This is a genomic window from Arthrobacter ulcerisalmonis (assembly GCF_900609065.1).
Classification (GTDB): domain Bacteria; phylum Actinomycetota; class Actinomycetes; order Actinomycetales; family Micrococcaceae; genus Arthrobacter; species Arthrobacter ulcerisalmonis.
Genome location: NZ_UXAU01000029.1, coordinates 1 through 57671, shown reverse-complemented (window position 1 = coordinate 57671; position 57671 = coordinate 1). Strand labels below are relative to the sequence as shown.

General features: G+C 62.9%; 44 protein-coding genes (1 of these 44 running past the window's edge). 13 read left to right on the top strand and 31 right to left on the bottom strand.

Annotation, left to right across the window (positions count from 1 at the left end; all coding sequences use genetic code 11):
* Positions 1-798, top strand: the 3' end of a protein-coding gene (locus PSET11_RS10605) for a DUF6541 family protein (protein ID WP_124092081.1). It extends 1191 nt beyond the left edge of the window; only the last 798 of its 1989 coding nucleotides appear in the window; its start codon lies beyond the left edge, outside the window; the stop codon is at positions 796-798.
* A gap of 30 nt (positions 799-828) precedes the next feature.
* On the opposite strand, the gene PSET11_RS10600 is transcribed toward PSET11_RS10605, so the two are convergent.
* The 5 genes from PSET11_RS10600 to PSET11_RS10580 form a co-directional block, all read right to left on the bottom strand.
* Entirely contained in the window at positions 829-1578 is a 750-nt protein-coding gene (locus tag PSET11_RS10600) for an ABC transporter ATP-binding protein (RefSeq protein WP_238989116.1), read from the bottom strand.
* Between the two features lies 1 nt (position 1579).
* Positions 1580-2449 (bottom strand): ABC transporter permease, encoded by an 870-nt coding sequence (locus PSET11_RS10595; RefSeq protein WP_124092079.1) that lies wholly within the window; start codon positions 2447-2449, stop codon positions 1580-1582.
* A complete protein-coding gene (locus PSET11_RS10590; RefSeq protein WP_124092077.1) occupies positions 2450-4444 on the bottom strand; it encodes a glycosyltransferase in 1995 nt (664 codons plus the stop codon). It abuts the gene before it with no gap.
* Complete coding sequence (gene glf / locus PSET11_RS10585) at positions 4441-5628, bottom strand: UDP-galactopyranose mutase (protein WP_124092075.1); 1188 nt, start codon at positions 5626-5628, stop codon at positions 4441-4443. Before glf ends, PSET11_RS10590 begins: the two co-directional genes overlap by 4 nt.
* Before the next feature lie 124 nt (positions 5629-5752).
* The gene (locus PSET11_RS10580) at positions 5753-6337 is read right to left on the bottom strand and encodes an acyltransferase (protein ID WP_203415957.1); all 585 of its coding nucleotides are present in this window, start codon (positions 6335-6337) and stop codon (positions 5753-5755) included.
* A gap of 180 nt (positions 6338-6517) precedes the next feature.
* Here PSET11_RS10580 and PSET11_RS10575 point away from each other — a divergent pair, with 180 nt between their 5' ends.
* A complete protein-coding gene (locus PSET11_RS10575) occupies positions 6518-10960 on the top strand; it encodes an FtsK/SpoIIIE domain-containing protein (protein WP_124092071.1) in 4443 nt (1480 codons plus the stop codon).
* On the opposite strand, the gene PSET11_RS10570 is transcribed toward PSET11_RS10575, so the two are convergent.
* The gene (locus tag PSET11_RS10570) at positions 10957-11388 is read right to left on the bottom strand and encodes a hypothetical protein (RefSeq protein ID WP_238989115.1); all 432 of its coding nucleotides are present in this window, start codon (positions 11386-11388) and stop codon (positions 10957-10959) included. The genes PSET11_RS10575 and PSET11_RS10570 overlap by 4 nt on opposite strands.
* A gap of 287 nt (positions 11389-11675) precedes the next feature.
* Between PSET11_RS10570 and PSET11_RS10565 the strand changes: the two genes are divergently transcribed.
* The gene (locus PSET11_RS10565; protein ID WP_124092069.1) at positions 11676-11924 is read left to right on the top strand and encodes a WhiB family transcriptional regulator; all 249 of its coding nucleotides are present in this window, start codon (positions 11676-11678) and stop codon (positions 11922-11924) included.
* Between the two features lie 193 nt (positions 11925-12117).
* Here PSET11_RS10565 and PSET11_RS10560 read toward each other — a convergent pair whose 3' ends face one another.
* From PSET11_RS10560 to PSET11_RS10545, 4 genes are read right to left on the bottom strand one after another with little or no spacing between them, the layout of a single operon-like run.
* Positions 12118-13584, bottom strand: coding sequence for a sensor histidine kinase (locus PSET11_RS10560; protein ID WP_124092067.1), 1467 nt, complete (start codon positions 13582-13584; stop codon positions 12118-12120).
* A 26-nt stretch (positions 13585-13610) separates the two neighbouring features.
* Entirely contained in the window at positions 13611-18464 is a 4854-nt protein-coding gene (locus PSET11_RS10555) for an NAD-glutamate dehydrogenase (RefSeq protein WP_124092065.1), read from the bottom strand.
* Between the two features lie 52 nt (positions 18465-18516).
* On the bottom strand, positions 18517-19824 hold the full coding sequence (locus PSET11_RS10550; protein WP_124092063.1) for a CpaE/TadZ family protein: 1308 nt from the start codon (positions 19822-19824) through the stop codon (positions 18517-18519).
* Positions 19821-20459, bottom strand: a complete 639-nt coding sequence (locus tag PSET11_RS10545) for a hypothetical protein (RefSeq protein ID WP_124092061.1) — start codon at positions 20457-20459, stop codon at positions 19821-19823. The genes PSET11_RS10550 and PSET11_RS10545 overlap by 4 nt, the downstream gene beginning before the upstream one ends.
* A gap of 148 nt (positions 20460-20607) precedes the next feature.
* Here PSET11_RS10545 and PSET11_RS10540 point away from each other — a divergent pair, with 148 nt between their 5' ends.
* Positions 20608-20823, top strand: coding sequence for a helix-turn-helix domain-containing protein (locus tag PSET11_RS10540; protein ID WP_124092059.1), 216 nt, complete (start codon positions 20608-20610; stop codon positions 20821-20823).
* 98 nt (positions 20824-20921) lie between these two features.
* On the opposite strand, the gene PSET11_RS10535 is transcribed toward PSET11_RS10540, so the two are convergent.
* A complete protein-coding gene (locus PSET11_RS10535; protein ID WP_124092057.1) occupies positions 20922-21491 on the bottom strand; it encodes a hypothetical protein in 570 nt (189 codons plus the stop codon).
* Positions 21492-22412: 921 nt separating this feature from the next.
* Here PSET11_RS10535 and PSET11_RS10525 point away from each other — a divergent pair.
* The gene (locus tag PSET11_RS10525) at positions 22413-22871 is read left to right on the top strand and encodes an Rv3235 family protein (RefSeq protein WP_238989114.1); all 459 of its coding nucleotides are present in this window, start codon (positions 22413-22415) and stop codon (positions 22869-22871) included.
* Positions 22872-22878: 7 nt separating this feature from the next.
* Here PSET11_RS10525 and secA read toward each other — a convergent pair whose 3' ends face one another.
* From secA to mtrA, 7 genes are all read right to left on the bottom strand, one after another.
* Positions 22879-25617: a preprotein translocase subunit SecA gene (gene secA, locus PSET11_RS10520; RefSeq protein WP_124092054.1), complete on the bottom strand. Its 2739-nt coding sequence runs from the start codon at positions 25615-25617 to the stop codon at positions 22879-22881.
* 108 nt (positions 25618-25725) lie between these two features.
* Complete coding sequence (locus tag PSET11_RS10515) at positions 25726-26976, bottom strand: winged helix-turn-helix domain-containing protein (RefSeq protein ID WP_124092053.1); 1251 nt, start codon at positions 26974-26976, stop codon at positions 25726-25728.
* A gap of 33 nt (positions 26977-27009) precedes the next feature.
* Entirely contained in the window at positions 27010-27735 is a 726-nt protein-coding gene (gene hpf / locus PSET11_RS10510) for a ribosome hibernation-promoting factor, HPF/YfiA family (protein ID WP_124092052.1), read from the bottom strand.
* 210 nt (positions 27736-27945) lie between these two features.
* Complete coding sequence (locus tag PSET11_RS10505) at positions 27946-28512, bottom strand: ComF family protein (protein ID WP_345788823.1); 567 nt, start codon at positions 28510-28512, stop codon at positions 27946-27948.
* Between the two features lie 522 nt (positions 28513-29034).
* A complete protein-coding gene (locus tag PSET11_RS10500) occupies positions 29035-30750 on the bottom strand; it encodes an LpqB family beta-propeller domain-containing protein (RefSeq protein ID WP_124092051.1) in 1716 nt (571 codons plus the stop codon).
* Positions 30750-32540: an MtrAB system histidine kinase MtrB gene (mtrB, locus tag PSET11_RS10495; protein ID WP_238989113.1), complete on the bottom strand. Its 1791-nt coding sequence runs from the start codon at positions 32538-32540 to the stop codon at positions 30750-30752. Before mtrB ends, PSET11_RS10500 begins: the two co-directional genes overlap by 1 nt.
* A gap of 136 nt (positions 32541-32676) precedes the next feature.
* Entirely contained in the window at positions 32677-33351 is a 675-nt protein-coding gene (gene mtrA / locus PSET11_RS10490) for an MtrAB system response regulator MtrA (protein WP_124092050.1), read from the bottom strand.
* 191 nt (positions 33352-33542) lie between these two features.
* On the opposite strand from mtrA, the gene PSET11_RS10485 reads away from it, so the two are divergent.
* Positions 33543-34265: a DUF4166 domain-containing protein gene (locus tag PSET11_RS10485; protein ID WP_124092049.1), complete on the top strand. Its 723-nt coding sequence runs from the start codon at positions 33543-33545 to the stop codon at positions 34263-34265.
* Between the two features lie 4 nt (positions 34266-34269).
* On the opposite strand, the gene PSET11_RS10480 is transcribed toward PSET11_RS10485, so the two are convergent.
* The 9 genes from PSET11_RS10480 to PSET11_RS10440 all read right to left on the bottom strand — a co-directional run bounded on the left by PSET11_RS10480 (position 34270) and on the right by PSET11_RS10440 (position 44906).
* Positions 34270-35295: a uroporphyrinogen decarboxylase/cobalamine-independent methonine synthase family protein gene (locus tag PSET11_RS10480; RefSeq protein ID WP_124092128.1), complete on the bottom strand. Its 1026-nt coding sequence runs from the start codon at positions 35293-35295 to the stop codon at positions 34270-34272.
* Positions 35296-35348: 53 nt separating this feature from the next.
* Positions 35349-35756, bottom strand: coding sequence for a chorismate mutase (locus PSET11_RS10475; protein WP_124092048.1), 408 nt, complete (start codon positions 35754-35756; stop codon positions 35349-35351).
* A gap of 71 nt (positions 35757-35827) precedes the next feature.
* A complete protein-coding gene (locus PSET11_RS10470) occupies positions 35828-37543 on the bottom strand; it encodes an ABC transporter ATP-binding protein (protein ID WP_124092047.1) in 1716 nt (571 codons plus the stop codon).
* Positions 37540-38601, bottom strand: a complete 1062-nt coding sequence (locus PSET11_RS10465; protein ID WP_238989112.1) for an ABC transporter permease — start codon at positions 38599-38601, stop codon at positions 37540-37542. Before PSET11_RS10465 ends, PSET11_RS10470 begins: the two co-directional genes overlap by 4 nt.
* A 2-nt stretch (positions 38602-38603) precedes the next feature.
* Positions 38604-39692 (bottom strand): ABC transporter permease, encoded by a 1089-nt coding sequence (locus tag PSET11_RS10460; RefSeq protein ID WP_124092046.1) that lies wholly within the window; start codon positions 39690-39692, stop codon positions 38604-38606.
* 123 nt (positions 39693-39815) lie between these two features.
* Complete coding sequence (locus PSET11_RS10455; RefSeq protein WP_124092045.1) at positions 39816-41447, bottom strand: ABC transporter substrate-binding protein; 1632 nt, start codon at positions 41445-41447, stop codon at positions 39816-39818.
* A 283-nt stretch (positions 41448-41730) separates the two neighbouring features.
* Positions 41731-42852, bottom strand: coding sequence for a tRNA 2-thiouridine(34) synthase MnmA (gene mnmA, locus PSET11_RS10450; RefSeq protein WP_124092044.1), 1122 nt, complete (start codon positions 42850-42852; stop codon positions 41731-41733).
* Positions 42853-42936: 84 nt separating this feature from the next.
* Entirely contained in the window at positions 42937-44199 is a 1263-nt protein-coding gene (locus PSET11_RS10445; protein ID WP_124092043.1) for a cysteine desulfurase family protein, read from the bottom strand.
* A gap of 59 nt (positions 44200-44258) precedes the next feature.
* Positions 44259-44906: a hypothetical protein gene (locus PSET11_RS10440; protein WP_345788822.1), complete on the bottom strand. Its 648-nt coding sequence runs from the start codon at positions 44904-44906 to the stop codon at positions 44259-44261.
* Between the two features lie 268 nt (positions 44907-45174).
* Between PSET11_RS10440 and PSET11_RS10435 the strand changes: the two genes are divergently transcribed.
* From PSET11_RS10435 to PSET11_RS10420, 4 genes are all read left to right on the top strand, one after another.
* Positions 45175-46119 carry a J domain-containing protein gene (locus tag PSET11_RS10435; RefSeq protein WP_124092041.1) on the top strand — a complete coding sequence of 315 codons (945 nt, stop codon included), beginning with the start codon at positions 45175-45177 and terminating at the stop codon, positions 46117-46119.
* A 20-nt stretch (positions 46120-46139) separates the two neighbouring features.
* Positions 46140-46607: a tRNA (cytidine(34)-2'-O)-methyltransferase gene (locus PSET11_RS10430; protein WP_124092040.1), complete on the top strand. Its 468-nt coding sequence runs from the start codon at positions 46140-46142 to the stop codon at positions 46605-46607.
* A 198-nt stretch (positions 46608-46805) separates the two neighbouring features.
* A complete protein-coding gene (gene sigK, locus PSET11_RS10425) occupies positions 46806-47414 on the top strand; it encodes an ECF RNA polymerase sigma factor SigK (protein WP_124092039.1) in 609 nt (202 codons plus the stop codon).
* A 1-nt stretch (position 47415) separates the two neighbouring features.
* Positions 47416-48270 (top strand): anti-sigma factor, encoded by an 855-nt coding sequence (locus tag PSET11_RS10420; RefSeq protein ID WP_124092038.1) that lies wholly within the window; start codon positions 47416-47418, stop codon positions 48268-48270.
* Between the two features lie 90 nt (positions 48271-48360).
* Here PSET11_RS10420 and PSET11_RS10415 read toward each other — a convergent pair whose 3' ends face one another.
* The 4 genes from PSET11_RS10415 to PSET11_RS10400 form a co-directional block, all read right to left on the bottom strand.
* Complete coding sequence (locus PSET11_RS10415) at positions 48361-49134, bottom strand: PIG-L deacetylase family protein (protein WP_124092126.1); 774 nt, start codon at positions 49132-49134, stop codon at positions 48361-48363.
* 6 nt (positions 49135-49140) lie between these two features.
* Positions 49141-50094, bottom strand: a complete 954-nt coding sequence (locus PSET11_RS10410) for an electron transfer flavoprotein subunit alpha/FixB family protein (RefSeq protein WP_124092037.1) — start codon at positions 50092-50094, stop codon at positions 49141-49143.
* Positions 50095-50109: 15 nt separating this feature from the next.
* A complete protein-coding gene (locus PSET11_RS10405) occupies positions 50110-50910 on the bottom strand; it encodes an electron transfer flavoprotein subunit beta/FixA family protein (protein ID WP_124092124.1) in 801 nt (266 codons plus the stop codon).
* A gap of 280 nt (positions 50911-51190) precedes the next feature.
* A complete protein-coding gene (locus PSET11_RS10400) occupies positions 51191-52912 on the bottom strand; it encodes a S1C family serine protease (protein ID WP_124092036.1) in 1722 nt (573 codons plus the stop codon).
* Positions 52913-53194: 282 nt separating this feature from the next.
* Here PSET11_RS10400 and PSET11_RS10395 point away from each other — a divergent pair, with 282 nt between their 5' ends.
* The 3 genes from PSET11_RS10395 to PSET11_RS10385 all read left to right on the top strand — a co-directional run bounded on the left by PSET11_RS10395 (position 53195) and on the right by PSET11_RS10385 (position 57658).
* Positions 53195-55243 carry a TPM domain-containing protein gene (locus tag PSET11_RS10395; RefSeq protein ID WP_124092035.1) on the top strand — a complete coding sequence of 683 codons (2049 nt, stop codon included), beginning with the start codon at positions 53195-53197 and terminating at the stop codon, positions 55241-55243.
* A gap of 106 nt (positions 55244-55349) precedes the next feature.
* Entirely contained in the window at positions 55350-56138 is a 789-nt protein-coding gene (locus tag PSET11_RS10390; RefSeq protein ID WP_124092034.1) for a PspA/IM30 family protein, read from the top strand.
* An 89-nt stretch (positions 56139-56227) separates the two neighbouring features.
* Positions 56228-57658: a cryptochrome/photolyase family protein gene (locus PSET11_RS10385; protein WP_124092033.1), complete on the top strand. Its 1431-nt coding sequence runs from the start codon at positions 56228-56230 to the stop codon at positions 57656-57658.
* Positions 57659-57671 lie beyond the last annotated feature (13 nt).

The window sequence follows — 57671 nt, the reverse complement described above, 5'->3', positions numbered from 1 at the left end:
ACTCCCAAGAAACATGGCTGGGTAGCTGTCGGCTTCACGATTTTCGCGGGGGTTTTCGTCGTTGTTTCGGGATTCCCCATTTCCTCGATCCGGAACCTCCTGGCTGGCGTTTGGTACAACGACAGCTATCGGGTTGCTGCACTTCTCCCGGTGGGCGCGGTCCTCTTAGTTGCCGTGGGAGTGTCCTGGGCGGGGAACCAACGGCATGCGGCAAGCCTGCTTCGTCGAAGGGCTGATCCCTCCTCGGGGCCAGCCAAGGTTCTCACCTACGCCCGTCAGCCCCTGGCCCGCTTTGCAGTCACAACCCTCGTGGTAGTGGCTGCAATCTCCTTGGGACAGCAAGGAGGGATGAAGCAGGAGGTGGCGCAGGCGTCGAAGCAATACTCCATCAACGCCGACTCTCCTCTAGTCTCAACGGATGAGTTGGCGCTCATGCAACGACTCGAACAGACCGTGCCAGCAGGGGCAACGCTCTTGGGCAACCCCTACACTGGAGCAGCGCTGTCGTACGCCCTGGGCGACAGGAAAGCGGCCCAACTACACATCTTGAGCTACGTCTCTCCGGAACTCCAAGAAATCTATGACCGCCTGGGCGTGGTTCTGACGGATCCAAATGTTTGTACCGCGGTGAAGGACGAGAATGCCTATTACGTCCTCGATTTCGGCACCAAGGAAGTCCATGGCGGCGACCACACTCCTGTAGGACTGGAGAACCTCGACCGCAATCCGGGTGTCGAACTGATCGACCACCAAGGCGAAGCGAAGCTCTACAAGATCACGGCCTGCCCAACCTCGTAAGCGTTCCCAAAAACCCCCTCATAGGCGGGATCAAGTCGCTGTTCGACTCCGCAACTCAGCAACAACCTCGTGGACTTCGCCGTCCATGATGACCTCGCCATGTTCGAGGAGAATTCCGCGTTCACAGACCGTAGCCACAAGGTCAAGGTCGTGGCTGACCACAAAAAGGGTCTTGCCTTTTGCGGAAAGCTCCTTGATCTTTGCGATGCACTTCCGCTGGAATGGCTCGTCCCCCACGGCTAGGATCTCATCGATCAGGAAGACTTCCGGATCAGTATGGACCGCGATCGAGAATGCGAGCCGGAGATACATACCGGACGAGTAGAACTTGACCTCCGTGTCAATGAACTCGCCGATTTCCGAGAACTCGACAATGGAATCGAACATTTCGTCGATCTGCTTTTCCGTCATACCCAGGATCGCACCGTTGAGGTAGACGTTGTCACGGCCGCTCAGGTCATGGTGGAAACCGGCTCCCACCTCGATGAGGCCGGCCACCCTGCCCCGGGTCTGCACCGAACCGCCATCGGGTTGGAGGACACCGGAGATCAGCTTCAGCAGAGTCGACTTGCCGGAACCGTTCAAGCCCAGCAGCGCCACGGTCTCGCCCTGGCGAACGTCGAGCGAGACGTCAGTAAGAGCCATGAATTTCCTGGACAGGTCGCCTTTGCGGCCTTTGATCAGCCAGACAACTGCTTCCTTCATGGAGCGGGTATGCCGGAGGATGAACTGCTTGCGGAGATTCTGACAGTGGATGGCGAGTTCGCCGGGTGCGCTCACGCTAAAGCTCCTGGGCAAAGTGGACGGCGGCACGGCGGAATACCTGCTGGCCGATGAACAGGATGATGAATGAAATGAGGAACGCGGCCGGAAGCCAGATGGTCATCAGGTCCGGCGGCATGCTGGCCAGCGTGAGCTGATCCTCCTTCAGGGTGGGGAACCAGAAAGCCCAGTGAAATATCTCCACCGCCACAGTCATTGGATTGATCTGGTAGACCCAGAACCACGGGCCCATCACCTGCTTGACCATGGTCCACACGTACAAAACCGGCGATGCCCAAGTGACCACCATGAGGATCATGTCCACGATGTTTTCGGAATCACGGAAGTACACATTTGCGGCGCTGAATATCAGACCCAGTCCAGTAGCCAGCACGGACACCAGAATGAAGGCCAACACTGCCGCAGCCAATTGGAGGATGGACGGCGACCAGCCCGCTATGAAGCACGCGCCGGCAAGGACCAACAATTGGGGAAGGAAATGGGCGGCCGATACCCAGACCGTTGCCACCGGGAACAGCTCCCTGGGCAGGTAGATCTTTCGGATCAGGTCCCGATTATCGACGATGGAACGGGTGGCGTTACCCAACGACTCGGTGAAAAAGTTGACCAGTACTATGCCCGAGAACAGATAGATCGCGTAGTTCGGGGTTCCCCGTTGTAGGTTGAGGAAGATGCCCAGTGCTACAAAGTAGATCAGGAACTGCATCAACGGCTTGACGTAGGACCACAACAGGCCCAGGACCGAGCCACGGTAGCGGACCTTGATTTCCTTGCGGACCAGCAGCTTCAGCAGGAAGCGGTGATCGTAGACATCCAGCAGCCCACGCCCCTGCCCCGGCCGGGTCATACCCTCAAGTGCGGCAGGCATCTAGGCGTCGTCCCTGGCTGCCGCATCGAAGGTCTTTTTCCAGGCCGTCATCGACGTGATCTCTGCAATCGAGTTGCGATACCGGTCGGCCAAGGTGTCCCACTCTCGGAACAGCCGGACGTGCAGCCTTGTCGCTTCGGTCAGCATGGACTTGAGTTTCTGCGGATCACGCTGGTACCACGACGCGCCGGTGCCTTCGGCGTTGGAGACCACCACGCTGTCGTAGTGAGCAACCCGGTACCACCGGTTATCGCGGTGCGCCAAGTACCCCTGCGGTCGCTCTCCGCTGTCCGGCCCCGGGGCCTTGATGAGCTGCCGGGCGACCGTCTTGATGCCCCAAGGAATTAGTTCTTTCTTGCTGGGCATGCCGATGACAGTTCCTCCCATCGGCCCTCGTCCGAGTTTCGGGGCGGGGAAGTCATCGACGTCATCTTTGAGCTGAGCATCCGGATAGGAAATCTTGAGTGCGTTGATCTCAGGCAGCTTGGTGCCCAACACATTGTGGAGCTCCTCCGGACCCTTGAACAGGTCCTTCAACGCTTCAATCCGGCCGTGCTCGGTGAAGTACTGCATCGAGACAAGATGTTTGACGTCCGTCTGCACGGATTCGCGCAGCACACGGCCACCCTTTGGATAAGGGCTGTGGATCAAGGTGGTGATCAGCCGGTTCCTTTCGTGGAAGTATGCTTGCCAGCCCACAAGGTCGTCCTTGTCGATCCAGGAAACGTGCCACACTGCGGCGCCGGGCAAAGACACCGTCGCGAACCCGGCTTCGCGTGCGCGAAGCCCGTACTCGGCGTCGTCCCATTTGATGAACAGGGGCAACGAGAGCCCGATTTCACGAATGACTTCGGTGGGGATCAGGCACATCCACCAGCCGTTGTAGTCCACGTCCACGCGCCGGTGCAGCCACGCTGTCTGGCGAAGGTTGGCGATGCTGAAGTCATGTCGAACTTCCATGTCAGCGTGCGGAAGCGCCGGGACGATTCGGTAAGGGTCAACCACCTCGCCGAAGGTGTGCAGCACGCTTCGGTTGTAGAGGTCGAACATATGGCCACCCACGATGGTTGGCTTTTTGCAGTGGTCTGCGAAAGTGAGGAGCCGAACGATGCTTTCCGGCTCCACCACGATGTCGTCATCGAGGAGCAGGACGTAATCGCTGCCGTTCTCCACAGACTCGTACATCCCTCGGGCGAATCCTCCAGAACCGCCCAGGTTCGCCTGGTTGATGATCCTGAGCTTTCCACCCAGGGATTCCTGGACGGCAGCGAATCCGTCCTCCGCCTCAACCTTCTGGGTGCCCTGATCCACGATCAGGATCTCTTTGACGTTTTCAAGAACGTCGCTGTTCTCTGCCAAGATACGAGCGTTGTTGAGGCAGAAGTCGGGCTTGTTCATCGTCGTAATCTGAAGCGTTACCTGACCACTGGTCGACTCGCGGCTGCTTTCGGCCTGCCATGTTCCACTCTCCAAGAGGAGTTCGCCCGAGCTTGCCGCGAGATCGAACCAGTACCAGCCGCCGTCACCGAATGGCTTCAGGGTGAGGTCGAACACTGAGGTCGCTGTGCCTTCAACGTGAACGCCATCCACTCGCTGGACGGAACCACGTGCGTTCGATTTATAGACGGTGATCGTTCCGGTGCCGCGGGTGCTGACCGCGAGGCGAATGTCCCGAACATTAGTCCACCTTTTCCAGTAACTCGCAGGAAAAGCGTTGAAGTAGGTGCCGAATGACATCTGCTCGCCGGACCTGACGCGCATAGACTGCCTGGTCAGGAGATCCTCGAAATGCGCCTCCCTGCTACCGGAACTGAACATCTGCAATTTCTGTTCAGGAAGCTTGGGCGTGCGCGCCAGTTCATCATTTTCGCGGAGCCGGATGCCGCTCGCAGTTCCTGCATCAACGTAGAGGGATACCGTGTCCATCTGGTCGGCGGACGGAAGGATCACTCTTTGTAGAGTTGACCAGGCCTTTGACGATACGGACTCACTCATGCGTCAACTCCTCCGCTTTCAATTTCTGCTCCCGCTTCGAAGTGCGGTCGAATCTTGTTCTCGAACATGTTCAATGCCGAACCGATGGCCATGTGCATATCCAGGTACTTGTAGGTCCCAAGGCGACCGCCAAAGAGCACATCCTTTTCTGCGGCGGCAAGATCACGGTACTTCAGCAACCTGTCGCGGTCAGTGGGGGTGTTGATGGGATAGTACGGCTCATCGCCTTTTTCTGCTGCGCGGGAAAATTCGCGCATGATAACCGTTTTGTCCGTCTGGTAGTTGCGCTCGGGGTGAAAGTGCCGGGGCTCGATGACGCGAGTGTAGGCCGTATCGGCATCGTTGTAATTAACCACCGACGTGCCCTGGAAATCGCCGACGTCCAGCACTTCTTCCTCGAAGTCAATGGTCCGCCAGGACAGATCGCCCTCAACGTAGTCGAAGTATCGGTCCACGGGTCCTGTGTAAATGACCGGGATGGACTCGACCACTTTTTCCTTGCTGTACTCGTGGCCTTCGTCGAAGAAGTCGGTATTGAGCCGCACCTCAATGTTGGGATGCTCGGCCATTCTTTCAATCCAAGCCGTGTAGCCGTTGGTGGGCAAGCCTTCGTACTTGTCATTGAAGTACCGATTGTCATAGTTGTAGCGCACGGGCAGCCGAGAAATGATGCTGGCTGGCAGGTCCTTTGGATCCGTCTGCCACTGCTTGCCGGTGTAATGCTTGATGAAGGCCTCGTACAGGGGCCGACCGATCAGCTGAATCCCCTTGTCATTGAGGTTCTGTGGGTCTGTACCTGCCAGCTCGCCGGCCTGTTCCTGAATCAGTTCCTGGGCCTGGCCGGGCGTCAAGTTTGCACGGAAGAACTGGTTGATTGTAGCCAGGTTGATGGGCAGTGAATAGACCTCGCCCTTGTGGACGCCGTATACCTTGTGAACGTAGTTCGTAAACGTGGTGAACCGGTTGACGTACTCCCAGACGCGTTCGTTTGAGGTGTGGAAGAGATGCGCACCGTAGCGGTGGATCTCAATTCCCGTCTGCTCTTCTTTTTCGCTGTACGCGTTTCCGCCGATGTGGTGCCGGCGGTCGAGAACGACAACCTTCAAGCCGAGCTCAGTTGCGGCTTGCTCTGCGATTGTCAGGCCAAAAAAGCCGGACCCTACGATGACGAGGTCAGCGGTCACAAAATCTCCAGTATCGAATGCGGGCAGCACGGAAGAGTCCTGAGTCTGCTGCTCAAGCCTACCCGAGGGACAGCTGAACCCGTCGAACTCGACCCTGCAAACCGAACCACCAGGGCCCCTTTGGCTAGGCCTCCCGCAGGACGCCGTCCTGTTCGCGGTAGTGCGCTGCCGTCTGTGGGCAGACCCAATCCAGCCCTTCCTGCTGGAGTGGATGCCCGGCTTTACCCACCCAGCCAATTTGCCGGGCAGGCACACCTGCGACCAGCGCGAAGTCAGGGACGTCCTTGGTCACCACGGCTCCCGCCGCTACCGTGGCCCACGCGCCGATGACCACCGGGGCGATGCAGACTGCGCGGGCGCCAACGGCAGCACCCTCCTTGATGGTCACACCAACTTTGTCCCAATCATCTTCAGTTTTCAGCTCACCCTCGGGAGTTACCGCCCGAGGGAACACGTCATTGGTGAGGACAACCGCCGGACCGATGAAGACACCCGGCGCCAGAACTGCTGGCTCGTAGACGAGCGCATAATTCTGCACTTTGCAGTTGGCACCCAACTGCACGCCCGGACCGATATAAGCGCCCCGGCCAACGACACAGTTCTCCCCCACAACAGCGTCTTCGCGAATTTGGGCGAGATGCCAGATTTTCGTTCCAGAGCCAATCTCGGCGGCTTCGGAAACATCAGCGGTGCCGGCAATCGTGCTCACGGTAGCTCCTTTTGGAAGATGCGGACCAGGTCCATTCTGTAGCGATCCTAACCGAGTCACGTGCTCGCGTTGGAGGTTTGTCCTCCCCTCCCCACCACAGTTTTTCCACATGGAAAACCGCAGTCGCATAGGTGGGGCCGGATGTGACTACGTTGACTCCAAGGGAACGGGGAAGCAGCAATGATGTTGCACTGCACAGTAGTGTTCAGGCCAGGGCTGGCGGCGCCGCCGCCGCCCGCGTTGGAACTATGCATTGAACATCCTGCCGGAACGAGCGGAGCGGAGCTCGCCGACATCTTGGCGTCTCACTACGGCGCCACTGACATCACCGTGGGCGGCGAGCGCCTCGAGCGCCTCCTCGTTGGCGTGCCGCCACTGACCAACGGCGCCGTCATGGTGGCTCGTCTTCGGATGTCCGCGGCCACGTCTCCCGGCCAAGACGGCTCGTCGGTCGACGCCTCGGACAGCATGCACGGAGAACCGGCAGAGGACTCTCACCAGCTGACATTTCCCGTAGCCATCGAGGGTCTCTCCGCTCCTCTGGGCCTCGCCATTCACTCGGGCATTCGGGCGGGAACTATCGTGGCGTTGAGTCGCGGCAGGTACACCATCGGCCGTGAAGGCGCCCGGATCACCATCCCAGATCCGGATCTGTCCCGCGAGCATGCAGTTCTGGTTGTCACAGACAAAGACATCACCCTGACCGATCTGGGAAGCATCAACGGTAGTTACGTTGATGGGTCAGCTGTCACCCAGATGCCGATTTCAACGAGATCTGCAATTCGCTGTGGGAGGACCACCATGTCAGTCGTCTTCCTCAGCCAAGCTCCAAAATCAATGGCCGACGCCGGCACATCGGTCAGTGAGCCGCTCTCCGTTGGCGACAACGTGGGAGTCTTTTCCTGGCTGTCGCTGCTCCCTGCCCTCATCCCCGTCGTAGCCGGCGTGGCCTTGGCAACCTTCACCGGCATGTGGATATTTCTCGCGTTTACGGCTATTTCGGCATTTTCAATTCTGGGCCCGTTGACCAGCCAAAGGAGGCAGCGCCGGTCATTTGCTGCGGCTCTTCGGGTATCAATAGAACTGGATCGACGACGGCGGATCGCTGCCGGGCCGTCGCTGGCGCATCTCGTGTTGGCAGCCGAACGCAGTGCCCCAGGACATGGAGCAATCGAACGCGCTGCACCATTGGACAAGTCTGTGGCGGTGACGGAGTCCGACCCAGGCGGCTTGTGGTTCCGATTGGGCACAGCGCCCCAGAAGGCAAATGTTCAGTGCGCTGACAGTCGTGGCGATGCCATCAACGAGCCGGTGGAAGTTCTTCCTGTCTTCTTGGACCCGGCCGCGGAATCAGCCAGCTTCAGCGGTCCCGAGGAACTCGTCCACGCAATGGTCCGCTCACTCGTGATGCAGCAGGTCGGGTATCCCCGAGGCCAAGGCACAGCCGTCGTGGTCCACGGTCTCCCGGACTCACTTCCCCTCGCCGGCCGGTATCTGGCCCAGGTCATGATGACGGCAACGCCTGCGGCCCTGCATATGGCGCTCAATAGCCCCAAGCACGCAGGTGTGCTCTTTCTCGTGCATTCCTCAGAGCCTAGCGACCCGCACGCGGATTCAGCGCCGGACCCAGGTCAGGCAGCACTGGCCCTTGGCTGGCGGGTGCTCCATTTCTGGCCTGGCCCTGGCTTTGGCACGCAGAGGCAGACGATCGGCCTTGCGACAGTCGTTCTCTCAGAACATCGCTCAGCACTGATCACGTTGGCCTCGTTAGCCTCGCCCGGAAGGGAATTCCGGGCCCCCGAGTTAGAGTTCATCCCCGACCTCGCCACCGCTGAAGTCTTTGACCGATTTTGTCGTTGCTGGGCGACCAGGGGATGGCGCCCCATTGAAGCGAAGGAAGTGGATTTGACCGCATCATGCGATCTGGCGGCAATCCTTCCGATGTCTGCCTTAGACACCGAGAACCGCTGGCTGGCTGCTGCAAGGACGACGACACTTGCGGTGCCCCTTGGGCAGGGCACCGCGGGCCAGCGCATCGTCGATCTTCAGTCCGATGGGCCGCACCTGATGGTGGCTGGTACCACCGGTTCCGGAAAGTCCGAGCTCCTCCGCACCCTCGTAGCGGGGTTGGCCCTCAGCTACCCACCAGATCGCGTTACGTTCCTGTTCGTCGACTTCAAAGGTGGATCCGGGTTGGGACCGCTCGCACCCCTGGTGCACTGCATTGGCCTGCTGACGGACCTGTCGGCTTCCGAGCTGGATCGCATGCTCGTCTCACTGCGAGCAGAAGTTCGACGTCGGGAGCTACTTTTGGCTCGCGCCTGTGTCCCAGACATCAGCGCCTACCTGCAGCACGGCCCGGCGGACTCAATACCAATGCCCCATCTCGTGATTGTCATCGACGAATTTCGCATCCTGGTAGACGACTCGCCCGACGTACTCCGCGAATTGATGCGCATCGCTGCCGTGGGCCGTTCCCTTGGCCTCCACCTGGTGATGGCGACCCAGCGCCCCCAAGGCGCCTTGTCCGCCGACATCCGCGCCAACGTCACCTCCAGCATCGCCCTGCGCGTCCAGTCGTCCCTGGAATCCATTGACATCATCGGAACGGGTGCCGCGGCAGGCATCAGCATCGATCAACCGGGCCGCGCTTTCCTGGCCCGAGGAACCGAAGCGCCGGAAGAATTCCAGACAGCGACGCTCACGGGAAGACCACTCAGTGCCCGCGGCTGCACAGTCCGGTTGGCCGTTGATGAACTGACCTGCCCTGTCATCGGGATGGCGCCAAGCCCTCCTGACCACAAAGCACCACCTGCCCACGTTGCAGCACCGCTGATAGCCCTTGTGCAGGATCTCTTCACCCGACGGAACGGACTGGCACCCCATCGGCCTGTGGCCGCTCCGCTGCCAACCACCATGACTCCACCACGAAGTATTCCCGGCGCATCCAGTGCTGGCTGGCGACATGTGCTGGGACTGTTGGATGCCACGGACGAGCAGGTGGTCCGCAACGTGGTCTGGGCTCCTCGAGACGACGGGCACCTCGCCTTCATTGGGACTGCGGCCTCTGGATTGACCGAAGCTACTATTGCTGCGGTGGCCAGCATGGTCGCGGCACCCGAGGAAGCACATTTCTATTTCCTGGACTCAACAGGCGTCTTCACCGCAGCCCGAGGTCACCACCGCTCAGGCGCCTACGTTGGCATCGATGAGCTACGCCGTGCTGTCCGCGTCCTGGAACGACTCCGACTGGAAATGGCTCAACGGCTCAGTGGCACCTTTCAACAACCGGCCACGCCCCTGCTTCTGGTCATTTCCGGCTGGGGATCGTGGTCCTCGGCACTTCGCGCCGGTCCGTTGGCCTGGGCTGAGGAAATTTTGCACGATGTGGTGCGGGAAGGCAGCTCTGCGGATATTACCGTGTTGATCTCCGGTAACCGCGAGTTGGTCACCTCGCGGTTCTTCGGCGCGGTACCAAACCGGCTCTATTTTCCCACCGGTTCGACGGAGGACGGCAGGCTTGCCTGGCCCCGGCTGCCCGTGACTGATCCAGTGCAGGGCAGAGCAATTGCGTTTGGCGCCATCACCGGCAGAAGTAGCTCTGCCGAGAGGTCAGCCGTGTGCCAACTCTTTGGCCCACCGGCAGACGCGAAACTATTCGAGCAGCACGAATGCGCACCTAGAACGGGGTGCTCCCCCGCAGCGAGCGAGAATGGCAAGGGCACCTGCACCTCGGCCAGCACGCGCACCATGCGGCCGTTTCGGATTGAGCCACTGCCCGCTGTGGCCACCTCTACAGACATCGCGAAGGCACTCCGACGGCCAGGAGGGCACGTTTCGGCCGTCCCAACGGATCAGTCCGATCAGGCGCAGCACCCGCATCGAAGAGAACCGAACAATCAAACGGAGCGAACCCATCCAACAGATCCAACAGATCCAACAGATCCAACAGATCCAACAGCATTGTGGGTGGGAATCGGCGGCGACGAACTCGAACCACAAGGTCTGCAGCTGGCACCGGGAGGCGTGCTGGCAGTCCTCGGCCGCCAGGGCAGCGGGAAGTCAACCGTCTTGAGGTCGCTGCGGGCGCTTAATCCCGGTGCGCGACACTGGTTAAGCCCGCCCGAATCCGAAGACGCATCAGAGTACTGGCGCCGCCAAGTGATAGCGGCCGAAGCGGTCAAGGCACAGCGTGGCTCAGGCACCCGGGTCAACGACGCCGACCTTGCGTCACCTACGGCCGTGCAGTCGCTGGTAGCCCGGGTCAACGACACCGACACCGCGTCACCTACCGCCATGCAATCGCCGGTTGCCTTGGTCGACGACGCCGATCTGGCATCACCCGCGGCCATGCAGGCGTTGGTCGCCCTGCACTCCCATGGCGTCGCCGTCGTTTTCACCGCACAATACAGCCCGCTGTTGCTCCAAAAAGTGCCGCTGGCGTTGCACGCCCGCGCGGACGGCACAGGCCTGCTAATTGCTCCGCGCCTGGCCGGAGATGCTGACCTCTTCGGGTTGCGGATCGAGGTGGAAGCTGATTCGCCACCCGGTCGAGCGATCGTGCTGGCCAATGGAGAGCAACGGACTATCCAGGTGGCGTGGACCGAGCCCACAAGATCCTAGAGCGTTGGTGCCGGTCCGCCGGTCTTCGAGACGTAGGCAATCACCTTGTTGTTGAACAGGAGCACCAGTGCGACGATCGCGGGTACCACCATCGCCACTCCCGGGCCCACGATCCCTCCCGCCATGGTCGGGACGCCAATTGTCAGGACAAAGAGTTGAGCCACCAAGGCAGCAGATCGTGTCCACCGGTAGCCGCGAATGAGAAAGTGCCCCACCGCATAAAGCCATGCAGAGAAGGCCAGGAGCAAGCCGAGGGTGAACACTGCACCCCAGAAGGACAGCACCGGGCTCCCGGAGACAAGTTGGTAGCCGTACCAAATGCCAGCAATCAGCAGCGCGGTAGCTTCTGCCGCCGCCACCACAGCAACAACGAGGACCGCGCCGGGTCTCACCGGCTCGGCAGAGCGTGAGGGCACTGATCCCGCCACGGAAGGTGGCTGATTCGCAGGCAATTCATCTGACGGCTGATCCGAAGGTCTTGACACACTGGCACCATACCCGAGATAGTCGAAATGCGGTGTGGGCCGTTGTCAACAGTGTGACGAAGCGCTCAGCACTCCCGGGATGTCAGCCCCTATTACCCCTTGTTTACGTCGCGTTAACATGACAGGCTTGACACAGATGACCAACGGGGCCCCGCCGGGCCCCTTTCCTTTGTAGCCCCTAGTGAATAATTTCACAAAGAGCTTTCCCCAGAATGGAGCGACTGATCAGCATGGATTGGCGTAACCGCGCAGCGTGCCTCGAAAAGGACCCCGAACTGTTCTTCCCGGTCGGAAACACGGGCCCCGCCCTGCTCCAGATTGAAGAAGCCAAAAGCGTGTGCCGGCGCTGCGCCGTCGTCGATACCTGCCTCCAGTGGGCGTTGGAGTCCGGACAGGACGCCGGCGTCTGGGGCGGCATGAGCGAGGACGAACGTCGTGCACTCAAGCGACGTGCGGCTCGCGCCCGTCGCGCTTCCTAAGTAGTCGCGCTTCCTGAATAAGCGTTAGAGAGCCCCGGCAGCAACCGCTCAGGTTGCCGCCGGGGCTCTTTCTTTAAGCCGGCGAGTTTTGAAGGCCAGGGGGCTGCTGCTGAGCCCGACCGGCCCACGGAAATTCACCGAGAGTGCCAGCCGAGAGTGCGCCGGCTCCTCACCAGGCACACCCGACAAGAGGCTATTTGTCCAAGAGGCTCAGCCGGATCTGCACGGACGTTCCGCCACCGTCGCGGGGAAGCCAAGCAATGCTGCCGCCCAATTCGCTCATGACGAGTGTCCGGACAATCTGCAGACCCAACCCCTCGGTGTAGGGCTTGTCGGGCAGTCCCACGCCGTTGTCGGCGATTGTCACGGTGATCTCTTCGCCGTCGTCGGCCTCCGTGCGGTCGGCAATGAGCCAGACAGTACCGGTGCGGCCATCGAGGCCGTGCTCCACAGCGTTGGTCACCAACTCATTGATCACCAATGCCAGGGGCGTTGCCAGATCGCTGGGCAGTTCGCCAAAGGAGCCGGAACGCTCGGTCTTCACCTGCTGCGACGGCGACGCGACCTCAGCGGACAGCCGGAACTGCCGACCAATCAGCTCGTCGAAGTCCACACTCTGCGTCAAACCCTGCGAGAGGGTTTCGTGCACCAGTGCGATGGTCGCCACCCGCCGCATCGCCTGTTCCAGGCCCTGTTTGGCTTCATCACTGACCATGCGTCGGGACTGCATGCGAAGCAAAGCCGCCACCGTCTGCAGGTTGTTCTTCACCCGGTGATGGATCTCGCGGATGGTGGCGTCCTTCGTCACCAGTTCCATCTCCCGCCGGCGCAGCTCGGACACGTCCCGGCACAGGACGAGGGCGCCGAAACGGTGCTCCTCGTCGCGCAGCGGAATGGCACGGAGCGACAGACTGACGCCGCGGGATTCAATCTCACTGCGCCACGGCATCCTGCCGGTCACCACAAGGGGCAAGGTTTCGTCGACCATCCGACGGTCCTTCAACAGACTAGCCGTCACTTCGGCAAGGGACCTGCCCTCCAACGACTCACCATCGCCGAGGCGGCGGAACGCTGAGACGCCGTTCGGACTTGCGTACTGGACAATGCCCTCGGCATCCAACCGGATCAGCCCATCCCCCACGCGAGGCGCGCCACGGCGGGATCCTGTGGGCGAAGCGAAGTCCGGCCACAAGCCCAGGGTGCCCATCCGCAGCAAATCGTAGGCGCATTGACGGTAGGTCAGTTCCAGGCGGGACGGCATGCGCGAACTGGAAAGGTCCATATGCGTGGTGAGCACGGCAAGCGTCCTGCCGTTGCGCACCATGGGCACCGCCTCCACCCGGAGTGCCATCTCGCTGCTCCAACTGGTCTCGCTGGAGCGTTCAATAGAGCGGCTCTCCCACGCCTTGTCCACGAGCGGACGCAAGTCCGACCTGATCCCCTCCCCCACGAAGTCTCCATGAAACACCGTGTGTGAGGTGGAGGGCCGGACATGCGCCAACGCTACGTACCCGTGCTCCGGGTGCGGGAACCATAGTGCCAGGTCAGCAAAAGCCAAGTCCGCCACCATCTGCCAATCCCCCACCAGCAGGTGCAGCCATTCGGCATCGCCCGGCCCAAAATCAGCGTGTTCCCTGATGGGGTCCGTAAAGATTGCCACTACACCTCCAGTTGCGACGCCAGCACTCAGCGTCGGACGATTGACCTCAAGAGCCTCAATGCTACCGACAGGGACGCCATATCGTCGGCCTCAAGGGAGTTGACCTCGTCAAACATGGTCTTGGCTCGGGCCAACTGTTCGGCGTTCTGCTGCTCCCATCCTTCGATCCGCGACTGCGGTTCGAGGCCTGCACTGGTGGCGTCCAGCACCGCCGTCGTCATATCCATGACGGTGGAGTAAAGGTCATCACGCAAGGCGGCCCGGGCCAGCGCCTGCCACCGATCTTGTCGGGGCAGGCTGCTGATCCGCTCCAGCAGGCCATCAACGTGGAAGCGATTGAACACCGTGAAGTAGACGCCGGCAATGTCCGGCACAGAATCGTCACGCACCTTGGCGATCTTGGCGATGTCAAGGAGTGCAAAGCTCTCAAACAGCTCCGCCCATCGCACCGCGAGGTCTGCAGGCAAGTCCCATTCGCGGGCCTTGTCCAACCACTCAGACACCCGGTCATGGTCGGTACCGCGCAGGTAGTCCAGGAGCCGGGCCCGGAGGGGTTCCACGGTGGGCTTGAAGTCAGCGACCATCTCAGCGATGGGTGCGGACATGCTTGCCTGGCCCAGCAGCCACCTGACGGCCCGGTCCAGCAGCCTCCGGATGTCGAGGTGGATGGCGCTCCATTGCTCCGTGGGGAACGACGCCGGCAAACTGTTGAGTTCTGCCACCATCGAATCCAGGCCATAGATTTCACGAAGGGCAACGAAGGCCTTGGCCACCGCCACTTCAGACGCTGACGTCTCCTCCATCACCCGGAACGCGAAGGTAATCCCGCCAAGGTTGATGATGTCGTTGGCAACCACCGTTGCGATGATTTCCCGTCGCAGCGGGTGGGTGTCCAATTCTTCGTCGAACCGCTCGCGTAACTGCTGTGGGAAATAGGCCCGGAGTGTCTGTCGGAACCAAGGATCGTTGGCCAGGTCACTGTCACGCAGTGCAGCCGCCAACTCGATCTTCGCGTAGGCGGCCAGTACGGAGAGTTCCGGGGAGGTGAGGCCCTGACCCTGCTGCAGCCGCTCCTGCAGCGAATCGGTGGTTGGCAGCGCCTCCAGGTCACGTTTCAGGTCCGCGCGGGTCTCCAACCAATCCATCAACCGCTCATAGCTGGGGCTCCACTCAGCGACCCGGGTGCGATCGTTGAGCAGCAGGATGTTTTGGTCGATGTTGTCCTCAAGGACCAACCGGCCGACTTCCTCAGTCATGGACGCCAGGAATTCGGAGCGTTCGGCGGCGGAGAGTTTGCCGGCGGCCATCATCCGGTCAACGAAGATTTTGATGTTGACCTCATGGTCGGAGCAGTCCACACCGGCCGAGTTGTCAATGGCGTCGGTGTTGAGGATGACGCCTTGCAGCGCAGCTTCGATCCGCCCCCGCTGGGTCATGCCAAGGTTGCCGCCCTCCCCGACGACTTTGACGCGCAGGTCCCGGCCGTCCACGCGGATAGCGTCGTTTGCCTTGTCCCCTACCGACGCCTGCGTTTCCGCGCTTGCCTTGACGTAGGTGCCGATGCCGCCGTTGTAGAGCAGGTCAGCAGGAGCCAAGAGAATGGCGCGGAGGAGTTCGGTCGGGCTCAACTGCGTTGTGCCTGCGGGCAAGCCCAGCACGGATCGAACTTCCGGCGAGAGGGGGATGGATTTCGACTGCCTCGGGAAGACTCCACCGCCTGCACTGATGAGCGACCTATCGTAGTCGTCCCAGGAGGACCGGGGCAGTGCGAAGAGCCGCTCGCGTTCCACGAAGGAGGATTCTTCAGAGGGCGTCGGATCCAGGAAGATGTGCCGGTGGTCAAAAGCAGCTACCAGACGGATGTGACGCGAGAGGAGCATCCCGTTTCCAAACACGTCGCCTGACATGTCCCCCACGCCGACGACGGTGAACGGTTGCGACTGGGTGTCCAGATCAAGCTCGCTGAAGTGCCGTTTGACGGACTCCCAGGCGCCACGGGCGGTGATCCCCATCGCCTTGTGGTCGTAGCCCACTGATCCTCCGGACGCGAAGGCGTCCCCCAGCCAAAAGCCGTACTCCTCGGCCAGGCCGTTGGCAATGTCGGAGAACGATGCCGTTCCCTTGTCTGCAGCCACCACGAGGTAGGTATCGTCGCCGTCGTGCCGGACAACGTTCGACGGCGGTACGACCTTTTCGAGGCCATCCTCCGTGACGAGGTTGTCGGTGATGTCCAGTAGGCCGCGAATGAAAGTCTTGTAGCTCTCAATACCTTCGCTCATCCAAGCGCCGCGGTCGATTGCCGGATCCGGCAGTTGTTTCGCGAAGAATCCACCCTTGGCGCCGGTCGGCACAATCACTGCGTTCTTGACGGTTTGTGCCTTGACCAGGCCCAAGACCTCTGTGCGGAAGTCTTCGCGACGGTCGGACCAGCGGAGCCCGCCCCTGGCCACGGCCCCGAAACGAAGGTGCGCTCCTTCAACCCGGGGCGAGTAGACCCAGATCTCAAACATCGGTCGAGGGAAGGGCAGCCCGTCGATCTGCACGGGATCCAATTTGAAGCTCAGGTGCGTTTTGCCCTGGAAGTAGTTGGTACGAAGGGTCGCCTCGATGAGGTTGACGAAGATCCGCAGGACGCGGTCGGCGTCGAGCGTTGCCACGTCCTCGATAGCTGCCAGGAGCTCCTCCCGAACGGATGCCTGGGCTGCTTCTCGATCTGCATCGGGCTGGGACGGATCAAAGCGAGCACCAAATAGGCTGATCATTCCGCGTGTAACGGCCGGGTTCGCAAGCAACGTGTCAGCCATAAACTCGAACGAGTTAGTGTTGCCCATCTGCCGCATGTAGCGGGCATACGCGCGCAGCACGGTGACCTGGCGCCAGGAGAGCCCTTCCCGGAGAACCAACCGGTCGAAACTATCAGACTCGGTGTTTCCACTGACTGCAGCGCCAAATGAATCCGCCAGCAACTCACCGGTACCAAGGGGATCGACGCCGGCAGGATACTTCAGGCCCAGGTCGTAAAGGAAGAAGTCCCTGTCGTCTGCCGTTTCAATTTCGAAGGGCCGTTCGTCCAGCACTTCAAGTCCCAGGTTGTGGAAGAACGGCAGAATCTGGGACAGGCTCTTGGGTTCCAGGAGGTAGAGCTTGACCCTGGCGTCTTCTTCAAGCGTGGTGCCAGCACCGTCGGGCAGATACACGTGCACGCCCGGACGCTCCTGCCTGATCCCTGAGGTTCGCTCGGCGGCGGCGCCGTACATTTCAAAGCGTTGGATGTCCTCGAGAGCGTCCTCAACTTCATAGTCGACGCGGTAGCTGGCGGGAAAAGCCTCCGACCAGATGGCCGCCAACTGCTTGGCCGCACTGATTTCCCTACCCTCGCGCAAGACATCCGCGATGCCCTCGCTCCATGACCGGGCTGCCATGACCAAGCGGGCTTCGAGTTCCTGCACGTTGACCTCAGCCGCGGCAACGCTCTTCGGGAGGCGGATCCGGAAGAATAGCCGCGCCAACGCCGATTCGGTCATGCGGGCTTCGTAATCAATGGATTCAGCCGCGAACGTCTCGCGCAGTTCGCGTTCGATCCGGAGCCGGACGTTGGTGGTGTAGCGATCGCGCGGGAGGTAGACCAGCGCAGACATGAACCGACCGTAGATGTCGGGACGGAGAAAGAGCCTGGTCCGTCGGCGTTCCTGGAGCTTCTGGATCCCCAATGCGGTGGCAGTGAGGTCGGCAGCCTCGATCTGGAACATCTCGTCCCGCGGATAAGTCTCCAGGATACCCAGCAGGTCCTTGCCTGAATGGGAGTCCGGCGGGAATCCGGCGCTGCTGAGGACCGCGCCAACCTTCTCCCTGACCAGCGGGATGTTCAGGACGGATCCTGTGTAGGCACTCGTGGCGAACAGGCCAATGAAACGGCGTTCACCGTTGACGTTGCCAGCCGCATCGAAGCTCTTGATTCCGATGTAGTCCAGGTAGGCAGAGCGGTGGACAGTGGAACGCGAGTTTGCCTTGGTGATCACCAGTGCCCGCTTTTCGCGGGCCATCTTCTGGCCTGTCTCCGTGAGGTGCTGAACGTGGGGCGAGTCCGCAGTGGTCCGCAACAAACCGAGACCGCTGTCCCGCCGCAGTTCCAGGACGTCCTCGCCATTTTGGGTGACCAGATCGTACTCGCGGTAGCCAAGGAAGGTGAAATTTCCGCTGTCCAGCCACCGAAGAAGGTCCTGAGCCTGGCCCAACTCTGCGATGTCAGCAGGGTTGGGCGCCTGCCCCAGGCTGTCCGCGATACTCAGCGCCTTGTGCCGCATCTTGGGCCAATCCTCGACAGCGGCGCGAACATCGTTGAGGATCCGGTGCAGTCCGGCAATGAGCTCGTCTTTAGCAGCATCAGAAATCCGGTTGATTTCGACGGCGATCCAAGACTCCATGTGCGAGGCATTTTCGCCCTGCGCAATCAGGTGGGAGATGCTGGGCATTGCCGCCGTGTCACCACTGGAAATTCCCAAATGTGCGGGCACCTTGTTGACCTTGGTCAACGCACCAGTCTCACGATTCCTGATCGCGACAAACAGCGGATGCACCACCAGCTTGATGGCTGCGTTTTGGCGGATGATCTCGCCGTTGACGGAATCAACAAGGAACGGCATGTCGTCGGTGACAACAAAGACAACGCTGCTGTCGGCCTCATCCGAGATGGAGACCAGTGAACGCCCGGTCTGTCGCTGGGCCGCGACCTCTCGGTGCCGCTGAACCCGCGCCGCCAGAGTTGTTGCAGAGTAACTCCGCGCGTCCTCCTCGGCAAGGTGTTGGTAGTAGTCCGCCATGAAGCCCTCTGGGTCTTCGAGGGAAAGGGACTGATCCGCCACGTTGGATCCAGACGACATCGACAAGCCTCCGTTAGGGATTTTGCTGCACCATCGCAGCTCTTAGGCGAGCCTAGCCCTTCCGTTGACGCCATGGTGTGGAAGAAAAGACAGAGCTTTTGCGCTTTTGCTGGTCGGATGCACAAACAATATTTCTGATGGCCTGACGGAGGTTGGAATCAGGTGCTGCTTCAAGGAGTAACGACCCCACCAACAGTGCGGCGTCAGCGGCAGCACGATCGTACGGCAGGAACAGAGCCAGTTTGGGACTGGGACCAAATCGCTGCCACGCGTCCCGGAGTTGCCGCTCCGGGTTCCGCCCCACAGCCGAGGACCGGACTTTGTTCAGAACAACGACGGGAGCAGCCTGTGGGAGCGTGTTGGCCAGTTCTGCCAGCCCCCGTACCAATCGAGGGATCCCCACGGGGTCTGCCGCCCCCACAGCGTAGATCGTGTCTGCCAACTCCAGCGACCGCAACGTTGCGGCGTTCCGCCGAGGCGCGGCTGTGTCGAAACTGAGGTCTTCCTCGGCCTCGAGATTGAAGCCTGTGTCCAGAATGACTACATCGTGAAGCTGCCGAGCACGTTCGACGACAAGCGACAGGGCCCGGGCCCGAAGTTCAGTCCACCGATCGGCTCGGGTGATGCCCGTCAGGACACCAAAAGATCCCGCTGCAGCCGCAATGGTGATGGTCGTTCGTCGGAGGGCGTCGGCGTCTAGCAATCCTTGGTCAGCAAGCCTGCAGGCTTGCGCCAGTCCAGCGGATTCATCCATGAGCCCCAAGACGGCGGCGATGCTGGCCCCGTAGGTATCGGCGTCGACCAGCAAGACTTTCTGCCCTTCACCTGCCAGTTCGCCGGCAATATTGGCGGCCAGGGTGGTCCGACCGGGGGCACCTGCTGGTCCCCACACCGCGATGACACGGCCTGAGCCGGAGGCGTCCCCTACTGGCGCCCAGGGCTCAGCTGGCTGTTCCTGCGTGGTCAACTGTCCCACTCGAACGTTTCCCGGCAGGCCACGGCCACCGCTGGCACCCATCTGGGACACAGCCTCGGCAATCCGGTCCGAGAGCACCGAGGACTCAACGCTGGCCGTTGCGGTGGTCACCCCAATACTTTTCAGCCGCGCCGACTCTGCCAGGTCATCCGTCAGCGCCACAATCACCACTCCGACAGCGCCAAGGCGATCCACCAACGACGCAGTGAGTCCTTCACTACCCTCGGCCACCACAGCGGCGCGCGCAAGTCCGCTTTGGCAGGCAGCCAGTAACTCCGGAAGTTCAGCACACCGACGGACGATGGTGACCGGACCGTGGAGTCTCTCAAGGCCACCAACCAGGTCATCGCCGCGCTGGCCCACTGTCACAACAGGAATGCTCATGGGGCGCCTGGGTTCCAGACCACGGCAATTTTTGCGTCGTTGGCTTGGGCTCCGAGGAGCGCCGGCATTTGGCCGTCTGGCACCAGGACCATGAGGACAGTGCTTTTCGACGAGCCCAACGTGGTTGTTCCAGCCATGACCTCGGCGATCTCTGCGCCGGGAAGCAACATTTTCGGTTCACCGAAGCCGTTCTTGGCGTCGGGCTGGGCCACCCAGACATCGACGCGAGCACCCGCTACGGCCTGCGCCGGAAGTGCGGCCTCGACGGCAATCGCCACGGGCTTCCGATTCAGTCGATCGATGGTCCCCAGGCTTGCCTTGGGAACCAGTTCGTCCTTGCCAATCCGTTGCACTGCCACCATGCCCTCGCTGAGTCCGGATTCGGCGGTGAGATAGAGTGCCTCGGTATCGCCCAGGCGGACCTTCGCGCGAACAACGTTTTCGGCTGTGAGTCGCTCACCCACAGCGATGCCATCTTTGGCCGCGAACACCTCGGTGGTGCGATCAGCACTGCCGACCAGCAGAACCACACCGGCTACGGAAACCAGCACCAGCAACATCCCGATGAGAAGGCGTGGATCGTTCCATGACGGTCGCTTTAGCCTCGCAGCTGCGGCAGGTGACTCGTGAACCATGGTGACTCTCCTTGCTACGCCGCACGCGGCTGCATCTCCGACTCCTCATTGTTGCCGCAAGGCCACGGGAACGAAAGAGAAAATCACGAAGAATGCGAAACTGTGGATAACGCCAGCAAATCAGGTCACTCGGTGGCAAAATAGATCTATGCCTAGGTTTTTGACGCTCGCAGACGTAGCCGAGCAACTGCAGATCAACTCACCGGCAGCGTATGCCTTGGTCCGGAGCGGAGAACTCAAGGCGATCCAGGTAGGTGGCCGCGGCCAGTGGCGGGTTGAAGAGACAATGCTGGAGCAGTACATCGAGGAACGCTATGCCGAGGCCAGCCGCATGATCAGCGAGGCCAAGGCAAAACTGGCTTAGCGCTGTGACGAGGGGCCCAGCACGCCGATCGACCCCTCAACCGGCATCCCCATCGGGCGACGCTCAGGTCGATTGCGCTCGTGGGGACACTTCAAACCCTAGAGTGATGCAGCGGACCGTGACGTCACGGCGAGCAAGCTGGAAAATGGAACAGATACCGGCTCTGCGGGAGGTTTCGTCCGCCGCTCCTCTGCATTTGTCTCGGTTATCAGGTCGAAGAAGTCCTGACCCACTCGATCGATATGACCGATCAAGCGAGTCCCCTCCTGGCCAGCACCAAGCAGGACGGACACTTCTTCCCGGTCCATGGCCATCCTCCGCAGCGCATGGGCCAAGCCTTGGCGCTGACGCGTAGGTGAGGATTCCGCCACCGCAAACCGGCTGAGGCCCCCATATCGGGAGACTGCTGCGTAAGGGATGAGCATTTGCCGCATTCCTTCCGCCACGACCAGGGCGTCCATGCCGACGGCTCGCAGCTCTCCGCGCGCGCTGTCGCCGGATACGAAATGAACCGTCAAGGCTGCGCCCACGGAACCGCGGAGCCTATCTGCCAACGTAATGTTGACCAGTTCTGCGCGCGCACGATCGTTGATCTCGTCATCGAGTGCCAGCCGATCGGCTTCCGCAAACTGACTTTCAAGGTCCCCAAAGAGTGCATCCCAGCGCATCTGCACAGCGTAGGACCGAGACTTTCTCCGGTCAATGCTCACGCCAGCTCGCAAAAATTGTTGTAGACAAAACTAGGCAAAGAACCTCAGACTGTATTCAGTTACATCAAACAAGATCAAACTGCATCAAAAAGGGCTGAATATGCATCCGGAACCCAGTTGGCGCCGTGACCTCACCACAGCACTCACTCTTCTGTTTCTTGGCGGCCTTCTCTGCCACATTGGCTTCAGTCTGAGCCACCAGTGGCTTGACCCCGCAAACAAGTGGCAGGAAATCAACGTTGAGGCGATGATCGGGATCGTTGCGTCGGCAGCCGGGAGCCTCTTGGTCGCCTGGTGGTGGTTGGCGTTATCACTTGCCGGCATCCATGCAGGACTGGAACGGACGGGGCGATTACGGCGCGCGGCCTCGCTCCGCCGGTTTGCGCCGGCTTTCATGCGCCGACTGATGATCGCTGCCATCTCGACGCAACTGGTAACCGGAGGAATTGCCCACGCGGACGATACGAATCCGGCACCACAGTGGCAGCATTCCCCGCAGACAGTCTCCGCAACTACAGCTCCTGACTATCCAGGCTGGCAACCGGCCCCGCCTGTCATGCACCCAGGCCCTTTGGTCGGCGGTACGGCGCGAGCAAACCAACCATCCGAGGAAGGAATTGCCGTCCGGTCGGGCGAGAGTCTATGGGAGATCTCGGCTCGGCAACTGGGACCGGGCGCCACAGACGCGGACATCGCCAACGAATGGCCCCGCTGGTACCAAGCGAACCGGGACGTGATCGGACCAAACCCGGACAAGATCCTTCCGGGTCAAGTCCTTCTCCCGCCTCAGGGCGGTTCGTAACCGTCCTGCAGACCAAGAGTAACCAACCAAGCAACCAAGCAACCAAGCAACCAAGCAACCAATACAAGGATGTCTCAATGACTGCCATGTCCCAGCTTCGAGCCCAACAGGTCTCAACACCTACCCCGGGGGTTCGACAACGCACGTCCGTCTCAGCCGCAGCACCCGCTTTGCGCTTTGCGGACGAAGAGGCTGAAGTCCGGGCCGTTGCACGAGGCACCACGCAGGCCGCCATGGAAGTGTTGGCCGGGATCCGCCCAATCCATCAGCTGGCCCGTCGCCTCGATCCCGGCTGCCTCGCAGCGCTTCAACACAGGGCAGCCTTGATCCGCCACGAGGTGCTCCGCACAGGCAGTCCCAATCTGGCGAAGTTACATCGAAACTCGATGGTCCGTTCCGTCCGGGTCTGCGAAGTCTCGGACGGAATTTACGAAGCCAGCGCCGTGGTTGCCGACGACATCCGGGTCCGCGCCGTGGCCTTGCGGCTGGAGCGCAGCAAGGACGTTTGGCGAGTCACCGAGCTTCAGGTGGGATAGCTGGCCGTTAGCGCTTCTTCTTCTTGGCAGGACGCTTGGCAACGCCCTGCGCAGCGGCCTTCGCCGGGTTTCCCGAACGCCCTGTGGTCCTGGTCTCCACCCGAGTTTCCGTGTCGCCACTTTCGCCCGGCGCTGTGTACTGCAGCTGGGCTGGCTTTTCCGGAGCTTCGAGTCCAGCCGCCTTCACCTGTGAGTCATGATGCTCGGTGTGATTCCCGGTGTCATCCTGCACAACAACGTCCTCGGCAGGAGTGACCTCGACTTCAAGGTTGTAGAGGAATCCGACGCTCTCTTCGCGAATGGCCTCCATCATGCCCTGGAAAAGTAAGAACCCTTCGCGTTGGTATTCCACCAGCGGATCGCGCTGGGCCATCGCCCGCAGCCCGATCCCCTCTTTGAGGTAATCCATCTCGTAGAGGTGTTCCTGCCACTTCCGGCCGATCACCGAGAGCACGACACGGCGCTCCAATTCGCGCATCCCCTCTTCGCCGATGGTTTCCTCGCGCGCCTGGTAAACCACGCGGGCATCAGAGAGCACTTCCTCTTTGAGGAATTCCGCGGTGAGGCTGGGCTTGCCACCGGCTTCGTGGATGATTTCATCCGCAGTCACACTGACCGGGTAGAGGGTCTTCAGGTTGGTCCAGAGTTGGGCGAAGTCCCAGTCGTCGCCGTTGCCTTCCGCTGTGGCCACATCGATGAGGGATACCACGGTGTCCTCGATGAAGAACTGCACCTTTTCGTGCAAGTCGTCACCTTCGAGGATGCGACGGCGGTCGCTGTAGATCGCTTCGCGTTGGCGGTTCAGGACGTCGTCGTACTTCAAGACGTTCTTCCGCTGCTCGGCATTGCGGCCTTCAACCTGACCCTGGGCCGAGGCGATAGCCCGTGAAACGAGCTTGGATTCCAAGGCGACGTCGTCGGGAACGGAACTATTCATCAGGCGTTCGGCAGCACCAGAGTTGAACAACCGCATGAGGTCATCAGTCAACGAAAGGTAGAAGCGCGACTCACCAGGGTCGCCCTGACGGCCCGAACGGCCGCGGAGCTGGTTATCGATGCGGCGTGACTCGTGCCGCTCGGTGCCCAGCACGTAGAGCCCGCCGAGGTCCAGGACCTCTTCGTGCTCATCTTTGACGGACTGCTTGGCAGCGTCCAGCGCTGCTGGCCAAGCGGCCTCATATTCCTCGGAGTTCTCCTCCGGATCCAGGCCGCGCTTGGCGAGTTCGGCCACGGCAGTGAACTCAGCGTTGCCGCCGAGCATGATGTCGGTACCGCGGCCGGCCATGTTGGTCGCGACGGTGACGGCAGCCTTGCGGCCAGCCTGGGCAACGATCGCTGCTTCGCGGGCATGGTTTTTGGCGTTGAGGACTTCGTGGCGAATGCCGTCCTTGGCCAGCAGCCGGGAGAGGTACTCGCTCTTTTCCACGCTGGTGGTACCCACCAGGACGGGCTGGCCCTTCTCGTGACGCTCGGCGATATCTTGCACCACGGCATCAAACTTGACGGTCTCATTTTTGAAGACGAGGTCGGCCTGGTCCATGCGCTGCATGTCCCGGTTCGTGGGAATCGCCACCACGCCCAGCTTGTAGGTACTCATGAATTCGGCTGCCTCAGTTTCGGCGGTGCCGGTCATGCCGGAGAGCTTGTCGTACATGCGGAAGTAGTTCTGCAGCGTCACGGTGGCGAGGGTCTGATTCTCGGCCTTGATCTCGACGCCTTCTTTGGCTTCGATTGCCTGGTGCATGCCCTCGTTGTAGCGGCGGCCAGCAAGGATACGGCCGGTGTGCTCGTCGACGATGAGAACTTCGCCGTCGAGGATCACATAGTCCTTGTCCCGCTTGAAGAGTTCCTTGGCCTTGATAGCGTTGTTCAGGAAGCCAATCAGGGGCGTGTTGGCAGATTCGTAGAGGTTGCTGATGCCGAGGTAGTCCTCGACAATTTCGATGCCACTTTCAAGCACACCGACAGTGCGCTTTTTCTCGTCAACTTCGTAATCCTTCTCGGCGGTCAACCGCAAGACCACCTTGGCGAATTCGCTGTACCAACGGTTCGTGTCACCTTGCGCTGGTCCGGAAATAATGAGCGGGGTCCTGGCCTCGTCGATGAGGATGGAGTCAACTTCATCCACCACGGCGAAGTTGTGGCCGCGCTGGACGAGTTCATTCTTGTCCCACGCCATGTTGTCGCGTAGGTAGTCGAACCCAAATTCGTTGTTGGTGCCGTAGGTGATGTCGGCGGCATACTGGGCCCGACGCACGGTGGGATCCTGGTTGGCGATGATGCAACCGCTGGTCAGGCCGAGGAAGCGGTAGACGCGGCCCATCAGGTCCGACTGGTACTGGGCGAGGTAGTCGTTCACCGTGATCACGTGGACACCCTTGCCGGTCAGGGCATTGAGGTAGGCGGGGGCGGTGGCAACGAGGGTCTTACCTTCACCGGTCTTCATTTCGGCGATGTTCCCCAGGTGCAGCGCCGCACCGCCCATCAGCTGGACGTCGAAGTGCCGCATCCCCAAGGTTCGAGCCGATGCCTCGCGGACGGCAGCAAAAGCTTCGGGTAACAGCGCTTCAAGGGTTTCGCCATCTTGGTGACGTTCGCGGAGCCGGTCGGTTTCCTCACGCAGTTCAGCGTCAGTGAACGTCTTGAGCGAATCTTCCAGAGCATTGATGGCATCGGCATAGTTCCGCAATTGTCGAAGGGTCTTTTTGTCACCCGTGCGGAGAAGTTTTTCGATAAGTGATGCCACGTGAAGATGCTCCCAGTCTCATGCCGGCCGAATTCTGGCGTTTTTAGTCTACGGGAGAGACCCCGGACCGTTGCCCTTTCACCTGAGAGCGGATCACTGCGGCTGACATCACTGATCCCGTGACCGCACCAGAGGCATCACAGCGGCCAATTCCGAGGCGAGGTCACCCACAGGATGGACCACGACGTCGTCCAATTCGAGCCACTGCGCCATCAGCGACAACTCGGCGGCAAGTTCGACGGCGGTGTCCACTGGGGCACCCGGCTCACCGAACGCTGACCTGACCAGCAGTTTCCCGCCGGGGCGGTCTGCTTTCAGGTCTACACGGGCCACCATCTGGTCGCGCAACAGGAACGGCAGCACGTAGTAACCGAACCGCCTCTTGTGGGCCGGGGTGTAAATCTCGATCCGATAGTGGAAGCCGAACAGTTCCTCCAGCCGACGTCGCTCAAAAACCATGGAATCAAAAGGGCTCAGCAGGGCAGCCCCCGTGGCCTTGCGCGGAAGAACAGCGTCCACGTGCCTAAAAACCTCACGGTCCCAGCCGGCAACGCTGACGGCTTCAACGCGTCCCTGAGCAACCAGTTCCCGAAGAGCGAGCGAGGTGGACTTGATCGGAGTCCGAAAGTAGTCCGCGAAGCATTTCGCACTGCCAATGCCGTGTGCCTGAGCGGCAGCCTCCGTGAGTCGGAGCAGAGCCGCGTCGCGGTCAGGTTCGGCTGCCAGGTCCAGCGTCGCGGAGACCACTGGACGAACGGACGCTGGTAAGACGCGTTCCGTTAGGGTGTATTTGCGCTCGAACTGATCGGTCCTGGCTGCCGCCGAAACCTGTCCCGCTTCGAAAAGGTGCTCTAAGACGCGTTTCACCGCGTTCCAGTTCCAGCCCCAGTTCTGGTTTGATTTTGCTTCGACATGCCCAATTTTGGCGCTCACGTCGGCGGCCGTCATGGGCGGGCCATTGGCCAGGGCTGCCAGCACCTGTGCCGAAACGGAACCCACCATGGCCGGATCCAGCCCGTTCGCACCCACCCACGCGCGCCGCTGCCACAGCAAGAGGTCGTGATAGTGCTCGGGACGAATGAAGCTGGCCTCGTGCGCCCAATACTCCATCATGCGGCGAGGTGCGGTGCCCGCCAGCTTGCTGAGAATGGCGCGGTCATAGTTCCCCAGCCGCGAATAGAAGGGCAAGAAATGACTCCGCGAGAGCACGTTCACGGAGTCGATTTGGACGAGTTGGAGCTGGGCAAAGGTACGGCCCACCGCCCGTGCTGACACGGGACCGGTGGGCCGCCTCTTGGCGAGACCCTGTGCTGCCAACGCAATCCGCCGTGCCTGGTTCAGGCTCAGCGCTGCGGGCACATCAGTCCTTCCTGGTGATGGTGAGGTGCGGTACTAGGCGTTGGCTGGGACGTCATCCGAGCGGTAGGCGAGGATTTTCTCTTCAACCACGGTGTCCCCAGGCTCGCATTCGTTGTCCAGCGTGATCACGCCGTAGGTCCAACCACGACGGCGGTAGACGACAGACGGCGTGTTCGTGGCCTTATCAATAAACAGGTAGAAGTCGTGGCCCACCAATTCCATGTTGTCCACGGCGTCATCGAGGGTCAGCGACGCTGCCGGGAAGACCTTCCGGCGGATCAGGACGGGCGAATCGCCGGCGGGGATGTCATTGTCGACGTCGTAGGGCGACTTTGCTTCGGGCTGTGGCTCGGCTTCGCTCCGGTGGCTGGCCTCAAGATAGAGAGGCTCGTTGGCACTCGCGGGTTCCAGCGAGGCGGTAGCTTCACGCACCGCCTTGGGAGTGTGGCGGCCGTGGTGGACTTTCTTCCGGTCCTTGGCCCTCCGGAGCCGTTCAAGCAACTTGTTGTAGGCAAGGTCGAAGGCCGCGAACTTGTCGCCAGCGCTCGCTTCCGCGCGGATCACAGGTCCGCGTCCCAGCACCGTTACTTCGACGGTGAGCTGGTCTCCTGTCTGCCGACCACTCGTCTCCTTTGAGACCTTGGCATCGACGCGCTGCACCTTGTCCCCGAGGGATTCGATCTTGGCGATCTTTTCCCCGGCGTATTCGCGGAACCGGTCTGAGACCGTCAGATTGCGTCCGCTGATCATAAACTCCATGGTGCCCTCCAAATGACTTCGGTGACACGACGGCGGCGCTTCCCTGGGTCGATCTGCTTGACAGTCGAGCCCCTCTCCGAGCCGCTATCGAAAGGTACATTCTGTTCTGTGTACCCATCACCGACGTTAGTTCATCGTCATCCGTTATTCATCTTTTCCGGGTTTATTTTTTTCCTAGACACGGTGGATTCAGGGCTGGTACCCAGGTAATCAGCAGGTATCGAAAGCGGCTGGTGGGCGTGTCGCCGCCAGGACTACTGCCCCGTGAACCTTGCCTCCGGCGAGGTGGAGGGCGCGCGCTGCCTCGGACAAGGTAGCTCCCGTAGTGAGGACGTCATCGACAAGGATGCACGGCAGCGCCCCCACCTGGGCAGCGCGACGCGACGCTACGTGCATGGACCCTCGGACCTGCCTGGCCCGCGCTCCGCGACCGAGCCCTTTTTGGCCACCAGCCAAGGCGAGAGATGAGCTTCCGGAGCGGGTCAAGACATCCGCGACCATGACGCCTGGCAGCGCCCGAGTGGCACCCTTCAGCATCAGATGCAGGGGGCTGAACCCACGCTTCAGGTAAGCGCCGGTACTAGTGGGAACCGGCACCACGAGGACTGCAGAGACATCCGGGACAGCGGCTGCCAAGGCTCCGGCAAGCGCCTTGCCCAGTGTGTGGCGAAGCGAGGCCTGGCCCAGATGTTTGAAGGACAGGATGCTTTGGGCGAGTTCTTCCCGGTAGACTCCTGCTGCCACGACAGGGAGCAGGGGGTGGCCAGCAACATCCATCAGGGCCGGTGCTGAGCCTTCCGCGCGAAAGGGGCGGTTGGTCAGGAGCCGCACCCGCCGACTACACGCAGGGCAAAGCACCGCATCTTCAGCCCCGCAGCAGACGCAATCCACCGGCACCGCTGCAGAAAGCAGTTCCGCGACCGCCAGTCCCCACCGGTCGGCGCACCGCAGGAGGGCGCTATGGTGCGCAGATCGGTGTCTTGCCGCGAAGCCGGGGACGACGAGAAGGTCGGGGTCTGGAGGACGGCTGACTGCCCTTCGCCCGGGAACCGCGAAGAGGTCTGTAACGTCTGGAAGGGCCGGGTTCCGAGGACGGGTCACGGCCGACCGCCTTGGGGCCGCGAGAAGGTCCGGGCCAACACGACGGAAAGCTCGTGGGACAGAGGGTGGATCCATCCCTTCACCCTGGCACGGCCAGCCTCAAGCCAGAAGGTGGATCAGGAGCTATGTGGACAAGCTGGATGTGCACAAGGCAAAAGTGCAAGCCAGCCGTAAACAAACCGGCCGCAAGCGCAGCCGTCAGCCAGGGAACGACATATCAATGGGTCCGGTGATCTGGGGCGACCAGCCGTTGCCGATCCGCTGGAAGATTCCCTCGGCCGACTGGCCGAAGATTTCGTCGGGTCCGTTGCCGCCGCTGATACTCACCAGTCCAGGCCACGGCGCCAGTTCCTGCGGGTCTCCAGCAGTCAGCGAGAGCAGTTCCGGGGTGACGTTGGAGCCCGCGGCGCCCTTCATCACGGCCACAGTGCTGTCGTTGACCCACACGCCTTGGTCCGGGTTGGAGGCGGTCACGAGGTTCACGGGCGCCGTCAGTTCCCTGGGCGTGCCGTCGCCGGCGCGGATGACCCCACTGACCTGCACCCTGGTGGTGCCGTTCTGCTCCGAAATGATAAGGGCGCGCACCCCATCGCGGGAGATCCGCAGATCCTTGACCGTCCGACCTGCCAACCAGCCAGGCGCGAGGGTCACCGACGGGACGTCCGCACCCTCCGCCACGCCGCTGGGCTTGAACGCCACAACCTGAGTCTCTCCGGCAGGTCCCGGGCCTGCAGACCAGACCCAGTTGAGAATGCTGAAGCTCGGATGCGCCAGGGTGCTGCGGGTGGTGAGCGCCCTGGCGGGCTGCCCGGGGTTGAGGCTGTACAAGGTGGTCCGGTCAGCGTTCAGGAAAGCAACCGTCTGCGAAATCGGGGACTCCGCCGGAAAGCGTGGCTGCAGTGAAGACACCGACTGCATGTCCGGCAGTGGTGAGATCCTGTTGTTCTCGTACCGGACCAGGTCGTTGCCGTTGACGGCGATCTGCCGGGACGGCACGGCTTTGTCCAGCACGGGTGGCAAGACCGAGCCGTTGTCTTCCACCCGCACCAGATCCTGGTTGGCGCGCAGTTCGACGTTCACCACGTCTGGCTGGGTTCGGAAGGTCAGGGTCAACTGGGTCTGCATCCGCAGCCGGTCCTCAGGCGAGGTCTCGGTCAATTCCTTGGCGGTGAGATCCACCTGAGCCGCCCCGGATACCACCGGGACGGACTCTCTCGCCAACTTGATGCCCGAGGGGAAAGCACTCACCACGGCTCCGCGAAGGTACGGTGCCGGACCAGCCAACAGGGCGCTGGTCATGGCCTTGACGGTTTTGTTGCGGATGAACCAGCGGACGTCGGGAATGGCGTAGGTGAAGCTGGGATCGTAAAAATAGATGGGGAACGCACCGTAGATGACCTTGAACGTCTCTTCAGCGATGGCTGTGCCGTCAGGCAGTGCCGAAATACGCCACTCACCGTCCACCTGGGTCACGGTGACGGGGATCTTTTCGATGGTTCCCTTGGGCGACTGGGTTGCAATGCCGTCAGCGTTGACGGTGTAGGAGACGTCCAACTCGTAGTTGAAGACGTTCTCCTTCTCGGTGGGCACCACACGGGCTTCGCGGTACACCAAGGCGCGCTGGTCAGGCTTCCAACTAACCGATGAGGCCTGCGTCAGGTATTCCCGCGCCACGGCATAGTCGTCCTCGTAGCCGCTGCCGGCCCGGTAGAAGTAGTCGATGATGGTTTCCGGCGACGCGCCTGCCTGCGGCCCGGCAGGGAGGAAGACCGGCGCGCTGAGGTTGCCCGCACTGCCTTCGCTGCTCTTGCCAACAGGACCCGCGGTGGGAATCCGTGCGCAGCCGCTCATCAGGGTGAGCAAGAGGACGACGGCGATGGCCGCGAGGTGGGCCGTCCGGGTATTGCGGCCCATCACGGTGTCTCCTTTGGTTGGGTGGCCGTCGCGGCCTTGCTTGCACCCGAGGCCAGGAACAGGCTGTTTTTGGTGTCTGATTCGCGCGGGACGTTGCCCGGCTGCCCTGGCGCCAGGGTATCTTCAGGTTCGAGCTGCACGGGTGAAGATTCAATCTCGTCCCCCTGTCGCAGCGGCACCGTGAGCCGAAAATTGGCTCCTGTGCCCTTGCGACCCCAGGCCTGGAGCCAGCCGTTGTGGAGTTTCGTATCTTCCATAGCGATGGAAAGACCCAGCCCACTGCCACCCGTGGTCCGGGCACGTGCTGGATCTGCTCGCCAGAACCTGTCGAACACGCGGGCGGCTTCGGCGGTTTCCATCCCCAGGCCATAGTCCCGCACCGCGATGCCAACAGCGGTTTCGCCCACGGCCACAGTGATGACCACTGGTTTCCCCTCGCCGTGTTCCACTGCGTTGAGGATCAGGTTACGAAGGATCCTGTCGATGCGACGGGCGTCCATGTCGACAATGACCGGTTCGGCCGGGGCCCGCAGGATCAGTTCCGAGCCGTAATCGGCGGCAACCGGGGCTGCGCCTTCAATGACGTGGGCCACCACCTGCAGAATGTCCTCAGCCTCGGCGTCGAGCATTGCCACCCCGGCATCGAATCGCGAAATTTCCAGCAGGTCGGAGAGCAGCGACTGGAACCGCTCCACCTGGTTGTAGAGCAGTTCTGCCGAGCGCTTGTTGATGGGATCGAAATCGTCCCGGGCATCATAGAGGACTTCGGCCGCCATCCGGACCGTGGTGAGCGGGGTCCGGAGTTCATGGGAGACGTCAGAGACGAAACGCTGTTGCATCTGGGAAAGGGTGGCGAGCTGGGTGATCTGCTCCTGCAGGCTGGCGGCCATGTGGTTGAAGGACGCCCCTAGCCGGGCCACTTCATCCTCGCCGCGCACCACCATCCGTTCCTGCAGTTGACCGGCGGCCAGCTTCTCAGACACCATCGCGGCGTGACTGACGGGGCTGACCACGTTGCGGGTCACGTACCAGGCCACGGCACCGATAAGCAGCACCAGCCCGGCGCCGCCAGCCCACAACACGCCTTGAATCTCGTCGAGGGTCTGCTGGGCGGTATTGAGGTCGTAGATTAGGTAGAGCTCGTACACCGTGCCGTTGAACGTGACCAGGTTTCCCACCGCAATGCCTGGCCGGTCCTCGGTGCCCACGGGAATCACCGTGGAGGCCCAATATTGATCCTTCCCGGAATTCTGAACTTCCTTGCGCAGGTCCGGTGGGATCACGCTGACGGTGAGCTGATCGGACGCGCGGGATTCAACCCAGCGGTTTCTAGGCTTGGTCTGCTCGGGTTTCGCTTCGAAAACATACCGTCGTTGGATGACGGAGCCGCGCCCTTCCACGGCATTGAGCGTGTCGTAGACCAGGGTGATCACGGACGACTGATCGGTGACCTGCGCGCCGTCGAACGTTTCCTGGACCTGTTTGACGTTGTAACGGGTCTCCGATTCGGCCTGCGTGAGCCGCTCCTGGAACAGATTATTGGCGATCTGGTTGGACAGGTAAGCGCCCACGACTGCCAGGGCGACGACGGCGAGCATCAGGGTGGTCAGGACGGTGCGGAACTGCAAGGACCGCCGCCACCGGCGGTGCAGGGCGCGGCCCAGGTAGCGCACGCCGGGCAGGAACTTGCGGACTCCCGTCCCCACCAGGCGCAGTACGCGCAGGCCCACAATGGTGGCCCGGCGCCGCCAGATCCGCGCGCCGAACGCGAGACGGGGCAAGCTGGGCACCAAAGTTCCGTTGGCCGGCTCGGGCGGCGATTCCGCTACAGGGGTATCGGGGCCAGTGCGGATGCTGGACGGGTTTTCCGGCTCGCCAACTACCGGCGAACGCTCAGAATCAGGTTCGCCGGGGTTCTCACGGGGTTCAGGCGCCTGCTTTATAGCCGACACCACGCACTGTCAAAACCACCTCAGGGGCTTCGGGATCCTGTTCGATCTTGGACCGAAGGCGCTGCACATGGACGTTGACCAGCCGGGTATCGGCGGCGTGCCGGTAGCCCCAGACCTGTTCGAGGAGCAGCTCGCGGGTGAACACCTGCCACGGTTTGCGCGCCAGCGCCACGAGGAGGTCGAATTCCAAAGGCGTCAGGGAGATCCGTTCGCTGCCGCGGCTCACAATGTGGCCGGCGACGTCGATGGTGATGTCCGCGATTCGCAGGGTCTCGGGGGCCTTTTGGTCGCCGGGGCGAAGCCGCGCACGGACGCGCGCCACGAGCTCCGCCGGTTTGAACGGTTTCGGCACGTAATCGTCAGCACCGGATTCCAGGCCGCGAACGACGTCGGACGTGTCGGCTTTCGCCGTCAGCATCACAATGGGCACATCTGACTCAGCCCTGATCAGGCGGCAGACCTCAATGCCATCCATTCCAGGCAGCATGAGGTCCAGGAGAACCAGGTCGGGGCGCGAAGAACGGAAAATATCGAGCGCCTGGGCGCCGTCGGCGCAAAAGACCGGCTCGAAACCGTCATTGCGGAGAACAATTCCAATCATTTCGGCCAGCGCTTCGTCATCGTCTACCACCAGAATGCGTGCCTTCATAGTTATATATTCCCTTATCAAGGGGCGCTTTGTCGTGCTGGCCGATTTACGGCATGGCGGAAAATCTCCGCTGCGACGCCCACCGGCGCGGCACCACACGGCCAAGGTGGTGACTCCCGTTCGATTCTGGGTCCGCTGACCTGCGGTGGCCGGTAGATTGGACATCTGTTGCAGGCAACGGAGGAGGATTCATGAACGTTCCCATCTACCGCCAGTCCCTGGGCGCTGATTTTGGCAGGCTGCAGCCTGAACTGCAGGACTACTTTTCCCTGGCGCCAGGCTCCGGACACTACGGTGTGGGCGAAGGTACCTTCGATGTGGTGGGCTGCCAACAGAAGTGGTTGCGTCCCCTGCTCCGCCTGACCGGCGACGAAGAAGCGTTTTTCCCTGAGTACGGTGAAGGAATTCCGTTCCGGATCGAGAACCACGCTCATCTGGACCCTTTTGGCCGCTCGAGCCTGACGGCACGACGCGAAATCCGGTTCCCCGGCAGGACTCGGATCTTCCAGGACACCACCAGCGTCGCCAAAACAGCCACGGCCACAGCTCCGACCCAACTGGTGGACTACGTGGGCCGCTACCGCAGGATCGTGACGGACCTGAATCTCAGCGTCACCACCGATGGCAGGCTACGTGGCATCTCGGAGACATCGAGGCTTTTCCTGGGCGCGCTCCGACTGCCGCTCCCGGCAGCCCTTGACGCCAAAGCCTACGCGCAGCAGTGGTGGGAGCCCCAGGACGGCGACGCCGGTAAGCACCGGATCCAGGTGAAGGTCATCCAGCCGCAGCTCGGCGTGGTCCTTGTCTATGCAGGCAGCTTTGACTACCGGCTGCGGCCCTACGTTGGCGGCAGCTCAGCCCAGGGGTTCCTCCCCCGCTACGCGCAACCCGACCGCTGGGAAGATCGGGTCTGACGGTTCAGGCCAGCTGGTTCAGGCCATCCGCCACCTGTGTGAGTCTGCCCAACACGGCCGTGGCCTGCGCCGGTGTCCGGCTGACGGTTCCAGCCACGGGGGTGACCCGGACGCTGCCCAACGCGGTGGCTGGCAGGCCCACCCGATGCCAGGGCTGCCACATCGTTTCCACGCACTGCGCCACCCGTGGCAGTGGGGCGCCGGCGTCGAGGACCCCTGCCCATACCCGTTTCCCCGACTCCACGGCACCGGCAAGATGCTCCCACTGCCGGGCGGTCAACGCCTTCAATGGCACGGCGATGCCGTCGGCACCGGCGGCAAGAATCTGTTCAAAAGGGGCTTCGACTTCAGGGATGGAGATAACAATTTCCGCCGCGCCCGCCGCCCGCAAGGCAGCTATCACCAGCTGCCACGACTCGCGCGCCTCGGTAGCGGAGACAGACCTGAGGGTCCGGTAGCCACTGGAGGTGGGAATGGTGCCGCCCAGGATCGCGGCGATATCCGGCTCGTCAAGCTGCACCACCAGCCGGGCACCCGGAACGGCTGCAGCAACCCGGGATAGGTAGCCGGCCATACTGGCAGCTAGGGACTCGGCAATGTCCCGGCGGGCACCGTGGTCGATCAGCGCGCGTTCGCCGTTATGCAGGTGCAGCCCGGCGGCCAGGCTGAGCGGACCCACCAGTTGCACTTTGAGCTCGGCGGCAGAGACGTCCTCCACGCCCGCAACGTCAGCTAAGACGTTAATATCGGTCGCGAGGGCGGAGAGCGCCCGGCGCATGTCCTTGCCCGGCCTGTCTACCAAGCGCCACCCGTGTGGCTGGACATCGACGGCCATCTCGGTCAGGAGAGCTGCTGTGCGGCCCAAGGCATCCGAGCCAATCCCGCGATCCGGCAGTTCCGCCAGGAACGGCAGGTGTGGGCTGCCCAGTTCGCCACGGATGATCCGGGCGGCCTCAACCGGATCCGTCCCCGGCCAGGGGCCAGCGGCGGTAGCAGTCACCTCGGCTGGCGGCGGCGCCGGCACCGGCATTGACGCCTGGGCGCCTGGGCCGCCGTCGGGCCTGCCTTCTTGCCGCGTTGTCCTCATGCGCCGCCGACGGCCTGGCCGTTGGACGCCGCGGCGGCCTGATGGTCCTCCGCGATGGCTTCATGGTGCCGGATGACTTCGTCGATGATGAAATTCAGGAACTTCTCCGCGAACGACGGGTCCAGGTGCGCATCCTCGGCCAGCCGCCGCAGCCGTGAAATCTGGGCTGACTCGCGCCCTGGGTCACCGGCGGGCAGCCGATGGTTGGCCTTGAGGAAACCCACCTTCTGCGTTGCCTTGAAACGCTCCGCCAAGAGGTATACCAACGTGGCGTCAATGTTGTCGATACTCGAGCGGATGGACAGCAGTTCTGCCATAACGGAGTTGTCCACGTGCCCGGTGAGGGAACTTGCGGTGGGGTCAAAGTCGTCGGCGCCTGGAGCGCCGGGAGTGTGCTGCGTCATGGTCCCAGTCTATGGCCGGGACCGTCGGCGCCGCATATTTGCCGGCGCCGACGGACCCAAACCACCACACCTCAGATGCCGAGCAGCGCCCGGTTTTCCTGCCGCCGTCGGGCCTGCTCCGCTGGATCAGGCACCGGCAGCGACGCGATCAGCCGCTTGGTGTAATCGTGCTGCGGATCGCCCATGATCTGGTTGCCAATCCCCTGTTCCACCAGTTTGCCCTTGTAGAGCACCCCCACCCATTGCGAGAGGATGTCCACCACGGCGAGGTCGTGACTAATGAACAGGCAGGCGAAACCAAACTCGGCCTGGATCTCCTTGAACAAGTCCAGCACTTTCGCCTGCACCGAAACGTCAAGGGCCGACGTGGGCTCGTCAGCAATCAGAAGCCGTGGGTTCAGGCTGAGTGCCCGCGCCAGGGAGGCCCGCTGCCGCTGCCCGCCGGAGAGTTCGTGCGGGTAACGTGCCGCGTACGACGCCGGCAACTGGACTGACTCCAGCAGTTCAGCCACGCGTTTGCGCGCCTGCGCCGGGCTCGGCTTGGTATGGATCACCATGGGCTCGGCGATGCAATCACCAATAGTCAGTTGCGGGTTGAAGGACGCCGCAGGGTCCTGGAAAACGAACCCGATGTCCTTGCGGAGCGGTTTGAACGTTTTTTCCCGCATGCCCAGCATCTCGTAGCCCAGTACCTTCAGGCTGCCGCCTGTTGTCTTGTTCAACCCGGCAATGGCGCGGCCGATGGTGGTCTTGCCCGAACCAGACTCGCCCACCAGGCCAAACACTTCACCCCTGGACAGGGTAAAACTGACGCCGTCCACGGCCTTGAACGCCGGGGTGCCAAGCCGGCCGGGATATTCGATACTCAGGTTCTCCGCAGCCACCAGGACTTCCGCGTCCTGGTGGGCGCGGCTGGTCAACGAGGCTGACGCCGAGTTCCTGCCCAGGTGGGGGACGGCTGCCAGGAGCTTGCGGGTGTAGTCCTGGCGAGGCTCAGCGAACAACGTTTTGGCTGTTGCTTCCTCCACGATGTCGCCCTGGTACATGACCACCACCCTGTCGGCCAGGTCAGCCACCACGCCCATGTTGTGCGTGATCAGCACGATCGACGTCCCGTACGTATCCCGCAACTCGCGGAGGAGTTCCAGGATTTCTGCCTGGACCGTGACGTCCAACGCGGTGGTGGGTTCATCGGCCACGATCAGTCCGGGGTTCAACGCCAGGGCTGCGGCGATGACGACGCGCTGCTTCTGGCCGCCGGAGAACTGGTGCGGGTAGTAATTGACTCGCTTCTCCGGGTCCGGGATGCCTACCTTGCGCAGCGCCTCGACGGCACGGGCTTTGGCTTCGCGGCCTGAAATCCGCTTGCCGCTCTCCTTGTTGGCGTGCGCCCGGATTCCCTCAGCAATCTGCCAGCCCACCGTGAACACCGGGTTCAGGGCAGTGGACGGTTCCTGGAAGACCATGGCCACGTCCCTGCCCCTGATCTGGCGCAACCTGGCGGGGCTGACACTGATGATGTTGGTGCCGTTGATCAGCACCGCACCGGACTGGGTCGCCGTCTCGGGCAGCAGGCCCAGGATGGTCTTGGCGGTGACGGTCTTCCCTGACCCGGACTCCCCCACGATGGCGAGGACTTCGCCAGCCCGAACCTGCAGGCTGACATCCTTGACCGCCCTGACATCACCGCCGTCCGTGGCAAAGGTAACCTGCAGGTTCTCAATGTCCAGCACCGGGTGGCCTGCGTTGGTGGGCAGTGGTGTTGCGGCGCCCCGTTGGGTACTCATGGTGTCCTTCCTTCTGCTGCTGACTCTCCTGCAGCAGAATCTCCCGTTGCGTGCTCGCCTGCGGCGGTGGCAGCCGACGGCGTTGCCGTGGGGGTTGGTGCCCCGCCGCGGGCCCGTTTGCGGCCCCGCAGCCGGGGGTCGTTGAGGTCATTGATGCTTTCGCCCACCAGGGTCAACCCCAGGACGGTCCAGACGATGGCCAGGCCGGGGAACAGGCCGGTCCACCAGATTCCGGACGTTGTGTCCGAGAGCGCCTTGTTCAGGTCGAAGCCCCACTCAGCCGCCGAGCTTGGTTCGATGCCGAAGCCGAGGAAGCCCAGGGCTGCCAGCGTCAGGATGGCTTCGGAGGCATTCAGGGTGAAGATCAACGGCAGCGTCCGGGTGGCGTTCCGGTAGATGTGCCGGGTGATGATCCTGACATTGGAGGCACCCACCACCTTGGCTGATTCCACGAACGGCTCAGCCTTGAGACGGATGGTTTCGGCCCTGATCACCCGGAAATACTGCGGGATGAACACCACGGTGATGGAGGTGGCCGCTGCCATCACACCGCCGAACAGGCTGGACTGGCCACCACTGATCACGATCGCCATGACGATGGCCACAAGCAGGGACGGAAAGGCGTACACGGCGTCAGCCACCACCACCAAGACCCTGTCCAGCCAGCCACCCAGGTAGCCGCTGACCAGGCCCAGGATGACGCCGGCAAAGATCGACAGTGCTACTGCCACCACGATGACCAGCAGCGCCGTCTGGGTACCCCAGATCACGCGGGACAAGACGTCGTAGCCACCCACGGTGGTGCCCAGGAGGTGTTTGCCCCCGGGCGCCTGCTGGGTGGGGAAGCTACCCTCCGCGTCGGAGAGCTGCGAAAAACCGAACGGTGCAATCAAGGGGGCAAGGATGGCCGTGAGCAGGAAGATGCCGGTCAGCACCAGGCCGATCACGAGCATGGACCGCTGCAACCCCACGCTGCGGGCCACGTGCGAAACGACGGGCAGTTTCCGGAGGAAGGATGCCCGCGGATTGATATGGGGTGCGGAAATGTCGGTGCTCATGATCAGTACCTCACGCGCGGGTCAATCAGCGCGGCAATGATGTCCACGATGAAGTTGGTCATGGCGACGATGACGGCCAGGAGCACCACGATGCCCTGCACAGCCACGAAGTCACGGGCAGTCAGGTAAGTGGCGAGCTGGAAGCCGAGGCCTTTCCATTCGAACGTTTTCTCCGTGAGGACGGCGCCACCCAGCATGACGGCGATCTGCAGGCCCATCACGGTGATGATGGGGATGAGCGCCGGTTTGTAGGCGTGCTTAGTCACCAGCCGGTACTCGCTGACTCCCCGGGACCTGCCGGCCTCCACATAGTCCCGGCCGAGGGTGCCGATGACGTTGGTGCGGACCAGGCGGAGGAAAATCCCAGCCGTCAGCAGTCCCAGTGCCACGGCGGGCAGGACCGAGTGTGCCATGACATCCCCCAGCGCTGCCATGTTTCCGCTCCGGATGGCGTCCAGCCAATAAATTCCGGTGGGCCCTTCCAACGCTGTCAGGGCGAGTTCGCTGGACGTCTTGGCGCGGCCTGCCACCGGCAGCCAGCCGAGCCACACCGAGAAGGTGAGCTTAAGCAGCAAGCCGGCAAAAAAGACGGGCGTGGCATAGCAAAGGATGGCGAAGACCCGAAGGATAGCGTCCGGGACATGATCACGCCGGTGAGCGGCCAGCATGCCGAGCGGAATGCCCACCAGAAGCGCCACGATCAGGGCATTGATGCTCAGTTCCAGCGTTGCCGAGCCGTACGTGCCGAGCATTTCGGTCACTTTGCGGTTATCCGAAAGGGTGGTGCCAAAGTTGCCGGTCAGGAGTTGGCCCAGGTACTCGAAGTACTGGACGAAGATGGGCCGGTCATAGCCGGCAGCGTGGATGCGTTCCTGGAGTTGTTCTGGGGGCAGCCGGCCACCCAGTGCTGCGGTGATGGGGTCACCGGTAATCCTCATCAGGAAGAACACCATGGTGACCAGGATGAAGATGGTGGGAAAGATCAGCAGGAACCTGATCAGGATGTATTGGCCGAGTCCGCCACCCGAAGCCTTTTTGGGGCCGGGCAGCGCGCCGTCCGCGTCCGCGGGGGCGTCAATCAAAGTAGTCATGGATCACCTATGAACGTGGTGCCCAGGCCAGGCGTTCCCCAACGCTGGCCAGTGACGGCAACAGGGCGGGACGCGGATGGCGTCCCGCCCTCTTACCGGCTAGGGCCGAATGGGATGGAAGAGCTACTTGGAGATGACGCCGAGCCGGGTTTTGAAGGAGGCATCAAGGGTGCTGTCGACGCCCTTGACATCTGCCCCGGACACCAGCACCTGGGCACCCTGCAGCAGCGGCAGCGTGGAGAGGTCCTTGGCAATGGCCACCTGTGCCTCGCCCAACGTCTTGACGCGCTCATCCTTGTCCACGGTGGTGAGCTGCTTCTGGATCAAAGCCGTCACCTCAGCGTTCTCGTAGTGGTTTTTGAGGAAGTTGCCCGGGATGAAGAACGGGGTGAGGTAGTTGTCCGGGTCCGAGTAGTCGGGGAACCAACCCAACTGGTAGACCGGGTAGGCGTCGGCGGTACGGTCCTTGGAGTAGGTCACCCATTCGGTGGACTGCAGGTCAACGGTGAAGAGGCCGGACTTTTCCAGCTGCGCCTTGATCATGGCGTACTCGTCGCCTGAGGAGCTGCCGTAGTGGTCAGGGTTGTACTGCAACTTGACGTTGACCGGGCCGGACACGCCAGCGTCCGCAAGGGCCTTCTTGGCCTTGTCCAGATCCGGCTTGCCGTCCTGGCCGTAAAGGTCCTTGAGCGGCTGAGCTGCGCCGAGGAAGCCGTCCGGGACTACTGAGTACACGGGCAGGTAGGTGCCCTTGTAAACCTGCGTGGCAATGGCGTCACGGTCAACAATGTTGGCCATGGCTTGGCGGACTGCAAGCGCCTTGGCCGGATCGGCTTCCGGAGTCTTGGCGCCAAATGGCATGGTGTCGAAGTTGAAGACGATGTAGCGGAGTTCGCCGCCGGGACCCTTGTGCACCTTGACCTTTGAATCGCCGTCGAGGTCGGCCACGTCGGTCGCCGTCAGCGATCGCCCTGCCACGTCGATGTTGCCCTGCTGGACGTCGAGCTTGAGGTTGTTGGCGTCGGCGTAGTACTTGATGTTGGCGCCGCCGTTGGCGGGTTTGCCGAGCAGGCCTTGGTAGCCGTCAAACACCTTGAGGCTGATGAGTTCGTTTTTCTTGTAGCTATCGATCGTGTACTGACCGGCGAAGGGCTTGGCGGCGACGATGTCGTCGTCACTCATGATCTTGTCGGCGGGGAAGACTTCCTCGTCGATGACGGGACCAGAGTTGGAAGCGAGGACGCCGGCGAACACCTGGTCGTTGGCGGCCTTGAGCTTGAACACCACGGTGGTGTCATCGGGGGTTTCCACCGAGTCAAGGTTGGAAAGCAGTGAGGCGGGGCCGTTCGGGTCGGCGATCTTGATGATGCGGTCCACGGAGAATTTGACGTCTGAGGAGGTCAGATCGTGTCCGTTGGCGAACTTCAGGCCGGACTTCAGCTTCACCGTGTAGTCGGTGGGTGCGGTGAACGACGCCGATTCGGCAATGTCCGGGGACGCGTCGGCACTGCCTGGCTTGGCGTTCAGGAGGAACGGGTAGATCTGGTTCATGACCAGGAAGGACCCGGCGTCGTACGAACCTGCCGGATCGAGCGTGACTACTTTGTCAGTCGTTCCGAAGGTGATGCTGGTTCCGCTGGATCCCTCCGTTGAGGTCCCCCCACCACCCGAGGGGCCCGTGCAGGCAGTCAGGGCGAGTGCGGAAATTCCTGCCAACGCGATGGCGCCGTGCAGTGTCTTGGTGCTCTTCATCATCTGTGAACTTTCTGTTCGATGAGTACGCGCCCGCTGCCCGCTGAAGGGTCACTTCGCTTCACCGGGTGGTGCGCTGTGCTGATTCGTTGATTCAATCAGAGACTCACCCTCCAGGACGGGTGAACATGTGAGTTGAGACACAAAATTTACACGATTGAGTCGCCGCTCTCGGTTAGGGTCGCCTCGGTTGGGCCGCAAGCCAGCCTCGGGAACCCGCTGAGACCCCGCCGAAAATGCAAAACGCCGCCCCGCAACAGCGGGACGGCGTTCAAGCAGAAACCTTTTAGAGCTCGGCGCGCTGCAGCGACCGGGCGGTGTCGATGGTTGCCTGGCCCAGGACCCGGCTGCCTTGGTAGAGCACCACTGTCTGGCCCGGTGCCACGCCGCGCAGCGGTGTGGTCAGGTGAACCACCAGGCTGTTGGTTCCGGCGGGATCCATCCATGCCGTGGCGGGAACGGGGTCGCCGTGGGCGCGGACCTGCGCGTAGCAGTCGAAGGTGGCTCTGGTGGCAATCTCGGCGATGGGCAAGCCTGCCCAGGACACCTTGATGCCGCGGATTTCGTCGATGGCCAGCAACGCTTCTGGACCGACCACCACTTTGTTTTCCTTCGGCCGGATCTCCAGCACGAAGCGGGGTTTGCCATCCGCGGCCGGGGTACCCAGCTTGAGGCCGCGCCGCTGTCCCACGGTGAAGGCGTTGGCCCCGGGGTGCTCGCCCACTTTGGTTCCGGTCTGGTCAACGATGTCGCCGGTGGTCATGTCGATCTTCTCGGCAAGCCAGCCAGCGGTGTCGCCGTCTGGGATGAAGCAGATGTCGTGGCTGTCCGGCTTGTTAGCCACAGACAGTCCCCTGCGTTCCGCCTCAGCCCGCACTTCGGCTTTGGAGGGGGTCTCGGCCAGCGGGAACATGGAGTGTTTGAGCTGCTCGTGGGTGAGGACGCCGAGGACGTAGCTCTGGTCCTTGGCCCAGTCTGCCGCACGGTGCAGCTCGCGGTTGCCGTCTGCATCCTCGATCACCTTGGCGTAGTGCCCGGTGCAGACTGCATCGAACCCCAGCGCGATGGCCTTTTCCAGCAAGGCTGCGAACTTAATCCGCTCATTGCACCGCATGCACGGGTTGGGGGTCCGCCCGGCGGCGTACTCGTCAATGAAATCCTGGACGACGTCCTCTTTGAAACGCTCCGAAAAATCCCACACGTAGTAAGGAATGCCGAGCACGTCGCAGGCGCGCCAGGCGTCCCGCGAGTCTTCGATGGTGCAGCAGCCCCGGCTGCCGGTGCGCAGGGTACCGGGCATGCGGGACAGCGCCAGGTGAACGCCGACGACGTCGTGCCCCGCCTCGACGGCTCGGGCTGCGGCAACGGCGGAATCAACGCCGCCGCTCATGGCTGCTAAAACTCGCATGCTGGCTTCCTGTTGGGTGTTCCGGCTCTCACGCCGGCAGAGATGGTCCGGCCCGGCACATTCCCGGCACCGAACCGTGCATGTCTATTCTACCGGCCGGGGCAAATCAGCCGGGGCTGGCAGGACTGACCCGCCCTGCCGCGCTACCGTTCCGGCGGTCTGGATGGTGGACTCGTGGCCCGCCATGCCCGCCTGCTTCGCCTTGAGGTAGGCGTTGGGCAGCGCAGCCAGCAACGCGTCGACGTCGGCATCGGTGGACGCGTGCCCCAGGGTGAACCGCTGTGCTCCCCGGGCGGTTTCCTCGTCGAGGCCCATGGCCAACAGGACGTGCGAGGGCCGCGGAACGCCAGCGGTGCAGGCCGAGCCGGTGGAAGACTCCACACCGGCCAAGTCGAGCAGGAACAGCAGCGAGTCGCCTTCGCAGCCTTGGAACGTAAAGTGCGCGTTGCCCGGCAGCCGGTCTGCTCCGGTTGCCCCGCGCACGGTTGCGCCGGGAATCCGCTCCGTAATACCGGCGACCAGGCGGTCACGCAGGCCACCAATCCGCCGCGTCTCTGCGGTGAGGGCTGCCGTGACCTCTTCGGCAGCTGCGGCGAAGGCGGCGATGGACGGCGTATCCAGTGTCCCGGAGCGCACGTCGCGTTCCTGCCCGCCGCCGTGCTGGACAGGGGTCAGGGTGACGGCCCGCCCCAGCAGCAGCGCACCAACGCCCACGGGCCCGCCAATCTTGTGCCCGGAAATGGACATGGCGGCCAGCCCGGAGGCTTTGAAATCGACTGCGAGCGATCCGAAGGCCTGGACTGCATCTGAATGCACAGGTATCCCGGCGGCGGTGGCGAGTGCCACGACTGCGGGGACGGGCTGGACGGTACCCACTTCATTGTTGGCCCACATGACGGTGACCAGCGCGATGCTGTCAGGGTCCCGCGCGATCTCGGCGGCCAGGAAGTCCAGGTCAACGCGTCCGTCCCCGTCAACGGGCAGCCAGGTTACCTCCGCGCCCTCATGGCGTTCCAGCCATTCCACGGTATCCAGGACCGCATGGTGTTCGACGGCGGAACAGAGGATGCGACGGCGCGTTGGGTCCGTAGCCACCCGGGACCAAAACAGGCCCTTGACAGCCAGGTTGTCCGCCTCGGTGCCACCTGAGGTGAAAATCACCTCGGAAGGGTGGGCCCCCACCGCAGCGGCAATGGTTTCCCTCGCGTCCTCAACCGCGCGGCGGGCCCGGCGGCCGGAGCCGTGCAGCGATGACGGGTTCCCCGTGCGGGCCAACTCGCGGGTCAGGGCCGCCAAAGCGGCGGCGGACAGCGGAGTAGTGGCAGCATGGTCGAGGTAGGCAGGCACTGCCCAATTCTACTGCCCACACTTTTCCATGGCTCGCGGTCCCGGGTGGGGCCAGCCCGCTAGTTCGACGGCGGCAGGACCGGCAGGAAGCGCTCCACGTCGGTGCGGGCCGCCGCCAGGGTGGCAGCATCAGGGCAGGATACGGACACGTAGATGGACGAATCGGCCGTCCCAAAGACGCGGGCCAGAATTGCCACCGCCCGGCCAGCCACGGCACGTGCCTCGGACAAAACCAGCACCTCCACCGTCCGTGCCGGCGCCTCGGGATCACCGCCCCAGCGCAGGGTTCCGGTGCTGAGGTATTCGGGCAGGATGGTGGGGTCCAGGTAGCTGAACAGGGCGGCCGTGGACTCACGGTCGTCCTTCTTGATCAACGGACCCTGATGCGTGCGGACGCTCGCCGCCACCACGCAACCATCCGATTTTGTGTACTGGCTCGCGCCGGCAACCTTGGCTTTGGTTACCGTCCATCCCGGCGCTTTCCCCAGTCCATCCGAGATGCCCACTGGAACCCCTGCGGCCAGGATGCCGCCGGCAGAAAACGGCTGGTCTTGGTTGGCCACCGCGTCGGCATCATGCCCCGGGGTAATGGTGGGTGTGGCCAGCTCCGCAGTGCTCGGCGCAGGCTCCGGCGCCGCCGGGTCCCGGACGTCCACGCTGCAACCGGTGATGACCGCCAGGCTGAGCGCCGCAGCAGCGAGCGGCACCAGGGGTTTCCTGATACAACCACCAGCTCTCGGCGTCGTCGGCATCCCGTTCTCCATCCTGTGCGTGCTGCCCGGCAGTCCCACCGCGCATCACGAGTCTAAAGGCGAACCAGCTTGCACGCTGCCGCCCGCGAGGGCACCCGGGAACCTGCAGGCCCCGCGGGATCGTTGTCTGTGAAGACTCCCAGCCTGCGGTGGGCGCGCTCGCTACACTGGGCAGGCCGGTCCGACCCACAGCGGGGCGGGACACGACGAAAAGGAAAAGGGTTTGACCGAGAGCAGCGGCTCCCATTACCAAGTCCTGCAGGTGGCCGTGACGGCCACCGAGAAGGACATCAAGGTGGCATATCGCCGCGCAGCGAGAAGGTTGCACCCGGATCAGGGCGGCGACGCCGCTGCCTTCCGCCGTGTCACGGCCGCCTACGAGGTTCTCGGCAACCCGGAACGGCGCAAAGCCTACGACCGGTCCTACGCGGCAGGCACGGCCGGTGACAGCAGCCGCGACGACGACCCCCACTTTGACGCACCGGCTGCGGGAAGCCGGGCGTCGGCAACGGTGCGCAGGCCTGCCGCCGCCCGCAATACCGCTGGTGATCCGCCCCTATACGTTCCGCCCTTCGACACGTCCGGGGCAGTTCCGTTGCTCTCCCTCACCGAGGCCAGCCAGCAGGTGCACGGGATGCCCCGCAAACGCGGCATTTTCGGAGCCGAGGCCAGGATTCAACGCGAAATGCGCACCGTCCAACTGATTTCACGCCAGGTCCTGCCCGGAATCCCTGCAGCCCGGCTGGTCAACGGGCTGCAGTCCCCCGCTGACAACAGCCACATCGACCACGCGCTGCTTTCCGGTTATCGGCTGGCCCTGATCGGCTCCATGCTGCTGCCCAAGGGCGCCTACGCGTGGGACGGCCAGACCCTCAACCACGGTGGCAGGTCCATTGCGCCCCCTCAGCTGGGCCACGTGGTGCGTGCCATGCAGGACATTTTCCCGGAACTCAACGTGACCGGCTGGACCGTCATCCACAGTCCCGGTGGCAACCTGCACGAACCGGTAATCGATCATCACCGCCGCTCGGCCGGAGCCCTGGAGAGCGTCCAGATTGTCAATGCGGCCAACATGGTGCGCGGCCTCAAGGAATTCCTGGTGTCCGGTCCCGCGCCTAACACCGTCAACGTCCCTGTCCTCGCCCGGCTGCTGCGCGGCATGCACTGACGCGTCGCTAGAATGGACGGGTGTTCCGCATCCTCTTCCATGAACCTGAAATTCCCGGCAATACGGGCAACGCCATCCGCTTGGCCGCTATCACCGGTGCTCAACTCCACGTGGTGGAGCCCCTCGGCTTCGACTTTTCGGACGCCAAGCTACGGCGGGCGGGGCTCGATTATCACGACCTGGCAGTCCTCAAAGTCCATCGCACCATCGAGGCGGCGTGGGAACACCTTGAACCCGAACGGGTCTATGCGTTCACCTCGGACGGGTCAACCAGCTATACGGACATTGCTTACCAGCCCGGCGATGTCCTGCTCTTTGGACGCGAGTCAACTGGCCTGCCGGCCGAAATGAAATCGGACCCGCACGTCACGGCCACGGTGCGGCTTCCCATGCTCCCGGCCCTGCGTTCACTCAACCTGGCCAACGCTGCCTCAATCGCGGTTTACGAAGCCTGGCGCCAGCAGGGATTTGCTGGCGCCAAAATGTAGTTCTGGGTGAGCCCCGGGCAAATGTTTTCCCGCCCACCCATCCAAAGACACCACTGTGGCGAATTACTCTCGACAGCATTCCACGGCGACTTTGAGGAGCGGCAGGTGACACTTCTGAACGCAGGTCCGCGGACCTCGCGACTCCAGCGTAGTAACCCTGCCGAAGAATCAGCGCCAGGAGACTTATGCTGGGTAGACATGGAAACTCCGAATGCACCACATACCGAGTCACCGGCGACGGTGGCAGACTCGCCGGCAGAGCTTAGCCGGCGGCTCTCATTGCTGCTCGCTGAAATTGCGCAGGGGAGCCAGCAGGCCTTCGCAGAGTTTTACCAACTCACGTCCCGCCGAGTCTTCGGAATGGCCCGTAGGGTTTTGATTGACCCCGAACTCAGTGAGGACACCACCCAGGAAGTTTTCATCCAGGTCTGGCAGGGCGCGGCAAAGTTTGATCCGCAGGCTGGCAGCCCGCTCTCGTGGCTGATGACCATCGCCCACCGCAGGGCAGTGGACAGGGTCCGCTCCACGCAGTCCGCCACGGATCGCGAAGCAAAGTATGGCGCCACCAGCCAAGACATTGACCACGACACCGTTTCGGCTGAAGTGGACAGCAAGCTTGAAGCCGAAACAGTAGTGCGGTGCCTCGAAACGCTGACCGAGACACAACAGGAATCGGTCCGGTTGGCCTACTACGGCGGGCTGACCTACCGCGAGGTTGCCGAACGCCTGAACGCAGCTATCCCCACCATTAAGTCCCGCATCCGCGATGGACTGATCCGCCTGAAGACTTGCTTGGAGGTGAGTTGACATGACAGACACGAGCGCTGGCCGCAACGGCCGCCCTGGATCCTTTGGCGAAACAGTCGCCACCGATCTCGCCTCCGGCCGTGCCATGGACCTTGCTGAGTTGTACGCACTGGACGCTGTGACGGCTGAGGAACGCCGCGAAATAGACGCTTACGTCGCCGCCGCTTCTGACGCGGAACGCGCCTCTTTCCACGAGCGGGTCCGCCAGTCCCGGGAAACCCTCGCCCTCACTTTCCGGGTGGAGGAACAGCCACCAGTCGATCTCTTTGACCGGATCATGGCCAAGCTTCCTGCCCAGGAGTCCCTGCCGCCTCAGGAAACGGCACCCGCCGTGGTCCCGTCCGTCATTGCCCCTACGCCCGAACCCCTGGACGAACTTGCCCAGGCCAGGCAACGGCGTGCAGAGCGCAAACCGTCGGCAACCAGGCGTTGGCTGGTCGGTGTTGCAGCAGCCGCTGCAATCGCACTGGGCGGCGTCGGCGTCGGCTCCTACATTGCCGACCAAAACGACCCCCTGAACCAGGTGGTACGAGCAACGGATATGCGCGAAGCATCGGTAAACGTGACCGGCGGCGGCACGGCAACTGTCCGGATTTCCTCGTCCCATAACGCTGCGGTCGTCGAAATGAAGGACGTTCCGGCCCCGCCGTCGGGCAAGGTCTACCAGATGTGGCTGATCCCCAAGGATGGCTCCGCAGCAGTGTCCCAGGGCCTGATGGACGCCGAGGCACTTTCGAAGCCGGCAATCGTCAACGGCATCGCCACCGCGTCGGCCATTGGTATCACCGTGGAACCGGTGGGCGGCTCGCAGTCCCCCACCTTCCCGGTGGTGGCTGCCGCACCGTTGGGAGCCTGAGGGTAGCCCCTCCGCCAGAAAGACAACGCCCCGCCCACCGAACCTGAAAAGGTTTTGGTGGGCGGGGCATTTCTGTCTGAAACGATGTGGTCAGAAGCCTGCGATGGTTCCCTGCCCGTTCACCATCACCACGTGGAAAGCCTCCGCGCTACGTCCAGCAGCCAGACCGGCACGGGTGGCATTGTCCTGGAGGTTGTTGCGGACGGTGGCATCCATGGCTGCAGCGTCGGGGTGCTGGCTGACGTGCACGTGGATGGCCGCGAGCTTGGCATCGACGTGATCGCTGACGTCAACAAAGTGGTTTTCGCGTTCCGTTGGGCCGGCGTACAGCCAGAGCCAGGGCAGTTTGAAAGCAGCCAGGCCCGCTGCCTCAAGTTCCGGATACGCGAACGGGTTCTCCACGGCCGGGTAGACGGCCCGCGTGACGGACTCGCCCACGGCCAGGTGATCCGGGTGGCTCTTCTGCAGGCGCTGCCAGTTCCGTTCCGGGTGCATGGCCAGCACGACGTCGGGACGCACCTGGCGGATGAGGCGCACCACCTCCTTGATCACCTCGTGGGAGGGCTCGAGGTAGCCGTCCCGCTGGTGCAGGTAGTGGATGTCGCTGACACCGACCAGGCCTGCTGCCCGGCGCTGCTCGGCGTCCCGCAACGAGATGATGTCCTGGCGATGGGCAGGATCGAAGCCACCGGCATCGCCGTCCGTCATGATGCAGTAGCTGACCTCGACGCCGGCCGCGGTCCACGCCGCGATGGTGCCTGCGGCGCCGAAGTCGATGTCGTCGGGATGGGCCGCAAAACAGAGGACCCGTTCAACCCGGTGTTCCGGGGTGAACGGGCTCTGTCCGCTGGTGGCGGATGGAATCACAGCTCAGCCTTTACGTCGTTTGATTTCTTCGGTTGCCTGCGGCAGGACATCGAACAGGTCCCCGATGATGCCGAGGTCTGCAATCTCGAAAACGGGCGACTCAGCGTCCTTGTTGATCGCCACAATCACCTTGGCCGTCTGCATGCCGGCCTTCTGCTGGACTGCGCCGGAGATCCCTGCAGAGATATAGAGCTGCGGTGACACGGTCTTGCCCGTCTGGCCCACCTGCGCGTCGTGGCTGATCCACCCGGCGTCGGTTGCTGCGCGTGAGGCGCCTACTGCAGCGCCCAACGCGTCCGCCAGCGCCTCAACCGCGCTGAAATCGCCGTCCACGCCCCGGCCGCCGGCAACCACGATGCGGGCATCGGCCAGGTCCGGCCGGCCGCTGGCAACTTTCTGCACCCGTGCGGTAATGCGGGCGTCCGCAGAGGAGCCACTCGCCGGGAGCTCCACGGTGAGGACCTCAGGCGTGGTGGGCGCGGCTGCGGCCGCCGGCTCCAGATTGTTGCCCTTGACGGTGATGACAGCCACCGCCGTCGTCGCCCTGCAGGTGGTGGTGTAGGAGCCGGCCAGGACTGACTTATGCGCCGTGCCGTCCGCGTCCACTGCCACGGCGTCCGTGATGACACCTGCGCTCAGCCGGATGCCTGCCCGGGCCGCGATTTCCCGGCCTTCAGCAGAATTGTCCAGCAGCACGATCTGCGCATCACTGCCCTGCGCTGCCGCAGCCACAAAGGCAGCCTTGGGAGCTACCAGGTAATCGTCAAGGTCCGCGGCGGACGGCCGGAGCACCGAGGCCACGCCATACTCGCCAAAGGCCGCCGAGACGGCAGCCGAAAGCTCGCCGTTGAGGGCCACGACGCTCTCGCCGAGTGAGCGGGCCAGCGTCAGCAGCTCCAGGTGGCCCTTCTTGAGGGCGTCGCCGGGCGCATCGATGAATACAAGTACTTTTGCCATGTTCGTCAATCCCTCTTAAAGCAGCTTCTGGGCGGCCAGGAACTCCACCAGCTTGATACCGGCATCGCCCTGGTCCGTGATGATGGTTCCAGCGGTTCGTGCCGGCCGCTCGGCCGCGCTCTCCACGCTGGTCCACGAGCCTGCGCGGCCCACCTGTGACGGATCAACGCCAATATCGGCCAAGGACAGCGTGGTGATGCTCTTGCGCTTGGCGGCGATGATGCCCTTGAAGTTGGGGTACCGCGGTTCGTTGATCTGGTCCGTCACCGAGACCACCGCCGGCAAGGCCGCTTCTACGGTCTCGGAGGACGCATCGCCGTCCCGGCGTGCAGTGAGTCGGCCACCGGCAACCTCAAGCGAGGACGCGAACGTGACCTGGGGCAGTCCCAACCGCTCGGCCAGCTGCGCCGGCACCAGGGACGTTTCGCCGTCGGTGGACGCCATGCCCGTCAGGACCAGATCGACCTGCCCGCTGGCGGCGAGATGCTGCACCGTTGCTGCGAGCGCCAGGGAGGTGGCTGCGGCGTCAGAGCCAGCCAGGGCTTCGTCGCTCAGGTGCACGCCTTCGGTGGCCCCGATCTGGAGCGACTTCTTGACGGCGTTGACGGCGGCTGCAGGCCCCATGCTGAGGGCAATGACCTGGTTACCGGCTTTGCTGCCGCCCCGCGCTTCAATCAGCTGGAGCGCGGCTTCCAAAGCGTATTCGTCAAGCTCGGACAGGATACTTTCGTCCCGGTCCGTGGTGTGCCCCGCCCCTGTGAGGTGACGGTCAAACTGGGCGTCCGGGACATGCTTGACCAGGACGACGATCTTCAAGGTATCTTCCACTGTGGTGAGCGCAGCCTTCCAATTCTCGTGGACAGCCAGCCCGGGTGAGGTACTGGCCGCAGATGCCCGGCATCCGGGCTGTTCCTAGCTAACCACATGCAAGGGCAGGCTTCCCTGCTTCGGTTACGCCGGTGGGGTGCGCGCTCCTGGCTGCCAGGACGTGCCGGTGCACGCACGACGGCGGCGTCCCCCTTTGGTGGGGAACGCCGCCGTCGTCAATCGCTGCGGTGCCGGGCGGCCGCCCTGGTTGCCCGGCCCGCCGTGGTGGTCAGCTTGCCGCCGCACCCAGCGTGACGTCGAACGTCTGCTCGGCGCCGTTGCGGAGAACGGTGATCTTGACCGTGGCGTTGGCTGCCTGTTCGCGGACGGCTGCCGTCAGCTCGTTCGGTTCGCCGATCGAGTAATCGTTGAACTTGGTGATGACGTCGCCCACCTTCAGGCCAGCCTTGCCTGCCGCCGAGTTGGCCTCGACCGTGGCAACCTCTGCGCCCACCGAGAAACCGGAGGACGAACTTGAGGCGGACTTGGCCTTGACGCTGACACCCAACTGTCCGTGGGTCGCCTTGCCGGTGTCGATGATCTCCTGCGCCACCCGCTTGGCGTGGTTGATGGGGATGCTGAAGCCGACGCCGATGTTGCCACCGGTGGTGGACGATGAGTCCGAACCGGCCGACGCAATAGCCACGTTGACGCCGATGATCTCGCCGCTGCTGTTGACCAGGGCACCGCCGGAGTTGCCCGGGTTGATGGCCGCGTCCGTCTGGATGACGTTGATGGCAATGGAGCCCTTGTCAGCGGTCTGCTGGCTCTGGCCGCCACCTGGAGGGGCGAACTGGAAGCCACCCTCGCTCCCGCCCTCGGTGTTGTCGCCCTCGTTCGGCGCTGCGGAGGAGGCCACGCTGATGGTCCGGTTCAGGGTGGACACGATACCGTCGGTGACCGTTCCGTTCAGGCCCAACGGGGAGCCGATGGCGATGGCCGTGTCACCGACGTTGAGCTTGCCGGAGTCGCCCAGGGTCGCTGGTGTGAGGCCAGCACTGGCATCCACCTGGATGACCGCGAGGTCGGAGAGCGGGTCGGTGCCGATGAGCTTGGCTGTGAGGACCTTACCGTCGCTGGTCTGGACCTCGAGGCTGGCATTGGCCGTGGCCCCGTCCAGGGTGACCACGTGCGTGTTGGTCAGGATGTGTCCCTGGTCGTCAAGGACGATGCCGGAGCCGGTCCCCCCGGACGTTCCGCTGGTGGCGCTGATGGTGACCACACTGGGTGAGGCCTTCAACGCTGCGGCCGTGATGGCGTTGACGTTGTCCTTGTTGTTGACGATCACCGTTCCCGGCTGGCTGTTGCTGCTGGATGTGGACGTTGAACCGGCAGCGCCAAACAGCTGCCCCGATCCCACGGTAGCCACGCCGCCGCCCACCAACCCGGCCGCCAGGATGCAGGCCACCAGGGTCCCGACGCCGAAGGTCGCCTTGCGGCGCGGTGCGTCCTTGGGATTGGGTGCTGTCGCCACGGACCCCGCGGCAGCGCTGGCTGCGGCACCGTAGCCGTACTGGGCTTGGCCATGCTGCTGGCCCTGGCTATAGCTCTGGTGTTGCTGGCCGTGCTGTTGGGGCTGGCTGTAGCCCTGCTGGCCCTGTCCGGGCTGCTGGCCATAGAACGGCTGGTGCTGCGGGTAACCCGGCCGTGCGGCGCCCGGGATCTCCTGGGTGTGCCCCTGATCGGCAGTCCTGTCGATCCGCTCTGTGGGGTTGGCCGACTGACCTGGGGTCGATGGCCCGCCAAAGTTGGCCTGCTCGCCCGGGTTCAACGGCTCACCTGGGGTCGATTGCTGGTCCTGCGGGTCTGCACCCGCGGTCGCGCCGCCGTCGTCCTCATGCCGAGCCTCCGCGGAATCGCCGGTTGACTGCGTGGAATCCTGCTGCCAAGCGTTGGGGCGGCTCTCGCGGCCGTCCTCGGGCTCCGTTCCGGGAGTGTGGTTCTCAGTCATGGGACTTCCTTTCATCCTCGTCTGCATTAACTATGGACTCCATGGCTGGAACAAGCTGGGATGTTTGCTGTGAGCTTGCTGAATGCCGTAACGAGGCTGACTTTTCCCGTTAGTTCCCCGTTTCGCTGGTGGCATATTCGCCGTCATGGACGAGTCGCGGGGTGCACCATAGAATCACATTGGAGTGCCACAGCGACCTGCGGCTTCACATCTAGCGTGGGGGCGCTGTGGGATTCGACTGATTCGTCCCGAATTGGTGTCAGGCGTGCTGAAGGGTTGCACATGCGGTCAAAGATCATCCGAATACTTGCTGGGGTTGGCCTCGCCGGCCTCCTGGCCCTACCGGCTGGCGCGGCCTGGGCTGAACCGCCGGTCACACTGGACCCTGCCACCAAGATCGTGGACTCGGCAGGCGTCCTGGGCAGCCAGAAATCAGACGTTGAGGCGGCCATCAAGAAGCTTGGCACCGAGCACGCCATGGTTCTGCACGTGGTGACGGTGAAGAAGTTTGAGGATCCCACGGACCGCGAGGCTTGGACAGACGCGGTGGCGCAGAAAGCCAGCCTTGGGTCCAACGCGGTAATTTTCGCTGTGGCCACCGATTCGAAGCAGTACATCCTGAACAAGGGTGGCAGCAAGTTGACCACCACCCAGGTGGACAACATCAAGAGCAGCGCTATCGGCCCCCAGCTGAGCAATGGCAACTACGCACAGGCAGCGATCAATGCCGCTACGGCTATCGGCGATGCAGCGGGCGGCGGCAACGGCACCCTGCCATCCGAAAACGGTGCTGGAACGGCGGTCCTGGTGGGCGCCGGCGTCGTGGCCGTGGGCGGAGCGGGGACGTTCCTGTTCCTGCGCAACCGTCGCAAGAAGGCCGGCCAGGCAGCTTCCGGCAGCTACGGACCGCAAGGTGCAGAACTGGACCCCCTCGCCGGGCTCAGTGTCGAGGAACTCCGCCGCAAGAGCGGTTCTTTGCTGATCGAAGCCGATGACTCCATCAAGACCAGCGAGCAGGAGCTCGGGTTCGCCGAGGCACAGTACGGCGATTCCGCGGTGGGCAATTTCAGCACGGCACTCGCCGAGGCCAAGGCGCACATGAGCGAATCGTTCAAGCTCCAGCAGCAGCTGGATGACCACATTCCGGATACCGAGGAACAGCAGCGGACCTGGCTCGGCGAGATCATCCGCCGGTCCGAGGCCGCGTTGGCCTCGCTGCAGGAGCAGAAGGCCGATTTCGATTCGCTCCGCGAGCTGGAGAAGAACGCGCCCGCGGCCATTGCTGCGGTCAATTCCGGCGCTGCCGAAGCAGACGCCAAGATCGTCAGTGCCGAGCAGTCCTTGACCACGCTCCGCGCCAAGTACGCGGAATCCGCCCTGACCCAAGTCTCGGATAACATCCTGCAGGCCAAGGAGCGCCTGGCGTTCGTCCAGAACGCCTCCGCTGCGGCCCAGGAGAAGTTGACTGCCGGCGAAGGCAGCATGGCAGCAGTCGCGGTGCGTGCCGCAGAGGAAAGCCTGCACCAGACGAACGTTCTGCTGGATGCCATCAACAAGGTTTCCACCACCTTGGACGACGCCCACAACAGTCTCGAAGCGGCAGTGGTGGACACCTCCCAGGATCTGGCCCAGGCTCGGGCCATGATCGCCGCTGGCACGCACCCCGAACTTGCCGGCCCCGTGGCCGCGGTTGAGTCGGCGTTGTCGCAGGTCAAGGCAGAGATTCAGGGTGGCAAGATCGACCCCATCGCCACCCTGCAGCGGGTTGAGACCGCGCACCAGTCCTTGGACCAGTCCCTGACCGGGATCCGTGATCAGCAGGAGCAGGCTCGCCGTGCGCAGGCGTCGCTGCAGCAAAGCATCATGTCGGCGCAGGCGCAGATCAGCGCCACGTCCGACTACATCACAGCCCGCCGAGGTGGCGTAGGGACTGAGGCGCGGACGCGGTTGGCCGAGTCGCAGCGCAACCTTGACTACGCCTTGTCCATCTCGCGCACCGATCCAGTCACTGCCCTCACCTATGCCCAGCAGGCCCATGCACTTGCGGCCCAGGCAGCACAGTTGGCGCAGTCTGACGTGAACCAGTTCGACGGCGGCGGCCAAGGCGACGGCCGGGGCGGCATGTTTGGTGGCGGGGGCGGCGGTGGTGGCCTTGGCGGCGCCATCCTGGGCGGCATCCTGATCAACTCGATCCTCAACGGCGGCGGTGGCGGCGGTTGGGGCGGCGGCCACGGCGATGGCGGCGGCGGAGGTTTCGACGACGGCGGCGGCTTCGGTGGCGGAGACGGCGGCGGCTGGGGCGGCGACTCCGGCGGCGGTGGCGACTTCTAGGCTTTTCCAACCCACGCGTTGACCGGGACGATCCGTGCAACGCCAGCAGTACACCACTGGGTGCGGACTTCAGTGGCCAATACAGAGCAGGACGAAAGGTATCACCATGGTTAAGCAGTCCATTTTCGGTCGAATCGCGCAGTTGGCGAAGGCCAACATCAACACGCTTTTGGACAACGCCGAGGATCCGCAGAAGATGCTGGACCAAATGGTCCGTGACTACACCAACAACATCGCCGAAGCCGAGTCGGCAGTAGCCCAGACCATCGGCAACCTGCGCATGACCGAGGACGACTACAACGAGGACGTCAAGAACGCCCGCGACTGGGGCACCAAGGCCTTGGCAGCATCCCGCAAGGCGGATGAGTACCGTTCGGGTGGGAACTCCGCCGATGCCCAGAAGTTCGACAATCTCGCCAAGGTTGCCCTGCAACGCCAGATGTCAGCCGAGAACGAAGCCAAGAGCGCCGAGCCCAGCATCACCTCGCAACGTGAAGTGGTGGACAAGCTCAAGACCGGCCTGGACCAGATGAAGGGCAAGCTCAACGAGCTCACCAGCAAGCGCAACGAACTGGTGGCCCGCTCCAAGACGGCCGCTGCCCAGTCCCAGGTCCACGACGCCATCAAGAGCATCGACTTCATGGATCCCACCAGCGAGGTTGGCCGCTTCGAGGAGAAAATCCGCCGGGAAGAGGCCAAGGTCCGCGGCCAGCAGGAACTGTCCGCTTCCAGCCTCGACGCCCAGTTCAACCAGCTCGAAGATCTTGGCGAGCAAACCGAGATCGAGGCCCGCTTGGCTGCATTAAAGTCCGGCGGGTCCACTCCTGCCCTGGGTGCCGGCAACGGTGCTGCGTCCGGTTCCACCCTGGACGAAGCAGAGTTCGACAAGCTCTGATCCGCACCCGCTGAGCGCTCAGCAACCCCCAAGAAAGCCGGGACGATTCGTCCCGGCTTTCTTGCTGCCCGGGTGTGTAGCGTGGAGGCATGGCTTCAACTGACAAGACTTCCCTCGTCTGGCTGCGCGATGATCTCCGCCTTGACGATAATCCTGCACTCACCGCCGCTGAGACGCTGGGCCTCCCACTGACCGTGGTGTACGTCCTGGACGAAGAGTCAGCCGGAATCCGGCCGCTCGGAGGCGCCGTGAAATGGTGGCTGCATCACTCGCTGACCGCGCTGGCCACCTCGCTTGAAGCACGTGGCTCCCGGCTGGTGCTGCGCCGCGGACCTGCAGGCGACGTCATCCGCCAGCTGGCAACACAGACCCACGCCGGCCATCTGTTCTGGAATCGCCGCTATGGGCTGCCTGAGCGCACGGTGGATGCAGACCTCAAAGCGTGGGCCGGAGAGAATGACATCGAGGCGTCCAGCTTCCAGGCCAATCTTCTCTTCGAACCATGGACAATCCGCACTGGCGCCGGCGGACCGTACAAGGTCTACACGCCCTTCTGGCGCGCCTGCCTGGCGGGAGAGGACGTCCGCGAACCGCTGGCGGCACCGGAATCCCTGCCAGCACCGGCACCGTCCGGTCGAGGCCTGCCGGCGAGCGAAACCCTCAGCAGCTGGCGGCTCCTCCCCTCCTCCCCCGATTGGAGCGGCGGGTTGGGTGAGACCTGGAAGCCTGGCGAGGAAGGTGCGGCCCAGCGGCTCGGCGATTTTCTCGACGGACCGGCCGATGACTACGGCACGGGTCGGAACATCCCGGGCACGGAAGGGACCAGCAGACTCTCACCGTATCTTCGGTTTGGCGAGGTCAGCCCGTTTCGGGTCTGGCGCGAGATCCGGAACCGATACCCGCACCAGGTTCCGGCCGACGTCGGGATCTACCGTTCAGAACTTGGCTGGCGCGAATTCTGCTGGCACCTCCTCTATACGAACCCCGATCTGGCTACCAAGAACGTCCGGCCCGAGTTTGACCGGTTCGCATGGGAATCCCCCACGGCCAGCGAACTGGACGCCTGGCAGCAAGGGCGCACGGGCTACCCGTTCGTGGATGCCGGCATGCGCCAACTGTGGCAGACCGGGTGGATGCATAACCGCGTACGAATGGCGGCGGCGTCGTTCCTGATCAAGAACATGCTGACCGACTGGCGCGTGGGCGAAGCCTGGTTTTGGGACACCTTGGTGGACGCCGATTCCGCGAGCAATCCGGCGAACTGGCAGTGGGTGGCAGGCTCAGGTGCCGATGCCTCGCCCTACTACCGGATCTTCAACCCCGTCACCCAGAGCAAAAAGTTTGATGCCGCCGGGAAGTACCTCCGCGAGTTCATCCCCGAGTTGGCCGAGCTGGACAACAAAGCCATCCATGAACCGTGGGGACTACTGGGTGTCGATGGCTACCCGGAACCCCTGGTGGCCCTGCCTGAGTCCCGCGAGCGGGCCCTGGACGCCTTCCAGAAGCTCAAGGACGCGTAGCCCTCCCGGAGCT

Coding starts and splice junctions, on each gene's coding strand:
- PSET11_RS10595 (WP_124092079.1), bottom strand. CDS start 2,449: ATGCCTGCCGCACTTGAGGGTATGACCCGGCCGGGGCAGGGGCGTGGG.
- PSET11_RS10590 (WP_124092077.1), bottom strand. CDS start 4,444: ATGAGTGAGTCCGTATCGTCAAAGGCCTGGTCAACTCTACAAAGAGTG.
- PSET11_RS10575 (WP_124092071.1), top strand. CDS start 6,518: ATGATGTTGCACTGCACAGTAGTGTTCAGGCCAGGGCTGGCGGCGCCG.
- PSET11_RS10565 (WP_124092069.1), top strand. CDS start 11,676: ATGGATTGGCGTAACCGCGCAGCGTGCCTCGAAAAGGACCCCGAACTG.
- PSET11_RS10555 (WP_124092065.1), bottom strand. CDS start 18,464: ATGTCGTCTGGATCCAACGTGGCGGATCAGTCCCTTTCCCTCGAAGAC.
- PSET11_RS10550 (WP_124092063.1), bottom strand. CDS start 19,824: ATGAGCATTCCTGTTGTGACAGTGGGCCAGCGCGGCGATGACCTGGTT.
- PSET11_RS10545 (WP_124092061.1), bottom strand. CDS start 20,459: ATGGTTCACGAGTCACCTGCCGCAGCTGCGAGGCTAAAGCGACCGTCA.
- PSET11_RS10540 (WP_124092059.1), top strand. CDS start 20,608: ATGCCTAGGTTTTTGACGCTCGCAGACGTAGCCGAGCAACTGCAGATC.
- PSET11_RS10535 (WP_124092057.1), bottom strand. CDS start 21,491: ATGCGCTGGGATGCACTCTTTGGGGACCTTGAAAGTCAGTTTGCGGAA.
- PSET11_RS10525 (WP_238989114.1), top strand. CDS start 22,413: ATGACTGCCATGTCCCAGCTTCGAGCCCAACAGGTCTCAACACCTACC.
- hpf (WP_124092052.1), bottom strand. CDS start 27,735: ATGGAGTTTATGATCAGCGGACGCAATCTGACGGTCTCAGACCGGTTC.
- PSET11_RS10505 (WP_345788823.1), bottom strand. CDS start 28,512: ATGGATGTTGCTGGCCACCCCCTGCTCCCTGTCGTGGCAGCAGGAGTC.
- PSET11_RS10500 (WP_124092051.1), bottom strand. CDS start 30,750: ATGGGCCGCAATACCCGGACGGCCCACCTCGCGGCCATCGCCGTCGTC.
- mtrA (WP_124092050.1), bottom strand. CDS start 33,351: ATGAAGGCACGCATTCTGGTGGTAGACGATGACGAAGCGCTGGCCGAA.
- PSET11_RS10485 (WP_124092049.1), top strand. CDS start 33,543: ATGAACGTTCCCATCTACCGCCAGTCCCTGGGCGCTGATTTTGGCAGG.
- PSET11_RS10480 (WP_124092128.1), bottom strand. CDS start 35,295: ATGCCGGTGCCGGCGCCGCCGCCAGCCGAGGTGACTGCTACCGCCGCT.
- PSET11_RS10475 (WP_124092048.1), bottom strand. CDS start 35,756: ATGACGCAGCACACTCCCGGCGCTCCAGGCGCCGACGACTTTGACCCC.
- PSET11_RS10470 (WP_124092047.1), bottom strand. CDS start 37,543: ATGAGTACCCAACGGGGCGCCGCAACACCACTGCCCACCAACGCAGGC.
- PSET11_RS10465 (WP_238989112.1), bottom strand. CDS start 38,601: ATGAGCACCGACATTTCCGCACCCCATATCAATCCGCGGGCATCCTTC.
- PSET11_RS10460 (WP_124092046.1), bottom strand. CDS start 39,692: ATGACTACTTTGATTGACGCCCCCGCGGACGCGGACGGCGCGCTGCCC.
- PSET11_RS10455 (WP_124092045.1), bottom strand. CDS start 41,447: ATGATGAAGAGCACCAAGACACTGCACGGCGCCATCGCGTTGGCAGGA.
- mnmA (WP_124092044.1), bottom strand. CDS start 42,852: ATGCGAGTTTTAGCAGCCATGAGCGGCGGCGTTGATTCCGCCGTTGCC.
- sigK (WP_124092039.1), top strand. CDS start 46,806: ATGGAAACTCCGAATGCACCACATACCGAGTCACCGGCGACGGTGGCA.
- PSET11_RS10420 (WP_124092038.1), top strand. CDS start 47,416: ATGACAGACACGAGCGCTGGCCGCAACGGCCGCCCTGGATCCTTTGGC.
- PSET11_RS10410 (WP_124092037.1), bottom strand. CDS start 50,094: ATGGCAAAAGTACTTGTATTCATCGATGCGCCCGGCGACGCCCTCAAG.
- PSET11_RS10400 (WP_124092036.1), bottom strand. CDS start 52,912: ATGACTGAGAACCACACTCCCGGAACGGAGCCCGAGGACGGCCGCGAG.
- PSET11_RS10395 (WP_124092035.1), top strand. CDS start 53,195: ATGCGGTCAAAGATCATCCGAATACTTGCTGGGGTTGGCCTCGCCGGC.
- PSET11_RS10390 (WP_124092034.1), top strand. CDS start 55,350: ATGGTTAAGCAGTCCATTTTCGGTCGAATCGCGCAGTTGGCGAAGGCC.
- PSET11_RS10385 (WP_124092033.1), top strand. CDS start 56,228: ATGGCTTCAACTGACAAGACTTCCCTCGTCTGGCTGCGCGATGATCTC.